This is a genomic window from Kerstersia sp., from assembly GCF_052103615.1.
Taxonomy (GTDB): Bacteria; Pseudomonadota; Gammaproteobacteria; order Burkholderiales; family Burkholderiaceae_B; genus Kerstersia.
In genome coordinates this window covers 1-45,731 of the sequence record NZ_JBQEKA010000019.1, presented here as the reverse complement: position 1 = coordinate 45,731, position 45,731 = coordinate 1, and the positions used below count along the sequence as shown (strand labels likewise).

Annotated in this window: 35 protein-coding genes; 20 read left to right on the top strand and 15 right to left on the bottom strand. The window is 62.5% G+C overall.

The window, feature by feature from the left end; all coding sequences use genetic code 11:
- Positions 1–289: 289 nt before the first annotated feature.
- Positions 290–784, top strand: coding sequence for a MarR family winged helix-turn-helix transcriptional regulator (locus ACTJGZ_RS06840; RefSeq protein WP_441662192.1), 495 nt, complete (start codon positions 290–292; stop codon positions 782–784).
- A gap of 82 nt (positions 785–866) precedes the next feature.
- Here ACTJGZ_RS06840 and ACTJGZ_RS06835 read toward each other — a convergent pair whose 3' ends face one another.
- From ACTJGZ_RS06835 to ACTJGZ_RS06825, 3 genes are all read right to left on the bottom strand, one after another.
- On the bottom strand, positions 867–1,340 hold the full coding sequence (locus ACTJGZ_RS06835; RefSeq protein WP_441662191.1) for a MarR family winged helix-turn-helix transcriptional regulator: 474 nt from the start codon (positions 1,338–1,340) through the stop codon (positions 867–869).
- Positions 1,341–1,486: 146 nt separating this feature from the next.
- On the bottom strand, positions 1,487–2,638 hold the full coding sequence (locus ACTJGZ_RS06830) for an ABC transporter substrate-binding protein (protein ID WP_441662190.1): 1,152 nt from the start codon (positions 2,636–2,638) through the stop codon (positions 1,487–1,489).
- A 190-nt stretch (positions 2,639–2,828) separates the two neighbouring features.
- Complete coding sequence (locus ACTJGZ_RS06825) at positions 2,829–3,314, bottom strand: Lrp/AsnC ligand binding domain-containing protein (RefSeq protein WP_441662189.1); 486 nt, start codon at positions 3,312–3,314, stop codon at positions 2,829–2,831.
- Between the two features lie 110 nt (positions 3,315–3,424).
- Between ACTJGZ_RS06825 and putA the strand changes: the two genes are divergently transcribed.
- Both putA and ACTJGZ_RS06815 read left to right on the top strand, forming a co-directional pair.
- Positions 3,425–7,189, top strand: coding sequence for a trifunctional transcriptional regulator/proline dehydrogenase/L-glutamate gamma-semialdehyde dehydrogenase (putA, locus tag ACTJGZ_RS06820; protein ID WP_441662188.1), 3,765 nt, complete (start codon positions 3,425–3,427; stop codon positions 7,187–7,189).
- Positions 7,190–7,381: 192 nt separating this feature from the next.
- Entirely contained in the window at positions 7,382–7,726 is a 345-nt protein-coding gene (locus ACTJGZ_RS06815) for a DMT family protein (protein WP_068371661.1), read from the top strand.
- Between the two features lie 64 nt (positions 7,727–7,790).
- Here the strand turns inward: ACTJGZ_RS06815 and ACTJGZ_RS06810 are convergent, their stop codons facing one another.
- Positions 7,791–8,795 (bottom strand): helix-turn-helix domain-containing protein, encoded by a 1,005-nt coding sequence (locus tag ACTJGZ_RS06810; RefSeq protein ID WP_441662187.1) that lies wholly within the window; start codon positions 8,793–8,795, stop codon positions 7,791–7,793.
- A gap of 135 nt (positions 8,796–8,930) precedes the next feature.
- On the opposite strand from ACTJGZ_RS06810, the gene ACTJGZ_RS06805 reads away from it, so the two are divergent.
- The 6 genes from ACTJGZ_RS06805 (at position 8,931) to ACTJGZ_RS06780 (ending at position 21,633) form a co-directional block, all read left to right on the top strand.
- Positions 8,931–10,004 carry a class I SAM-dependent methyltransferase gene (locus tag ACTJGZ_RS06805; RefSeq protein ID WP_441662186.1) on the top strand — a complete coding sequence of 358 codons (1,074 nt, stop codon included), beginning with the start codon at positions 8,931–8,933 and terminating at the stop codon, positions 10,002–10,004.
- Between the two features lie 5 nt (positions 10,005–10,009).
- Complete coding sequence (locus ACTJGZ_RS06800; RefSeq protein WP_441662193.1) at positions 10,010–11,254, top strand: MFS transporter; 1,245 nt, start codon at positions 10,010–10,012, stop codon at positions 11,252–11,254.
- Between the two features lie 28 nt (positions 11,255–11,282).
- Positions 11,283–13,082, top strand: a complete 1,800-nt coding sequence (locus ACTJGZ_RS06795) for a hypothetical protein (RefSeq protein ID WP_441662185.1) — start codon at positions 11,283–11,285, stop codon at positions 13,080–13,082.
- A 17-nt stretch (positions 13,083–13,099) separates the two neighbouring features.
- Positions 13,100–14,959 (top strand): hypothetical protein, encoded by a 1,860-nt coding sequence (locus tag ACTJGZ_RS06790; protein ID WP_441662184.1) that lies wholly within the window; start codon positions 13,100–13,102, stop codon positions 14,957–14,959.
- 173 nt (positions 14,960–15,132) lie between these two features.
- Positions 15,133–18,426 carry a TonB-dependent receptor domain-containing protein gene (locus ACTJGZ_RS06785; RefSeq protein ID WP_068371678.1) on the top strand — a complete coding sequence of 1,098 codons (3,294 nt, stop codon included), beginning with the start codon at positions 15,133–15,135 and terminating at the stop codon, positions 18,424–18,426.
- Positions 18,427–18,522: 96 nt separating this feature from the next.
- Positions 18,523–21,633: a TonB-dependent receptor domain-containing protein gene (locus tag ACTJGZ_RS06780; RefSeq protein ID WP_441662183.1), complete on the top strand. Its 3,111-nt coding sequence runs from the start codon at positions 18,523–18,525 to the stop codon at positions 21,631–21,633.
- A gap of 105 nt (positions 21,634–21,738) precedes the next feature.
- On the opposite strand, the gene ACTJGZ_RS06775 is transcribed toward ACTJGZ_RS06780, so the two are convergent.
- The 4 genes from ACTJGZ_RS06775 to paaG all read right to left on the bottom strand — a co-directional run bounded on the left by ACTJGZ_RS06775 (position 21,739) and on the right by paaG (position 25,486).
- The gene (locus ACTJGZ_RS06775; protein ID WP_068371681.1) at positions 21,739–22,341 is read right to left on the bottom strand and encodes a TetR/AcrR family transcriptional regulator; all 603 of its coding nucleotides are present in this window, start codon (positions 22,339–22,341) and stop codon (positions 21,739–21,741) included.
- Positions 22,342–22,812: 471 nt separating this feature from the next.
- Positions 22,813–24,123 carry a phenylacetate--CoA ligase PaaK gene (paaK, locus tag ACTJGZ_RS06770; RefSeq protein ID WP_068371685.1) on the bottom strand — a complete coding sequence of 437 codons (1,311 nt, stop codon included), beginning with the start codon at positions 24,121–24,123 and terminating at the stop codon, positions 22,813–22,815.
- Between the two features lie 102 nt (positions 24,124–24,225).
- A complete protein-coding gene (gene paaI, locus ACTJGZ_RS06765; RefSeq protein WP_441662182.1) occupies positions 24,226–24,681 on the bottom strand; it encodes a hydroxyphenylacetyl-CoA thioesterase PaaI in 456 nt (151 codons plus the stop codon).
- Between the two features lies 1 nt (position 24,682).
- Positions 24,683–25,486 carry a 2-(1,2-epoxy-1,2-dihydrophenyl)acetyl-CoA isomerase PaaG gene (gene paaG / locus ACTJGZ_RS06760; protein WP_127773287.1) on the bottom strand — a complete coding sequence of 268 codons (804 nt, stop codon included), beginning with the start codon at positions 25,484–25,486 and terminating at the stop codon, positions 24,683–24,685.
- A gap of 237 nt (positions 25,487–25,723) precedes the next feature.
- Here paaG and paaN point away from each other — a divergent pair, with 237 nt between their 5' ends.
- From paaN to ACTJGZ_RS06720, 8 genes are all read left to right on the top strand, one after another.
- Entirely contained in the window at positions 25,724–27,406 is a 1,683-nt protein-coding gene (gene paaN / locus ACTJGZ_RS06755) for a phenylacetic acid degradation protein PaaN (RefSeq protein ID WP_441662181.1), read from the top strand.
- 160 nt (positions 27,407–27,566) lie between these two features.
- Positions 27,567–28,724: an ABC transporter substrate-binding protein gene (locus ACTJGZ_RS06750; protein ID WP_127773289.1), complete on the top strand. Its 1,158-nt coding sequence runs from the start codon at positions 27,567–27,569 to the stop codon at positions 28,722–28,724.
- A 190-nt stretch (positions 28,725–28,914) separates the two neighbouring features.
- Positions 28,915–29,787, top strand: coding sequence for a branched-chain amino acid ABC transporter permease (locus ACTJGZ_RS06745; protein WP_441662180.1), 873 nt, complete (start codon positions 28,915–28,917; stop codon positions 29,785–29,787).
- Between the two features lie 3 nt (positions 29,788–29,790).
- A complete protein-coding gene (locus tag ACTJGZ_RS06740) occupies positions 29,791–30,747 on the top strand; it encodes a branched-chain amino acid ABC transporter permease (protein WP_441662179.1) in 957 nt (318 codons plus the stop codon).
- Between the two features lies 1 nt (position 30,748).
- Positions 30,749–31,540 (top strand): ABC transporter ATP-binding protein, encoded by a 792-nt coding sequence (locus ACTJGZ_RS06735; RefSeq protein ID WP_441662178.1) that lies wholly within the window; start codon positions 30,749–30,751, stop codon positions 31,538–31,540.
- Complete coding sequence (locus ACTJGZ_RS06730; protein WP_441662177.1) at positions 31,527–32,228, top strand: ABC transporter ATP-binding protein; 702 nt, start codon at positions 31,527–31,529, stop codon at positions 32,226–32,228. The genes ACTJGZ_RS06735 and ACTJGZ_RS06730 overlap by 14 nt, the downstream gene beginning before the upstream one ends.
- A gap of 2 nt (positions 32,229–32,230) precedes the next feature.
- Positions 32,231–34,276, top strand: a complete 2,046-nt coding sequence (locus tag ACTJGZ_RS06725; protein WP_441662176.1) for a 3-hydroxyacyl-CoA dehydrogenase NAD-binding domain-containing protein — start codon at positions 32,231–32,233, stop codon at positions 34,274–34,276.
- A 37-nt stretch (positions 34,277–34,313) separates the two neighbouring features.
- Positions 34,314–35,240, top strand: coding sequence for a PaaX family transcriptional regulator C-terminal domain-containing protein (locus ACTJGZ_RS06720; protein WP_441662175.1), 927 nt, complete (start codon positions 34,314–34,316; stop codon positions 35,238–35,240).
- A 61-nt stretch (positions 35,241–35,301) separates the two neighbouring features.
- Here the strand turns inward: ACTJGZ_RS06720 and ACTJGZ_RS06715 are convergent, their stop codons facing one another.
- The 6 genes from ACTJGZ_RS06715 to ACTJGZ_RS06690 all read right to left on the bottom strand — a co-directional run bounded on the left by ACTJGZ_RS06715 (position 35,302) and on the right by ACTJGZ_RS06690 (position 41,804).
- Complete coding sequence (locus ACTJGZ_RS06715; RefSeq protein WP_441662174.1) at positions 35,302–36,777, bottom strand: ABC transporter substrate-binding protein; 1,476 nt, start codon at positions 36,775–36,777, stop codon at positions 35,302–35,304.
- Positions 36,778–36,802: 25 nt separating this feature from the next.
- Positions 36,803–37,702 (bottom strand): ABC transporter permease, encoded by a 900-nt coding sequence (locus ACTJGZ_RS06710; RefSeq protein WP_441662173.1) that lies wholly within the window; start codon positions 37,700–37,702, stop codon positions 36,803–36,805.
- Positions 37,699–38,649 carry an ABC transporter permease gene (locus ACTJGZ_RS06705; protein ID WP_441662172.1) on the bottom strand — a complete coding sequence of 317 codons (951 nt, stop codon included), beginning with the start codon at positions 38,647–38,649 and terminating at the stop codon, positions 37,699–37,701. The genes ACTJGZ_RS06710 and ACTJGZ_RS06705 overlap by 4 nt, the downstream gene beginning before the upstream one ends.
- A gap of 224 nt (positions 38,650–38,873) precedes the next feature.
- Entirely contained in the window at positions 38,874–40,115 is a 1,242-nt protein-coding gene (locus ACTJGZ_RS06700) for an MFS transporter (RefSeq protein ID WP_441662171.1), read from the bottom strand.
- A gap of 3 nt (positions 40,116–40,118) precedes the next feature.
- Positions 40,119–40,742, bottom strand: a complete 624-nt coding sequence (locus tag ACTJGZ_RS06695) for an isochorismatase family protein (RefSeq protein ID WP_441662170.1) — start codon at positions 40,740–40,742, stop codon at positions 40,119–40,121.
- A gap of 171 nt (positions 40,743–40,913) precedes the next feature.
- Positions 40,914–41,804, bottom strand: coding sequence for a helix-turn-helix domain-containing protein (locus ACTJGZ_RS06690; protein WP_441662169.1), 891 nt, complete (start codon positions 41,802–41,804; stop codon positions 40,914–40,916).
- 365 nt (positions 41,805–42,169) lie between these two features.
- Between ACTJGZ_RS06690 and ACTJGZ_RS06685 the strand changes: the two genes are divergently transcribed.
- Complete coding sequence (locus tag ACTJGZ_RS06685; protein ID WP_441662168.1) at positions 42,170–42,817, top strand: peroxiredoxin; 648 nt, start codon at positions 42,170–42,172, stop codon at positions 42,815–42,817.
- Between the two features lie 205 nt (positions 42,818–43,022).
- Positions 43,023–43,886 carry a M23 family metallopeptidase gene (locus ACTJGZ_RS06680; RefSeq protein WP_441662167.1) on the top strand — a complete coding sequence of 288 codons (864 nt, stop codon included), beginning with the start codon at positions 43,023–43,025 and terminating at the stop codon, positions 43,884–43,886.
- A 43-nt stretch (positions 43,887–43,929) separates the two neighbouring features.
- Here the strand turns inward: ACTJGZ_RS06680 and ACTJGZ_RS06675 are convergent, their stop codons facing one another.
- On the bottom strand, positions 43,930–44,856 hold the full coding sequence (locus ACTJGZ_RS06675) for an alpha/beta hydrolase (protein ID WP_441662166.1): 927 nt from the start codon (positions 44,854–44,856) through the stop codon (positions 43,930–43,932).
- 543 nt (positions 44,857–45,399) lie between these two features.
- Between ACTJGZ_RS06675 and ACTJGZ_RS06670 the strand changes: the two genes are divergently transcribed.
- Positions 45,400–45,731 (top strand): hypothetical protein (locus ACTJGZ_RS06670; protein WP_441662165.1); only part of this gene is annotated, 332 nt, incomplete at its 3' end.

Below are 45,731 nucleotides of genomic sequence, written 5' to 3'. Positions count from 1 at the left end.
ATCTATGCTCAGCGTGACCAGGGGTGTCTGTCGCGGGGTTGGCATTGTCTTGTCTCCTGACGATGCTTATCTTGTTTTTTAGTTATGATCGTTAATTATTATGCTGGCTAACAGTCTGTCATGCCATCTTTGCGGAAGCAAGCCTATGCAGAGTGAAAATGACATAGGTTTTTCCCTTAATGGCGAGTTTTTTCTGTATGAATCATCATGTTCATATGGTTTTTTGATTTTCTTTGTTAATGAATTTCTGCGCGGGGATGTGGCCTCGCGTTTTGCCCTGGATAGGGGAGTGAGGCCCAGTATGGATGTGGTGAGCAAGAAGGTTGCGCCGGCAGCGGCAGGCGAGTCAGGGGCCGGGCTGGATTTGTGCCACGATGCCTTGGGGTATGCGCTCCGGCGCGCCCAGGTCCGTTCTTACGAATTATTGTTTGGCATACTCGGGCAGGAAGCTTTGACTCCCGCCAGGATCACCGCGCTATCGCTGATTGCCACGCATCCCGGCATGAGCCAGTCTGTGCTGGCCGAACAGCTGCAAGTGAACCGCGCCAGTGTGGTCAAGGTAATAGATGCCCTGGAAACCAAGGGGTTCGTGCAGCGCTGCCCGGTGCAGGGCGACCGGCGCAGCTATGCGCTGGCCGTGACACAGGCCGGGCGCGCGGAGCTGCATGCCTTGCGCCGCAAGATGGATGCGTATGAGGCAGCGCTGGCCGAGCGCCTGGAAGCTGGTGAACGGCAGCAGCTGATGCGCTTGCTGGAAAAAGTGGCGCCGCCAGGGCGCGGGTGAGGGATAGTGTCAGGAAAAGCGGGAATGGGCACCATGCGCAGTGCCGGAGGCGGCAAGAGGGCGCATGCTGCCATGCGCAGGTTCAGCGGGAGCGGCGGGCGACTTTGTTGAGTAATTCCAGCAGCATGAAACGTTCGGCCTGCGTCAGGCCGCGCAGCAAGTCGTTTTCCATGCGCAGGGAAATTTGGTGCCCATTTTCGGCCAGCGCCTGTCCTTCCGGCGTCAGGTGAACACGCATGGAGCGCTTATCGGTGGTATTGCGCTCCCGCAGCAGCAGGCCTTTCTCGCCGAGGCGATCCAGCAGCACGGTGACCTTGGGGGCGGGCAGCGCCAGGGCCTGGGCCAATTGTTTCTGCGTGACGCCCGCATTATGGGCAATGATGAGCAGCATGGAAAATTCCGCCGGACGCAGATCCAGCGGCTGGCCGATATGTTTGATGAATACCTTGCGTGTGGGAGCCGTGGCCATCGCAAGCTGGTGCCCCAGGACATGTTGCAGGCAACTGGTATCCAGCGTGGAGGTGCTTGAGGGGACGAGCGGGTCTTTTTCTTTCATGTCGGACCTTGATTGTCGCAGGTCTATATTATGGCCCGGTTGTATGGAGAGAATACGGATCAACGCTGTGTTTTCATCCTGCCGCCATCGCGGCGGCCCGGAGGCTCCCTCCCGGGATCAGGAGGGAGGCGGGGCTGGCGGTCGGTTCAGTCCCTGGGTTCTAGCTGCCAATCGCCATTGACGACTTTCAGCACGACGGTGCTTTTCGGGGAAAAGCCCCAGTGATCGGCAGGGGTGTAGTCGAGCATTCCTTGGGAAACCGGCAGTTCCGGCAAGGATTCCAGGGCATCGCGCAGCGCCGCGCGGAACTCGGGCGTGCCGGGTTTGGCGGATTTCAGCGCAATGGGGATGACGTGCTTGAGCAATTCCTGGATATCGTAGGCATGCGCCGCGAATTGATTGCGCGTGCCAGGCCCGTACTGCGCTTCATATTGCTGCACGTAATCCATGGCTGCCTGCTTGGAAGGGAAGTCTTCCGGCAACTGTTCCGCGACGACGGCTGGCCCCGACAGGACATAAGCGCCTTCCAGCGCCTTGCCGCCGACGCGCAGCAGATCCCGGCTGGCCGCGGCATGGGTTTGGTAGAGCTTGCCTTTATAGCCGCGTTCGACCATGGCGCGGTGCGGCATGGCGGCGCCGGAGCCGGAGGCGACGATCAGGATGGCGTCGGGGTTGGCGGAGACCAGTTTCAGGCTTTGGCCGGTCACGCTATTGTCCGTGCGCTGGAAACGTTCGACGGCGGACAACTGGATGCCATGATCGGCCGCCATCTTGCTGACATCCTGCAGCCAGGATTCGCCGTAGGCATCCGTATAACCCAGAAATCCCAGGGTTTTGATGCCCTGGCGCTGCATATGGTCGAACATGGCTTCGGCGATGGTCGCCGACGAAGGCGCGAGGCGGAAACTCCAGGTCTCCTTGCCTGCCGGGATGGGGGGCGGCGAAACCGCCAGCTGCGGGGTCTTTGATTCCAGCGCCACATCTACCATGGCCAGCGCGATGGGCGTGGCGGCCGATCCGACAATGACATCGACATTATCTTCGGTGACCAGGCGCCGGGTATTGCGGATGGCGACAGTCGGGTCGGTGGCATCGTCCATGACGATCACCTTCAGTTTCTCTCCGGCAATTTCCTCGGGCCAGAGTTTGATGCCGTTTTGGACTTGCAGGCCCAGGGCAGAGGTCGGGCCGGTCAGCGGCAGCACGACGCCGATGGTGATATCGGCGGCGGCGGGCAGCGCGATGGCGCTGGCGCAGGCTGCCAGCCAGGCCGCTGGGCGAAACTTGGTGTCGAACATGGTGGGTCTCCGGGTTATTTTGTTAATTATGATAAATATATGGCCCGGTTTTACCGATGGGAGTAACCCGTAGATTGATGTGTATAAAGGGTTTTCCTTATTGTTGCGTATATTCTTTGGAATAAATTGATTCCATAGTGGTAGTTGTTTTTCAGGTCACACCTGCCGCGCCGCACGGGGCGGCGGAGGCTTACCACGCATGGGTCAGATCCAGTGCCATGGAGCTTTTCACTTCCTCCATGACGGCATAGGTGCGGGTCTCGCGAACGCCAGGGAGTTGCCATAGCACCCGTCCGGCAAAATCCCGGTAGGCTTCCATATTGTCATGGCGGGTTTTGAGCAGGTAATCGAAGCCGCCGGCCACCATGTGGCATTCCATGATTTCCTGGCGGTCCTGCACGGCCAGTTTGAACTCCTCGAAGACATTGGGCGTGGTGCGATCCAGCAGCACCTCGACGAACACCAGCATGCCGGCCTTCAGCTTGCGGGGATTGAGCCGCGCTTCGTAGCCCAGAATGTAATTTTCGCGCGTCAGCCGCTGCACTCGGGACAGGACGGCCGTGGGTGATAAAGAGACAGCTTCAGCCAGTTTGGTATTGGGAATCCGGCCATCCTGCTGCAGAAGATCGAGGATACGGATATCCATGCGGTCAAGCTCATGTTCCCCTGTGCTCATTTTGAATTTTTCTCTATTTTGGATATGTTTTATGGAGGAAAATTTTATTCATCTTCAAAGATAATAGCAAAAAATTTGGCGATATCCGCCTGTCCTTTTTGGATGATCAAATGTCCATTTCCGCTCCTGTTGCTCCGGCTACCGCTGCTCCGGTCTGCGCCCCGTTTTCCCATGTGACGCCGCTGGCGCCGCAAACCGATTTGCGGGCTGCCATCACGGCCGCCTGGCGTCGCCCAGAAACCGAAGCCGTGCCCTGGCTGCTGGAGCGGGCCCGCCTGCCGGCAGACCTGTCCGGGCGCGCCCAGGCGCTGGCGCTCAGGGTGGCGACGGCATTGCGCCAGCGCAAGACGGCTTCCGGCAAAGCCGGCCTGGTGCAAGGCTTGCTGCAGGAATTCGCCCTGTCTTCTCAGGAAGGGATTGCCTTGATGTGCCTGGCGGAAGCGCTGCTGCGCATCCCGGACAAGGCCACACGCGATGCTCTGATCCGCGACAAGATCAGCGGCGGCAACTGGAAAGAGCATGTGGGCCAAAGCCCTTCCGTGTTTGTCAACGCGGCAGCCTGGGGGCTGATGCTGACCGGCAAGCTGGTGGCCACGCATAGCGAGAAAGGCATGAGCGCTGCGCTGGGGCGCCTGATCGCCCGCGGCGGCGAGCCCTTGATCCGCAAGGGCGTGGATATGGCCATGCGCATGATGGGCGAACAGTTCGTGACCGGCGAAACCATGGAAGAGGCCTTGCGCCATGCCCGTTCGCTGGAGACGCAGGGTTTCCGCTATTCCTACGATATGCTGGGGGAAGCCGCCCTGACAGCGGCCGATGCCCAGCGTTACCTGAACGATTACGAACAGGCTATTCACGCTATCGGCAAGGCATCCAATGGCCGCGGCGTTTACGAAGGCCCGGGCATTTCGATCAAACTGTCGGCGCTGCACCCGCGTTACAGCCGTGCGCAGGTGGAACGGGTGCAGGCCGAGCTGTATCCCATCGTGCTGAAGCTGGCACGCCTGGCGCGCCAATATGATATTGGCCTGAATATCGACGCGGAAGAAGCGGACCGCCTGGAAATTTCGCTGGATCTGCTGGAGCGCCTGTGTTTCGAGCCTGAGCTGAAAGGCTGGAAGGGCATCGGTTTCGTCATCCAGGCCTACCAGAAGCGTTGCCCCTTCGTGATCGACTATGTGGTGGATCTGGCGCGCCGCAGCGAACAGCGTTTGATGATCCGTTTGGTGAAGGGCGCGTACTGGGATAGCGAAATCAAACGCGCCCAGATTGACGGCATGGACGGCTATCCGGTCTATACCCGCAAGCCCTACACCGATTTGTCTTATATCGCCTGCGCGCGCAAGCTGCTGGCAGCGCCGGATGCGGTCTATCCTCAATTCGCCACGCATAACGCGCAAACCCTGGCGACCATTTATGAATTGGCCGGCCCGGAAAGCTATCAGCCTGGCCAGTATGAATTCCAATGCCTGCATGGCATGGGCGAGCCGCTCTATGAGCAGGTGGTGGGCCCGGCCAGCGAAGGCAAGCTGGGCCGCCCATGCCGGATCTACGCGCCTGTTGGCACGCATGAGACGCTGCTGGCGTATCTGGTGCGCCGCTTGCTGGAAAATGGCGCCAACACCTCGTTTGTGAACCGGGTGGCAGATCAGGGTATTTCGCTGGAAGAGCTGGTGCGTGACCCGGTGAGCTTGATCGAGGCCATGGCGGCTGCCGAAGGGACGCTGGGCTTGCCGCACCAGGGCATTGCGCTGCCGCTGGAGCTGTATGGCAGCGCCCGCCGCAATTCAAGCGGCCTGGATCTGGCCAACGAGCAGCAGCTGGAACAGCTGGTGGCCAATCTGCGCGAGTCGTCCAAGGCGGCGCTGGTGGCGCGCCCCATGCTGGCGGCGGAAGTTGACCGCCTGGAAGACGCCGAACTGGTGCGCAATCCGTCCGACCTGCGCGATACCGTGGGCACGGTGCATGCCGCCAGCGCCGAACAAGTCGATGCCGCCTTGCAGGCCGCGCATGATTACGCGCCTCAATGGGCCGCGGTGCCGGTGGCCGAGCGGGCTGCCATGCTGGACCGCGCCGCCGATGCCATGGAAGCGGAAATCCAGCCGCTGATGGGTATTCTGGTGCGTGAAGCCGGCAAGACCTACGCCAATGCCATCGCCGAAGTGCGCGAAGCCGTGGATTTCCTGCGCTATTACGCGGCCCAGGCGCGCAGCCAGTTTGATAATGGCAGCCACCGCCCGCTGGGGCCGGTGGTGTGCATCAGCCCTTGGAATTTCCCGCTGGCCATCTTTACCGGCCAGGTCGTCGCGGCGCTGGCGGCGGGCAATACCGTGCTGGCCAAACCGGCCGAACAAACGCCGCTGGTAGCGGCCCAGGCCGTGCGCCTGCTGTGGCAGGCGGGCGTGCCGCGCGCGGCCGTGCAACTGGTGCCGGGCAATGGCAGTGTGGTGGGTGCCCGCCTGACCGCCGATGCGCGGGTGCAGGGCGTGATGTTTACCGGTTCCACAGAAGTGGCGCGCATTCTGCAACGCACCCTGGCCCAGCGCCTGGGTGCCCATGGCCAGCCGGTGCCGCTGATTGCCGAAACCGGTGGCCAGAACGCCATGATCGTCGATTCGTCCGCGCTGACCGAGCAGGTTGTGCAGGATGTGATCGTCTCCGCTTTCGATAGCGCCGGCCAGCGCTGTTCGGCGTTGCGCGTGCTGTGCGTGCAGGAAGATGCGGCCGACCGCCTCATCACCATGCTCAAGGGCGCCATGGCCGAATTGCGCCTGGGCAACCCGGCTTTGCTGGCCAATGATATCGGCCCGGTGATCGACGCCGAAGCCCAGGCCAATATCGACCGCCACATTGAACAATTGCGCGCCAAGGGCCGTCCGGTGCATCAGCTGTCCCTGGGGGGCGAAGCCACTCGCGGCGCTGCCACGGCGCACGGCACCTATGTGACGCCGACCCTGATCGAATTGCCTGACCTGGCCGATCTGCAGCGCGAAGTGTTCGGCCCGGTACTGCATGTGGTGCGTTACCGCCGTGACCAGCTGGACAACGTGCTGAGCCAGATCCGCAACACCGGCTATGGCCTGACCATGGGGCTGCATACCCGCATCGACGAAACCATAGAGCATGTGGTCGCGGGGGCGCATGTCGGCAATATGTATGTGAACCGCAATACTGTCGGGGCCGTGGTTGGGGTCCAGCCGTTTGGCGGGGAAGGCCTGTCGGGTACTGGCCCGAAGGCTGGCGGCCCGCTCTATCTGTACCGTCTGCTGACGGCGCGGCCGGAAAAGGCGCTGGCTGCGCCATTTGCCACGGGGGCGGCGCAACAGCGCGCAGCGCTGCCGGCAGCGGCGCAAGCCTTGGCGCAGTGGCTGCGCCAGAACCCTGCCGTCCGTCCGGTGCGCGAACCCATGGCTTTCTTCAGCGGCAACAGCTATGCGCTGACGGGCCCGACGGGCGAGAACAACGTGTATAGCGTGCTGCCGCGCCTGGCTGTCCTGGGTGTGGCTGCTACCGAGCGCGACTATATTGCGCAGCTTGTTGCCGTGCTGGCTGTCGGCAGCCGCATGGTGTGGCATGCCCAGGACGCTGTGGCCCGCGCCCTGCATCAACAGCTGCCGCAGGACGTCCGCAGCAGCGTGCTGCTGGCTGATGACCTGGCGCGCGCCAGTTTCGACGCCGCCCTGCACCATGGCGACGAGGCCTCTTTGCTGCTATTGCAGCAGCAGATTGCCAGCCGCGACGGCATCATTGTCAGCATCACCAGCCTGAAACCAGGGGTGGCGGATATCCCGCTGGAACGCCTGGTCATCGAGCGCGCGCTCAGCGTGAACACGGCAGCAGCAGGCGGCAACGCCAGTCTGATGACGATGGAATAAGCGGGCAGGCGCGGCGGCCTGGCAGACGGCGGGCATCCTGCCCGCTGTCTGCGGGGCCGCGCCGGGCCCCCATCGCGCCGTCATCCGGTAGCCAGGCTGCCGGGGCCTCTTGCAGGGGCCTCTTGCAGGGGCCGTCATGGCCTGCCTGCGCGGGGCATAATATCCGTCCCGATGATTGCGCGACGGTATGTCATGGCACCCAAACTGATCCCCATTCTGCTGCTGCTGGCCTCGAATGTTTTCATGACGGTCGCCTGGTACGGGCACCTGAAGTTTCCCAACAGCCCCTTGGCCAAGGTCATACTCATCAGCTGGGGGATTGCGCTGCTGGAATATTGCCTGGCGGTGCCAGCCAATCGCCTGGGACATACGGTCTATAGCGCCGCGCAGCTCAAGACGATCCAGGAAGTCATCACCTTGGCGGTTTTCGCGGTGTTTTCCGTGGTCTATCTGAAGGAAAGCCTGACGCTGAACCACCTGGTGGGGTTTGGTTTCATTGCCTTGGGAGCTTGGTTTGTGTTCAAGGGCCCGCTATAGGCCGCATGCCGGGTGGCTGTCTCCCAGGGGCCGTGGCGGTCATCAGCCGTCGCGCCTGGCGGTTTCATGCGGTGTTGGGTTTGCGCTGGCTGCAGGGAAGGCTGGCCTCTGTTTTCGAGCCGAACATGGCCCTGGGGGACTTACCGTAATAACGGGTAAAGGCAGCAGTGAAGTTATTGGCATATTGATAGCCGACCAGCCACGCGACCTGTGACACCGGCATGCCGGATTCCAGCAGCAAAATGGCTTTGCGCATGCGCAGCGTCAAGAGCAAGTCGCCCGGGGTTTGGTTGTACATGTGCAGCATGCCTTCTTTCAGCTTGGCTTTGCCAATGCCGAACTGGACCGAGAGAAAATCCAGCGTCAGGGATTTGTCCAGGTTTTCGGTCATGAAGGCGCGAATACGTTCTATGCGCTCCGCTTCCGATGGCGAGAGGGGCGATGCGGGCCGGTAATGTTCCGGCGACAGCAGATTGAACTGCTCATTCAGCAGGCTCAGGGCGTGAATATGCAAATCGAGTTTTGAGACCGCCTGCTGGGTGGGCTTGAGATGGCTCATTAAGGCCTTGGCATGGTTCATCGCGGCCGGCGTGCTGTTGCGAAACGCCAGTTGCCGCAACTGGTGGTTGCCAAGAATGCGGCCAGCCCGGTCTTCACCGACATATTTGCTGATCAGGGTTTCGCTGGCGATCACGCGCAGTTGGGAGACGGCTGCGCCGGCTTCATAAAGCCGCTCGCCAGAAACCCCGCTGAACGAGGAAATCGTGGTGTGGCCGGCGGCGAACTCCAGGCGGGTTCTATCTTCACCCCGGTAGAGTGAACGGCCTTGCATGCCCAGCGTTATCACCATGACGCGGCCCGGGTGCATGGTGTTGCTTTCTTCAATCAGCGCGGTTGCCGGGCGATAGCTCAGGCAGCCGACGCCCAGGCCGGATTCCAGGGTGATGAAGTCGTGGACACAGTCACCCAGCTCGTCGGGCAGCCTGACGCGCATCCGTCCATCCTGCAGCTGCGCTTGTGTTTTGGTCTCATGGGCCGCGAGACGGCAAGCCAGTGAGTGCCTGCTCATGATTGCCCGCCAGACCGAGCCGATGCGTTTCGCATAGGTATTGCTTCCTTTCTCATAAGTAAATGAGACTTTTTCTTATTAGCATAAACACCGGATTCATAAACGTAAAGCGCTTTTCATCGGCGCCTCATTCCTATGCCCGGTCTTTTGCAGCAGTCCCCGTTTTCTTTCTCTTCGGCAGCCGTTGCGCAGCCGCATGCCCTGCAGTCGCTCTGGCAGATACAGCTTGCCGGTTTAAGCGCGGATGCCTTGCAGGAAGCGCTGCAAAGCCGCCTGTTCGCCTGCACGCAGGATAAGGTGACAGCCGCCGAGCTGGCCGAGCGTCTGGGCATGGAGGCGCGCCGGCTGGGCTATTGGCTGGAGCTGCTGTGGGGGATGGGCCTGCTGCAACGGGAGCAGGGCAGCGATGGCGGCGATCTGTACCGCACTCATCCTGAGATGGATCCCTGGCTGAATCCTGATTCGCCGCATTACTGCGGCGATGCCCTGCTTTTTCGTCATCAGACCTTGCGGCAGGCAGGGGCCAGGCTGCATCAGCAATTGACGGGCCAGCCGGCGGCGCGGCCGCCGCTGTCCGCCGAGGAAATTCAGCAGAACTGGGCCGACGCGGCGCGTTTGCATATCGGCCAGGAACAAAGAAATGTGACGACGGAAACGGCGCTGCGTTTGCTGGGCGGCTGGCAGCAAGGGCGCGGGCCAGGCAGGCTGCTGGATCTGGGCGGCGGCCCAGGGTGGGTTGCCATCGCTTTGGCGCAGCACTGGCCGCAGTGGCACGGGGTGATATTTGAATATCCGGCCGTGGCGCAGGTCGCTCAAGAGAATATTGAACAGGCCGGGCTGGCGCAGCGGCTGAAGGCTGTCGGGGGGGATGTCGGCCAGGATGATTTCGGCAAGGACTACGACATGATCTGGTGTTCGTCGGTTCTGCATTTCGTCCAGGATATTCCGGCGTTGCTGGCGCGTTTGCATGATGCCTTGGCACCTGGCGGCGTGCTGGTCTGCTGCCATGCGGAAATCAACCGTGAGGCGGCGGATCTGGCCGTGCTCCAGTATTACCTGAACCTGCGTATGCAGGGCCGCAGCGTTCTGGCTGCCGGGCACACTGCCAGCTTGCTGCAACAGGCCGGGTTCAGCGAGGTCGAGCAGATCGGCGCGTTGGTGTTCCCGGTTGCCCCCGTGACAGCCGTTATTGCCCGGAAAGCTGGGTGAACGCGATGATTCGTTCACGGTTTTTTGGCCTGCAATTGCTGTTCGGCTGGATGAATCTGGTACTGGCCATTCCCAGTATTTATCTTATGTTCGACATGCCGCTGGTGATGCGTCAGCACGGCTGGAGCGGTACGGAAATCGGCCTGTTCCAACTGGCAGCCCTGCCGGCCATGTTCAAGTTCCTGTTTGCCATTCCGGTGCAGCGCATCCGGCTGGGCAAAGGGCAAATGGTGCACTGGCTCTGGCTGCTGAGCCTGGGCTTGCTGGCGCTGTATTGGGCCATTGGCAGGCAGAACCTGATCGAAGAGCGCGGGCTGCTGTTCGCGCTGACCTTCGCCATCAGCATTGCCGCAACCTGGGCGGATATTCCCTTGAACGCGCTGGCCGTTCAGTGCTTGCCGCGCAGCGAGCAACTGCGCGCCGGCAGCATCCGTTCCGCCGCCTTGTTCCTGGGGGCCATCATTGGCGGCGGCATCATGATCTTGCTGCAGGCGCGGTTTGGCTGGCAGGTGCCATTCTGGCTGATGGGCTTGGCCCTGCTGTGCGGATGCCTGCCTTTTGCCTGGCTACGCAAAGCCGGGGCGGAAACGCCGCGTTCCGACCTTTCCCCTGTGACGGAGCATGGCGTGCTGGCCGACTGGGCCAGTTTTTTCAAGCAGCCGGGAGCGCGTCAATGGTCCATGCTGCTGCTGACCTGCTTTCCATTCATCGGCGCAGCCTGGCTATATCTCAAACCGCTGATGCTGGATCAGGGGATGGAGATGGAGCGCGTGGCCTTCATCGTCGGCATTCTGGGCGGCGTCATCGGTGCCCTGTTCAGCCTGATCGGCGGACGGCTGGCCCGTTCCATGGGAATCGCCCGCGCCATCACCCGCTACCTGGCCGCCGCTTTAGGGGCATTGGCCTTGCTGACTTTCAGTATCTGGGCTGGCCTGGGGCAAGGCTGGCTGATCGCCAGCGCCCTATGCATTGCCGCCAGCATGGGCGCGATATCCGCGCTGATGTTCGGTCTGACCTACTTCTTTACCCGTCGTCAACTGAATGCGGCCGATTACGGCTTGCAGACCACGCTGTTCACCCTGGTGCGTCTCGGCGTGCCGGTACTGGCGGGTTTGCTGCTGGACGCTGCCGGGCAGCTCAGCATGCTGCTTGCCCTGATGCTGGGCGTGTTGCTGGCTCTGTTCCTGGCGTTCCGTGTCCGTCAACAAGTCAGCGACAACATCCGCGATCTGCTGGATCGCAATGACTGAACCCTTCCGCTTTTTCGGAGTGAATAACGTGAAACCCAATCTTGGCAATTTTGGTCTTTTGGCGCTGGCGGCTGCGTTGGCTGGCTGCGGTGGCGGCGGCAGTGGTGACGGCGGCCATGAAGGTCCCGGGGGTGATGATACGGTCGTGGTGCCGGTCGCGCCCGAGAGCTATCGCCTGGCGGTGCAGCTCGATGGCTTGCTGGCGGGCGGCAGCATTACCTTGGTCAACGAAGATCAGCCCGGCGCCGAAGCGGTCACGCTGGCCAAAAATGGCACGTTCGTGTTTGGCCAGGCGCTCAAACCCAATGATCGCTATCGCCTCAACATTGCAGCGGTTCAAACCCCGGAAAAGGGCCAGCAATTGCAGGAGTGCGGGCTGGAACAGGGGGATGGCCAGGCGCAGGGTGAGCATAGCGAACTGGCGCCTGTCCTGGTGACGTGCAAGACCTGGACTTACTTCCCGACCTCGGGCACCGGTAACCCGCCCGGGTATAACCAGCTCTGGAAAACCGATGGCACGGCAGCAGGCACCTCGCTGGTCAAGCATTTCGCCTCCACGTCGTATATGTCAGCGATACGCAATCTGACCGTCTTCAAAAACCGGCTGTTCCTGGCTGGCGGCGATGACGAGGTGGGCAACGAGCTGTATGTGGTGGATGCCACGGGGGAGGGCGAGCCCCAGCTGATCAAGGACATCCGCGTCGGCTCGCCGGATAACATTTTCAGCCTGAGCAGCAGCCCCTCCTACCTGACTCCGGTGGGTGATCTTATGTATTTCACTGCCATGGGCGATGACCGGGTCACCCGGCTGTATTACACGGACGGCACAGTGGGCAGCGCGACACCGGTGGCGCTGGAACCGGCAGGCGCAGCGGCATGGGGGGCGCAAGACTCGGTGCAGCCGCAGCATCTTATTGCAGTGGACGGAAAGGTGTATTTCCTCGTCGTAGTGGAGCGGACGGATGCCAGCAGCGGCCAGATGGAAATCAGCCGCTGGCTGTATCGCAGCGCGCCAGGCGCAGAGACGGCCAAGCCGGTGGCGCAGGTTGCCGATCCCAGTTTGGTCAACGTGCTGACTTATAACGGCAGCGGGGCCTTGCAGCGCGTGGGGCAGGACTTGTTCTTCGTGGCCAATATTGAAAAAGAGAAAGGCCTGGAGCTTTACCGCCTGCGTCACGGTGCCGAGCGCCCGGAAAGGCTGACCGACATCCTCGACGGCAGCGCCGTGGACCACATCGGGGCCGGCACGGCGCACACGCAACCTGCCAATCTGCGCCAGCTGGGCAATAAGCTGTATTTCACGATCTCGGATCCGGCCAGGCCGCGTGAACACCTGCTCTACCGCCTGGATGCCAGCGCGGACAAACCGGCAGCAGAAGCGGTTTCCTGGCAAGACCAGGGGATCAGTATTGATAGCCCGCTGGAAATGACCAGTGACGGGCAGCGGATGTATGTCCTGACGGTGAAGGACAAGGCCGATAGCAAACAAAGCCTGTTGCAGATCACGGCGGATGGCGAGATTACGGCCATGGCGCGCTACCCGTACATCAGCCGGCCAGTCCAGAGCGGCGAGCGGGTGTATTTCATGGCAGGCGAAAAAAGGTTCGCAGAAATGTACTCCCGCTATGCCGATAAGGCAGGGGTGGTCACCCTGAAACATGGCGATGCGGAAACGGATGTGTTTGACCTGCCGATGGGCGAATACATCATCAGCCGTCCGACTTTGCCCCTGGATGCGCAGCGCGTGCTGCTGACCATAGCGAACGATGCCTGGGTGACGGACGGCACACCTGCGGGCACCCAGCAACTGCTGCCTCTGCAACATTGATTACGGATAACTGAATCATGAAAACGTCTTCTCTTCGTTTCGCCCCGGCCCTGAGCATGCTGGCCGTGAGTCTGATCCTGGCTGGCTGCGGCGGTGGCGGCAGCGGCGGCGACAGCTCGTCAGGCGGGGGTTCCACCCCCACGCCCAAACCCGATCCCGGGCAGGATACAAGCTACAGCTCCGCCAACGTCCAGGGCCTGGCATCCGGCACGCAACTGCTTATCAGCAATCGTGACAACAGCGCGCAGCGTGTGACGGTCACTGCCAATGGCACCATCAATCTGGCGCAGGCAGGCTTGGGCAGCACGCCTTTGTCCAAATTGGGTTTTCAGGCCAGCAACTCCAGCAGCAACCAGGCATATAGCGATAGTGTGAAGGGGAAAGCCAGGCTTCAGCATTGCACCGCTGCCAGCGGCAATGCGCAGGAACTGTCGATTCAATGCCGGGATTTCCTCTACTTCACCATGCAGTATGGCAATGAACTTTGGCGGACGGACGGAACGACGGATGGGACGACGCGTGTCAGCCTGCCGGTGGGGGCCAACAGTACGTCATACAGCCACATCGAATCCATGACGGCGCTTCAGGATGGACGGATTCTCTTTCCGGCGACGACGGAGAAGCATGGGCAGGAGCTTTGGATCAGCGATGGCACGGAAAGCGGCACCCGTTTGCTGCACGATATCAATCCGGACAATCAGCGCCAGGATGAAAAAGAGCGGGGCAGCTGGCCGCGTGAGTTTGTCCGCGCGGGAAACTGGGTCTATTTTTCGGCACGTGAGGGGGGCGGTCAGCCTGCAAGCTTGTGGCGCAGCAATGGAGATGTGACGGAAAAGGTATATGGCGATGCCAGCCAGATCGTCATGCCCCAGTTTTCAGCCGTGCTGGGCGATCAGCTGTATTTCCTGACTTTCAGCCATGTCAACGGGAAAGCCCGGACAGAGCTCTGGAAAACACATCCGGACAGCAAGAAAACCGAGAAAGTCATGAAGCTGAGTGATGAGTATGCAGAGGATCGCAAGTTCACTTTGCTGCAGCGTCAGCAGGATCGTGTCTATATCTCCTGGCAGAACGCCGATGGCCAGAAAGTGCTGGGCTACTTTGTGGAGGGGCAGGACGATAAGCCAGTGACCGTTTTCAATCTGGATCAGTGGTTGGCGGACGAGTTCGGCGAAGTGGATTTGCGCGCAGCACACATCACGCCGGTACGCGCATGGAAAGACCAGTTTTACTTCGAACTGAGTGTAGAGCGGGTCACGGATGCGGGCTATCAGCAGATTACCTATCGTCCAGAGCCCAATAGCGCCATGATGACACGGCAACTCTGGCGTACGGATGGCAAGCCAGCGGGCACCTATCGGGTGCCGGCACCGACAGATGGCGGCAAAGAGGTGTATTACGCAGGCACGTTGAACCTGTCGCGCCATGGCTACGACGGTTTTATGGGCAAGATGCATTTCGGCGATCTGGCCATGGATCCGGAAACGGAGCAGTTTTCTGCCGTTAGTTTCTATGACATTGCCTGGCGTCGCCAGCTGGTTGGCGACAAGCTGTTTTTCTACGGAATAGACTCCAGGCCGGCTGACGGCAGCGGGTTCGTGGCGGCGCTGTGGGTATCGGATGGTACGGTTGCCGGCACTCAGTTGGTCAAGCGGCCGGGTAGTGCCAGCGGCACGACGGCAAATATTGGAGTGACTTCGCTCAGCGATTTCGATGCACGCAGCAGCTTGTCTAATGAGCTGGGCGGCATTCTGAATAACAAGCTTGTTCTGTCGCTGGACATCAAGAAAGCAGGGCGTGACGATCGCTACCCCAGCATTCTGGTGACCGACGGTACCTTGGACGGTACGCGGGTGCTGAAAGAAATCATTGACTGATCTCTGAACCAGGTGCCAGCTCAGGCCGCCAGGCCAGGGCTGGCACCGCTGTATTCATAAGGCGCCGCAGGCGCCGCGTCAGACAGCGGAAGCGCCTTGGCCTTGGGGCCGGGCTGCTCTGCCGTGCTGCAACCGTAGCGGCCGAGCGTACCGGTACGGCCCAGGAACACATCATGCCTTCATCGACCTTGCTGCGCTATGGCCCGCTGGCCAGCGCCCTGCTGTTTGCCTGCCCGCCCGCGCTGGCGCAGGACACGGATAATGATTCGCCAACCGAAGAGGTTTCAACGCTGGATGCCGTGCTGGTCCAGGGTAAAACCCCGATGCCTGACAGCTTCCTGCAGGATATTTCCTCTGTGCAAATGGAACGGGAAGCGATTGAAAATTACAAAGGGACTTCGGTCGGGGATTTGGTCAAGGGCCTGAACGGTGTCTATACCGGAGAAGCCCGCAATTCCGGGGCATTGGACCCCAATATCCGCGGCGTGCAGGGGACAGGACGTGTGCCGGTGCTGGTGGATGGCACGGAGCAGTCCACGACCGTCTGGCTGGGCGCGCAGGGCGGTGTCAGTAATCGCTCTTATGTGGATCCGAATCTGGTCGGCGGCATCAGCGCCGAAAAAGGCCCGTCGCTGGAAAATGGCAGCGGGCTGGGCGGCACGATACGCATCCGGACGCTGGATGTGGATGATCTGCTGCCGCCGGATGAGCGTTTCGCCTTCGAATTGAAAACCGAGACGGCCACCGGGACGGTGAAGGCTCCGGCTGGCCTGGACCGTTTCCATGGCAAGGATTACCGCGATATACCGGGCGCCTATGGCGCCGGATCATTCGCGAATGACCTGGGTGTGATATTGCCCGCCAGCAGCGGCGCTCAGGCCTTGCCCAGGCGGCGCAGCGGTAACGGCGGGCTGAATTTGGATGATGCTTCCTGGCGCGTGGCGGCGGCGGCCCGGCAGGAACATTACGATTTGCTGGCGGCCTATAGCTTCCGCCGCAGCGGCAACTATTTCAGCGGTACCCGCGGCGCCAGTAAATATGAAAAAACGGATTGGCTGACTCACGCTTATTTCTCGCAGCGCGAAAATCCCAATGATCCGTCGGCCTTGCGCGATTACGTCGCCAATGTTTTCCAGCCGGGCCAAGAGGTGCTCAACACCCATAACGAAACCGAGTCCGTCTTGCTGAAGGGGGCTTTATATCTGCCCGCTGATCAGACCTTGCGCCTGAATTACATGCGGACCGAGCAGCGCTATGGCGAAAACGCGGCGGATATCAGTACCTATATCACCATGGGCGAGTACCAGGACGGGCGCTTGCCCGTGGTGCCGGACTCCACCCTGACGCAGCAAACCTGGAAGCTGGGGTACCGCTGGGACCCGGTGGACAACCCTTGGATAGACCTGGATATCAATCTCTGGAAGACGGATAGCCGGGCATTTCGCCATGACAACGGCGGCGTTGCCTGGGCGCTGGCGGAAGGCCAGATCGACCGCCCCTATGACAATTACCGGCGCTGCAATGATTTTCGCCAGTCGTTTCCCGAACAGGCGGAATGGGATGACATGGTATGCCGGCAGTGGCAGGACAAGGGCGAGATGAGCCGGACTCCCGATGCGAATATCGAGGGCACGGTGATTGATAAATCATGGCAGCTCAGCCGCCACGGGAAAACGGGCTTCAACGTGGGCAACCGCTTCCGGCTGCATCCCGATCTGAGCCTGAATGTCGGCGCTGATCTGGTGCGTGAGGATCTGGATGAAAGCCACGCCATGGAGGGGCAGCACAGCTTCAATGAAAATGTGATCTGGCGGGATTACATGGGTGCCCGATCGGGGAAACGCCAGGAATACAGCGCCCGCTTTTCCCTGGATTGGGCGATTACGCCCCGGCTGCAATTGACCGCCGGGGCGCGCTACAGCCGTTACTGGTCCAAGGATGAAAAGCTGGCAGAGAAACGCCGCGATCAGACCTGGGCGCGTCACAACAAGATTACCCATTCGGTGCTGTCGTATGCGATGTACCTGACGGAAGATCAGGTGGCGCAATTACAGCACTACCAATCACGCCGCGATGAAATCGACCAGGCCGCGCGCACTGAAACGCTGACGGATGAACAGCGCGCCTTTGCGCGTGAGTCGCAACAGTGGCTGGATGCCTTGACCCAGGGCTACATTGCCCGCACGGATGCCGACCGCGAGGCCAATAGCCATCGTGTGTTTTACGGCTTGCCTGGCGACAACAATTTCGGCCGGTATGTCACCCTCAATGGGGCGACGTATCTGGGCAGCTATAGCCATGGCCATACCCAGGGGCCGCTGGCTGTCATGGTGCCCACGCCCGATCTGGATCACCGGGGCTATGCCGACAACAACCCCTTTGCCAATGGCACTTTCGACATCAATGAGAAAGTGACCGATGCCAATGGGGTGGAGCATTACAAGTATCTGGTGCCCGGTTACTACGATCAGAATACCGGGGAGCGGACCGAATATCGCTCCAATGCCAGCGATTTGCTGTGGGTGCAGGGCATGACGGGTTATGTGCACTCCAGCGGCTGGCTGACTGAGGAACTGCCCAAGGACGAGCGCTATCCCTTGCCCGACAAGCGCAGCAATGACGCCTGGGCGCCGATGCTGGGCCTGACCTGGTTCATGACTGACCATAGCCGCGTCTATGCCCGTTATGCCGAATATGTGCGTTTTCCCAGCGTATTCGAGGACTTCCAGAGCGCTTTCGGCTTATTGGGCAGCCGCGACGACTATCACCTGAAAGCGGAGCGAACCCGCAATATCGAGCTTGGCGTCGTGCAGGATATGACGCCCTGGTTCCCGTCGCTGGATGCCTTCGATCTGCGCTTGAATTATTACCGCAACCGTATCGAGAACTTCATCGACCGCAATGACAACTACATGGTGGTGCAGTTCGATGAAAAGCGCCTGGAAGGGCTGGAGTTTCTCGCGTCCGCCGACGGCGGGTCATGGTTTGGCGGCCTGGGCGTCAGCTATCGCCTGAAAAACAAACTGTGCGATGCCGATTACGCTTCGGCGCTGGATCCGTTCTTCAATACCCGTTTCAACACCTGCGTCACTGCCGGTTTTCCGCTGACGTTCACCCGTACCAGCCTGGAGCCGGACTATTCCATCACGCTGGATGGCGGCCTGCGTTTGCTGGAGCGCAAGCTGGAGCTGGGCGCCCGCGCGATTTATCACAGCCGCGCCAGCAATAAAGACGAAGAACGCTGGATTGAGGCGGGCAATTTCGGCGTCATCACGATGAACCAGCCCTATCGCTGGCAGCCCATTCTGGTGGTCGATCTCTATGCCCAATACCGTGTCAACCGCCATTTGCGCCTCAACGCCGGTATCAACAACCTGACGGATCTCTATTACCTGGATCCTTTGGCACGCATGACGCAACCTGCGCCCGGGCGTTCGTTCAAGCTGGGCATGACCCTGAGTTTCTAAGGAAGGATGATGCTAAGACTGACCCGGCATCCCATATCGCATGCCCTGCGCACGCGTGATGTTTCGTTTTGCTGCCTGAGCGCAGTGTGTTGCCTGATGATTGCGCCCGGCGCATCCGCCCAAACCCTTGCAGACACGCCCGCAGGCGCACCGGCGCCTGCGGTGGCGCAGGACGATGTCCAGGCGCTCGATGCCAACGTGGTATATGGCGTCCGTTCCCGGGACGAGGCCGGGCGGGATGAGGTTTTCCAGAAAGACGTGTCGAATGTCTATGTGGGCAAAGAAGAGATCGAGCGTTACCGCGGCACATCGGCAGCAGACTTGTTCAAGGGGCTCAACGGGGTTTACAGCAACGATGCGCGCAATGGCGGCGCGCTGGACCCGAACATTCGTGGCATCCAGGGCGAAGGCCGCGTGCCTGTGACCGTGGACGGCACGGAGCAAGCCATGTCGGTCTGGCTGGGCCCTGCGGGGGTGGCGAACCGCAATTACCTGGATCCTTACATGATCAGCAGCATCATGGTGGAAAAAGGGCCGTCCATGACGCGCGGTGTGCAAAGCGGCATAGGCGGGGCGGTACAGATACGCACCCTGATGCCGGAAGATATCATCCGCGAGGATTCGGACTGGGGCATGGAACTCAAGGCCGAGACGGCCAATAACAGCACCTCGGTCGATAAGTCGGCGTTCGGCATCTATGGCATGGATTACCGCGATATTCCCGGGGCAACCGTCAATCCCGGTTACAACCACCTGGGGCTGCCTACCTTGCCTGGCGGGCGCGATAGCCCCCGGTCTGGCGGCAAACTGCCAGGCTTCAATCTGGAGGACCGGGCCTGGCGTCTGGCGCTGGCCACCCGGCAGGAATATTTCGATTTTCTGGCGGCCTATAGCTACCGGAGCCGGGGCAATTATTTCAGCGGCAAACGCGGCAGCAGCGCCTACAACACCGATCATTGGCGCGATGGCCTGACCGATGCGGGTAATACCGACGCCAATCTGAATTTGACGCCGTATCTGGCCCAGCTTTACCGCCCAGGCGACGAAGTGGCGAATTCGGCCAGCGAAAATGAGTCCTTGCTGCTGAAGGGCGGGGTGTACCTGCCGGACAATCAGGTGCTGCGCTTCAATTACATGGATACCGATCTGTCATTTGGCGAAGCCATGCAATGGGTGGTGCAATCGGCCATGCAGAGCGCGGATAAACGGACAGACCCGTTTTATATCCAGATGCCGCATTCCAGCGTCACACAGAAAACCTATGGTTTGAACTACAGCTGGCAGCCGGAGCAAGCGGAATGGATCAATCTTGAACTGGGTGTGTGGCGCACCAGCAATCACAGTGAGCGGCATCAAAATGGTGACTGGCCATGGGGCGTGCTGGGGCCGGACCGTGGTGACGGCGCCCGCTATGGCGACCGGGCATGGGATCTCTACACCGATTGCCACGTCAGAAAGGACGCGCAGAAAATCGCGGATGGTGGGTGCGCCGGGGTCTCGGGGACGCCGCCAGTGCGTGAGGATGGCCGTTTCGAAGTCGTGCCGCTATCGCTGATTGTGTCGGATCACAGGCGGCAGGGTGTGAACGCCAGCAATCTGTTTACGCTCAGTCCGGCGGTCAGCCTGCTGGTCAGCGGCGATTTCCAGAAGGAAGAACTGGCGCAGGCCGATGCCTACGATAATGAATCGAATGATGTGAATATGGGCAGCCGTATCATGGGGCCGCGATCCGGCCGGCGCAGCCAGCACGGGCTCACGATGAATCTGGAGTGGGCGGCGACATCCTGGCTCAGTGTTTCCGCTGGCGCCCGCTATGCCAGCTATTGGTCGTTTGATGACGGCCTGGACCGCTACCGTACGGAGCGCAGCGGCCTGGGCGGCTTCGGCGCGCAGCGCAATATCGTGACCCACAAGCGGGTGCCCTACCTGCAGTTGCTGGATGACGCGGATATGCAGCTTTTGGAGGATTACAACCAGCGCCAGCACAATTATCAGCAAGGCGTCATTACCTATCAGCAGATGGCCGACATTGCCACGCGTTTTGGGGAGCGGCAGCAGGAGCTGAAGACAGTCCCTAACCGGGGCAGTACGACGGAAATCAATGGCGTGAAGTATTGGCAGGCCAATCTGCATATTCCGTATCTGTACGAAAAGCATCAGGGCTTCATTGAGAACGACCCTTTCCTGAACGGGAACATGAGTTTTGATGAGATGGTGGAAAATCCTCAAGGCCAGACCGGCAGCTATGCCAAGTACCGCCTGCCCGATCCGGTGCAGGATAATCCGGGCAATGTGACGCAGCCGGTTCCGCAGGTCGATCGCTGGGCGCCGGTGGAAAAACACCGGGGCAGCGGCTGGGCGCCTATGCTGGGGATGACCGCTTATGTGACGCCGGATATCCGCTTGTATGCGCGCTATGCGGAAGCCATCCGCTTTCCTTCCATTTATGAGGATACTCAAAGCAGCAATGCCTATGGCGTGACCCTGGAAGGAACGAGTTCGGTGCGCCCGGAACGGGCCAGGAACTGGGAGTTTGGCTATGTGCACGATTTGGCCGCCTATTTCCCCAGTTTCCGCCATGTGGATGTGCGCCTGAACTATTTCCGCAACAGCATCCGTCATTTCATCGACCGGGACGATAATTTCAATATCGTGCAGTTTGATAAAAAAGAGTTTTCAGGCATTGAATTCCTGAGCCGCTGGGATAGCGGCGGCTGGTATGCCAATATCGGCACGACGTATCGTCTGGATCAGAAGGTCTGCGACGCTGATTACGCAGCGGCGAATTACGATCCCTATTTCGGCCGTGCGATGGAAAGCTGCGTGGCAGCAGGCTTTCCGCAGACCAATGCGCGTATCAGCCTGCAGCCCAAGTATTCGATAGACCTGAGCCTGGGCGCGCGCTTTCTGGATGACCGGCTGCATGTCGGCGGCCGCATGATTTATCACAGCGAGGCGAAGAACAAACAGGAAGCAAGATGGCTGGAGCAAGGCCGGATCAGCTGGTCCAACACGACAACCAAGCCTTTTTACTGGAACAGCATCCGCACTTTTGATGCGTTTGCCAATTACCGGCTGAACGATGCTGTGAGCCTGGATGCCAGCATTACCAACATCACCAATGAGTACTATCTGGATCCGCTGGCGCGTACCACCTTGCCCGCGCCTGGCAGGACGATCCGTTTCGGCTTGACGCTGAATTTGTAAGCCTGGACGCAAGGGCCTGGGGCAGGGCGCGGGTGCCTGCCCCCCCCGTATGGCGGTCTGTATGGCAGCTGATAGGTTCCGGCCCTTGGGCCGGAACTTTTCACATTACTTGATGGCTTTCAAGCCTTCCAGCACCAGCGTGGTGGCGATATCCGCATATTCCTCGCGGCTGACCGGGCCATCGGGGCGGAACCACATATAGACCCAGTTCAGCATGCCGAACAGCGACATGGTGACGGGTTTGAGCAAGGGGCGGTGTTCGTCCAGTTGCGGATTGATTTCGTGGATGACCGCAGAAATCCTGCGCACGATGCGGCGTTCCAGCAGGTTGAGCTCCTGGGCCTGTTCATCGGTCAGTGAGCCGGAGCGGTTGAGCTGCACCTTGTGCATATCGTCCGCATCGCGGTAGCACTCAAGAATCTGGCGCACCAGTTTGCGCAGCCGGGTTTCCGCATCGTCGCCCTTGCTTTCTTCTTCGGTGACTTCCAGCGCATGGTCCAGCTCTTCGAGATGGCTGCGGATGATGTCAAAGATCAGGGCGTCTTTGCTGGGGTAATAGTGGTAGAGCAGTGCCTTCGAGACTTTGCTGCGTGAGGCGATCTGTGCCATGGATGCCTTTTCCATGCCCAGTTCCGCAAAAACTGCGGCGGCGCTGGTCAGGATGCTGCGCTGTTTTTCTTCGAAATCTGCCGCGCGCGTGCGTGCCATGCTGATATATCGTCCTATTAATCGTCATTATTCTAAGGGGCCAACTACGGCAGGCGCTGCGGTGCTGACTGCCGCATGGCGGCAATGCGGCACCGTGTGGTCCGGGCTTCATCCAGGCGCCCAGGCATACTGGGGGCCGGACGGCAGGAGCGCATCGGCGGCAATCCCAGGGGCAACGCCGGGAAGGCGTGCGCCTGTGCCGCGGATAGGCATCCAGGGGCCGCAGCGTGCTGCGCGCCCATTCTGGCCTGGCGGTTCAGCGCGGCATGCGGCGTGTTGCCAGAATGCCGCTGAATGCCGCCACTGAGTGGCGATGTTACCGCATTCCGCTGTGCGGGCCGCCGATATCCGGGCGGCCGGTGTTGGCGATGGCCCGGTTTTGGTGCCGGGCCAGGTGGCGTTTTAGTCTGGCCGGGCCTGGCCAGGCTGGCTGCGGATCCCGGCTTTTGGTGGAATAGCCGGGCCGGCAAATCAGCGTTTGGGCCGGTTATCGACGACGCGCTTGGCCTTGCCTTCGGAACGCACCACCGCGCCTGGCAGCGTGACATCCACCAGCGTGCTGATGCCGACAATGCTCTTGATGTGATGCGCCAATTCCTTGGCGGAACGCGAGCGGGCCTGTTCGTCGCAGGCATCGGCCTGGCATTCGACATGCACCGTCATGTTGTCCATGCGGCCATTGCGGCTCAGTTCGATCTGGAAGTGCGGTGCCAGACCCTTGCACTTGAGGATCTGCTCTTCGATCTGAGTCGGGAACACGTTCACGCCGCGCAGGATGATCATGTCGTCGCTGCGGCCGGTGATTTTCTCCATACGGCGCATGGTGCGGGCCGTGCCCGGCAGCAGGCGCGTCAGGTCGCGGGTGCGGTAACGGATGATGGGCAAGCCTTCCTTGGTCAGGGTGGTGAACACCAGTTCGCCCTGTGAGCCGTCAGGCAGCACTTCACCCGTGACAGGATCTATGACTTCCGGGTAGAAGTGGTCTTCCCAGATATGCAGGCCATCTTTGGTTTCCACGCATTCGTTGGCCACGCCCGGGCCCATGACTTCCGACAGGCCGTAGATGTCCACGGCATGCATGTCGAAGGCCTGTTCGATTTCCAGGCGCATGGCGTTGGTCCAGGGCTCGGCGCCGAAGATGCCGACGGCCAGAGAGCATTCACGCGGATCCATGCCCTGGCGTTTGAATTCATCCAGAATGGACAGCATGTAGGACGGCGTCACCATGATGATGCGGGCCTGGAAGTCATTGATGAGCGACACCTGACGCTCGGTCATGCCGCCGGAGATGGGGACCACGGTGCAGCCCAGTTTTTCCGCGCCATAGTGAGCGCCCAGGCCGCCGGTAAACAGGCCATAGCCGTAGGCGTTGTGCATGACGTCGCCCGGGCGGCCGCCGGCTGCGCGGATACAGCGCGCCATCACGGTGGCCCAGATGTCGATGTCATTGCGGGTATAGCCGACCACGGTGGGCTTGCCGGTGGTGCCCGACGAGGCATGGATACGCACGAGCTGTTCGCGCGGCACGGCGAACATGCCGAAGGGATAGGTATCGCGCAGGTCGGTTTTGTAGGTGAAGGGGAATTTGGAAAGATCAGACAGCGTTTTCAGGTCGGACGGATGGACGCCGGCGTCATCGAAACGCTTGCGGTAGAACGGGGAGTTCTCGTAAGCGTGGGTCAGCGACCATTTCATGCGCTCCAGCTGGAGCGCGGCCAGTTCATCGCGCGAAGCGATTTCAATCGGATCGAGATCCTCTTTGCGAGGCGCCAGGTTTTCCATGCTTGTCTCCTGCTATGGCTTCTGATTCTTGCACTAGTTGGCGGCGCGCTGCCGCGCCGCAGTCTGGTTATCTCGTGCCGGTCTGATGCCGGCAGCGGGTATTCAGGGGGTGGCTTCTGGCAGCAAAGTGCCTTTGATCGTGCGGGCATGGCCGCGGAATTCGGCAATATGGGCGCCATCCTGGTTGCGGATGACCACGTCATAAATACCGCTGCGGCCGTTGCGGCTGATTTCACGCGCTGTCGCGGTCAGAATGTCGTTTTCGAACGCAGGGGCGAGAAAACTGACCGAGCAATGCTGCGCCACCGTGCGCTGGTTATAGGTATTGCAGGCGAAGGCGAAGGCCGAATCGGCCAGCGTGAACATATAGCCGCCGTGACAGGTGCGGTGGCCGTTGAGCATGCTGGCGTCTATGCGCATCTGGATGGCGGCGGTGCCGGGGCCGACTTGCTCCAGGTCCAGCTTCATGTCCAGATGCTGGGTGGCGCGGTCGTCCTTCCACATGGCTTCGGCGCAGGCGCGCGCCAGGGCTTGCGGGCTCAGGGTGCTGATGTCCATCTCAGTTCCCCTTGAAAACGGCCGGGCGCTTGTCGAGGAAAGCGGCGACGCCTTCGGCGTAATCCTGGCTGCGGCCGGCTTCGCGCTGCCAATCGCGTTCGAGTTCGAGCTGCTGGTCCAGGCTGTTGGTGGCGGCCGCCTGAATGGCGAGTTTGGTCAGGCCCAGGCCGCGAGTCGGGCCTTGCGCCAGTTGCTGCGCCAGTTTCAGGGCTTCGTCTTGCAGGGCTTCGTCGTCCACGGCACGCCAGATCAGGCCCCAGTCGGCCGCCGTTTCGGCATTCAGCGGCGCAGCGGTGAGCGTCAGCGCTTTGGCGCGGGCTTCGCCCAGCAGGCGCGGCAGGCTCCAGGTACCGCCGGAATCCGGGATCAGGCCGATCTTGGAAAAGGCCTGGATGAAGCGCGCCGAGCGCGCGGCCAGGACAATATCGCAGACCAGCGCCAGATTGGCGCCCGCCCCGGCAGCCACGCCATTGACGGCGCAGATCACGGGTTTTTCCAGGCGGCGGATCTGGCGCACCAGCGGGTTGTAGAACTGTTCGATGGTGGCGCCCAGATCGGGGGCCTGGCCGCCGCTCTTGCGCGGGTCGCGGTCGCCCAGATCTTGGCCGGCGCAGAAACCGCGGCCGGCGCCAGTCAGCAAGACGGCGCGCACGGCGCTGTCCTGCTCGGCGCGATCCAGCCCGGCGCGCAGCGCCAGGTGCATGGTTTCATTGAATGAATTGAGCTTGTCAGGACGGTTCAGCGTCAGGCGCAGCACGCCTTGCTCCAGGCTGACGAGCACGGTGTCGTGAGAGGATTGCTCCACGTTGTCTCCTTCGTTTTTTTACCGCCGGGCCATCTATTCCGGCATCAGGCTACCAGCGACGGTAGCAGACGGAACGGAGGCACGGGGCCGTATTTTTTTTCGCCGGATTTTTTCCGGTGGTCCTGGGGCGCCATTTTCACAGCTTGATGGCGCTTGGGTATTCGGGTTCCTACTATTGCATAAACCGTCCGGTCGGTCAATAATTCCCTGGCACTCTTCAACATGGGAAAAACCAGTATGTCCAGCCTGTTTGATCAGCACCGCGCCACGCTTGATTCGGCCCTTGCAGCCATACGCGAACGGGGGTTCTGGACCGCCTATCCAGAGGTGCCCAGCGGCAAGATTTATGGCGAACACGCCAAGCAGGAAGGCCTGTCCAGCTATGAAGCGCGCCTCAATGGCGACTTTGAATTGCCCGGTCACCCGGAGCAGCGCCGGGTGGGCGCGGAAGTGTCGCCTTTCCTGGGAACGGCAGCCGCGGGCGCGCTGGGTATCCGCTATCCGGCGGCCGACGCCGACTTGCTGGTGAGCCATTCGCAGGCTGCCGCAGCAGCCTGGGCCAATACCAGCGCCGAAGCCCGTGTGGGCATTTGCCTGGAAATCCTGGCCCGCCTGAACCGCCGCAGTTTTGAAATGGCCAATGCCGTGATGCATACCTCCGGCCAGGCGTTTCCGATGGCATTTCAGGCTGGCGGCCCGCACGCGCAGGACCGCGGCCTGGAGGCCCTGGCCTATGCCTGGGAAGAAATGCAGCGTATTCCTGCCAGCGCGCGCTGGGTCAAGCCGCAGGGCAAGGCCGGTGACATCGTGATGGATAAGCACTGGCGCATCGTGCCGCGTGGCGTGTCCCTGCTGATCGGTTGCCAGACGTTCCCGACCTGGAACAGCTATTCCGGCCTGTTCGCCAACCTGGCAACCGGCAATACCGTGATTGCCAAGCCGCACCCGGCAGCCATTCTGCCCATGGCGCTGACGGTCCTGGTGGCGCGCGAAGTGCTGGCGGAGCAAGGCTTGCCGCCCGATGTGGTGCTGCTGGCAGCGGAAGAGCCGGGCGAGGGCCTGGCCAAGGCGTTTGCCGAGCACGCGGGGGTCGCTCAGATCGACTACACCGGGTCGGGCGAGTTCGGCCTATGGCTGCGCCGCCATGCCGCCACGCCGCTGGTCTATACCGAAGAAGCAGGTGTGAACAGTATCGTGATCGCGGCCACCGACAATTTCGATGCCATGTGCCAGAACATCGCGTTTTCGCTGTCGCTCTACAGCGGCCAGATGTGTACCGCGCCGCAGAATCTGTTCGTGCCGCGCGACGGCATTCTGGCAGGCGGCGAGCGCAAGTCTTTTGATGAAGTCGCCGCAGGTATCGTGGCGGCGGTGGATGGCCTGCTGGCCGACCCGGCGCGCGCGATTGCCGTGGCGGGCGCCATCGCCAATACCGATACGCTGGGCCGGGTGGCCGACGCGCGCGCCCTGGGCCGTGTCGTGCGTGATTCTGCGCCGGTGGCTGGCGCAGGCGCGGCGCGCACCGCAACGCCGCTGATGGTGGCGGTTGATGCCGATGCCGCCGGGGCCTATGAAGCTGAACGTTTCGGCCCTATCTCTTTTGTCGTGGCCGTGGACGATGCCGCCGACGGCGTGCGCCGCGCCGCGAGCCTGGCGCGCCGCAAGGGGGCTATTACGGCGGCGCTGTATGACACCAGCGAAGCAGGCATCCTGGATGCCGCCGATGCCTTTGCCGAGGCGGGCGTCAATCTGTCGGTGAATCTGCTGGGGGGCATCTTCGTCAACCAGAGCGCCGCCTTCAGCGATTTCCATGTGACCGGCGCCAACCCGGCGGGCAATGCCTGCTTTGCCGATAGCGCTTTCGTTGCCAACCGCTTTCGTGTGGTGATGTGGCGCCGTCCGGCGCCAGCCAGCGCCTGACGCATCGGGTTTTATATCCAGGCGCCCGCAAAGAGGCGCCGGATCGGGCCGGCATGCCGTGCCATTGCAGTTCACAGGGGTTTCTGTGTCTGGCAGCCTGGGCCATTGGAAGAGCCCGGCGCCTATAGGCAGTTCATTTCATAAACTGGAGGGAGACAACATGAAGCAATTCAACAAAAAGAATGTGTTCAAGCTGGCCGGCGCGGTAGCGCTGGCCTGGTGTGCGGCCGGTACGGCCAGCGCCGATATCCTGATCGGTTCGACGGTGTCGGCGACCGGCCCGGCATCCTTCCTGGGCGAGCCCGAGGCGCGCACCCTGAAAATGCTGGTGGACGACATCAATGCCAAGGGCGGCGTTCAGGGCGAGAAGATCAAACTGGTTGCCTATGACGACGGCGGCGACCCGAACAAAGCGCGCACGTTCGCCACGCGCCTGATTGAAGACGATGAAGTCGTCGCGGTGATTGGCGGCACGACCACCGGCACCACGATGTCCATCATCCCGGTGGTTGAGGAAGCTGGCGTGCCTTTCATTTCGCTGGCAGGCGCCATTGAAATCATTCAGCCGGTGCGCAAGCACACCTTCAAGACCCCGCATACCGACCGTATGGCTTGCGCCAAGATTTTCGAGGACATGAAAGCGCGCAAGCTGACGAAGATCGGCCTGCTGTCGGGGTCGGACAGCTTCGGCGCCTCCATGCGCAAGCAGTGCCTGGATATTGTGGGCGATTACGGCATCACTATCGTGGGCGATGAAACCTTCGGCCCGGCCGATGCTGATATGACGCCGCAGCTGACCAATCTGCGCAACAAGGATGGCATTCAGGCCATCCTGAACCTGGGCATGGGCTCAGGCCCTGCCATCGTGACGCGCAACTATGCGCAGCTGGCAGTGGATATGCCGCTGTATCAGTCGCATGGCGTGGCATCCGATGCCTTTATTGAACTGGCCGGCGCCAAGGCAGCCGAAGGCGTGCGCTTGCCGGGCACGTCGCTGCTGGTGGCCGGGCAGCTGGCAGAAGACGATCCCCAGCGTGCCGTGGTGCAAGCCTACAAGCAGCGCTACGAGGGTGACACCGGCAAGCCGGTTTCGACCTTCGGCGGCTATGCCCATGATGCGCTGTACCTGATTGTGGATGCCATCAACCGTGCGGGCAAGGCCGAACCGGCAGCGATCCGTGACGCGCTGGAATCGACTGCCGGCTATATGGGCACCACGGGCAGCTTCACCATGACGCCGCAGGATCACCTGGGCCTGGACCTGAGCGCTTTCCGCATGCTGGAAATCCGTGATGGCGGCTGGAAAATCGTCGAATAACTGAACGACATTCCGGCGCTTGCCTCTGGCCCGGCGCGGGGCCTGGCCAGAGGCAAGACGAACGGGGCCATGCTTTGCGCGCTGCCTGATGGCGGCGCCGGGGCCGCGGCCCATCGTAGCGCCGAAGATTCCCCCGCCAGGCTGGCCGCATGGCAAGCCGGGCGGGGTTTCTTCAAATCCGGAGACACCTATGCCTGAATTCATGCAGTTCCTGCTGTCGGGGCTGACCGTCGGCGCAGTCTATGCGCTGGTGGCCCTGGGCTTTACCATTATCTATAACGCTTCCGATGTGGCGAACTTCGCGCAGGGCGAGTTCGTGATGCTCGGCGGCATGATTACCGCGTTTGCCTATATGGCGGGCGCGCCGTTGCCGTTGGCCGCTTTGCTGGCCATCGTGGTGACGGCAGCCATCGGGGTGGCGCTCAATAAACTGGCGATCGAGCCGGCGCGCGGCGCCCCTGTCGCCAGCCTCATCATCATTACCATCGGCGCATCCATTTTTATCCGCGGCGTGGCGCAGGTCGTGTTCGATAAGCAGCTGCACCGCTTTCCGGCGTTTTCCGGCGATGACCCCATCCGCGTGCTGGGCGCGACCATTCTGCCGCAAAGCCTGTGGGTGATCGTCGGCGCGCTGGTGATTTTCGTCGGCCTGTGGCTGTTCTTTACCCGCACCCTGACGGGCCGCGCGGTGCTGGCGACGGCGAATAACCGTATCGCGGCGCTGTTGGTAGGGATCAATACCAAATACATCATGACGCTGTCCTTCGCCTTGTCAGCAGCCATCGGGGCGTTGGCTGGCGTGCTGGTGACACCGATCACGCTGGTGAGCTACGACATCGGCATGACCATGGCGCTCAAGGGATTTGCCGCCGCCATGCTGGGCGGCATGGGCAACCCGAAAGGGGCGCTGGCCGGCGGGCTTTTGCTGGGCCTGCTGGAGGCTTTCACGGCGGGTTACATCAGTTCGCAGTACAAGGATGCCGCCGCGTTCGTGGTGATTCTCGGCGTGTTGTTCTTCATGCCCCAGGGCCTGTTCGGGCGCCGTACGGCGGAGCGGGTGTAAATCATGAAGAGACTGTCTCCTAAACATGCCACCTTGCTGGTGCTGGCGATCCTGATCGCGGTGGCGCCGCTGTTTTTTCCTTCGTCATATTACTTGCGCGTCGGTTCGCTGATTTTCGTCAACGGCCTGGCCGTGGTGGGTATCGTGGTCCTGACGGGCTTTGTCGGCCAGATCAGTCTGGGGCATGCCGGATTTCTCGGCATAGGCGCCTATGCCTGCGCGCTGGCGCCCAAATACCTGGGCTTGCCGGTGCTGCCGGCGGCGCTGCTGGGCGCGGTGATCTCCGGGGTGCTGGCCTGGCTGGTGGGGCGGCCCATTCTGCGTTTGCGCGGCTATTACCTGTCCGTGGCGACGCTGGGTTTTGGCGTATTGGTTGCGATGGTGCTGACCAATGAGGCCTGGCTGACGGGCGGCCCGGACGGCATTGCCGTGCAGGATCCCGGCATGCGCGCTGCGCTCAAGGACATGGGCCTGAGCCTGAACAACGCTGAATTCTGGTACGCCTTCAACGGCATCATGCTGGTGCTGGGCGCCTGGGTGGCGCTTAACCTGCAATACAGCGCCACGGGGCGCGCATTGCGGGCGCTGCATGGTTCCGAAGTGGCGGCGCGTACGGTCGGCGTGGATGTGGCACGTTTCAAGCTGCGCGGCTTTGTGATCTCTGCGGTGTACGCTTCCCTGGCGGGTTCGCTGCTGGCCATGCAGAACCGTTTCATTACGCCGGATGCGGCGAGCTTCATGCATTCCGTGGAAATCGTGACGATGGCCGTGCTGGGCGGCGCCGGTTCGGTGCTGGGCGCCATTTTTGGCGCGGCGGTGCTGACGGCATTGCCGCAGGTGCTGACCTTCTTCCAGGAATATGAGCAGATTGTGCTTGGCCTCATCATGATGCTGGTCATGATTTTCCTGCGCGGCGGCGTTCTGCCCAGCCTTGCGCGCATCATTCGCGGGAGGGGCTGAAATGAGTCTATTGGAAGTTGCCGGTGTCGGCATATCCTTCGGCGGCCTGCGCGCGGTGCATGATGTCAGTTTTAAGGTGCGCGCCGGAGAAATCGTTTCGGTCATCGGCCCCAACGGCGCCGGCAAGACCACTTTGTTCAATATGCTGTCCGGCGTGTACCAGCCGGGTTCGGGTGAAGTGCGGCTAGATGGCGAGCCGGTGACAGGCATGGCGCCGCACTTGCTGGCCCGGCGCGGCATGTCGCGTACCTTTCAGAACCTGCAGATCTTTCCGGCCATGACAGCGCTGGAAAATGTGGCCACAGGCTTTCACCTTCAGGAAAACGGTTCCTTGCTGGCGGATTTGCTGGGTTTGCCCTCGGCACGCCGCCGCACCCGCCGTTCAGAAGAACAGGCGCGGGAACTGCTGGAGCGCGTGGGCCTGGGGCGGGCGGCGGATTTCGAGGCGGCATCGCTGTCCTATGGTTCGCTCAAGCGCCTGGAAATCGCCCGGGCGCTGGCACTCAAGCCGCGCCTGCTGCTGCTCGATGAACCGGCAGCCGGCTGCAATGCCGTCGAAACCGAGGAGATCGAGCATCTGGTGGCAGAAGTCGCCGCCAGCGGCATCTCCATCTTGCTGGTCGAGCACGATATGAAGATGGTCATGCGGATTTCCAACCACATTGTGGTGCTGGACCACGGAGAAAAAATCGCCGAAGGCCTGCCGGCTGAGGTCGCCAGCCATCCGCGGGTGATCGAAGCCTATCTGGGCGCGGCGGCGAAGGAGGAGGCGGCGAAACATGCTGAGCGTTAACCAATTGCGGTCGCGCTACGGGCGCATTGAAGTCCTGCATGGCGTGGACCTGGAAGTCAGCGCCGGTGAAATTGTCGTGGTGGTGGGCGCCAACGGCGCGGGCAAGACCACGCTGTTGCGCTGCCTGTCCGGCATACAGCCGGTGCAGGACGGCAGCATCGTCTTCCGGGGCCAGCGCTTCAACGATGTGCCGGCCTACAAACGGGTCAAGCACGGCCTGGCGCAGGTGCCTGAAGGGCGGCAGATTTTCACCAGCCTGTCGGTGGAGGAAAACCTGCGCCTGGGCGCCTATTTATATTCCGATGAAAAAGTGGACCGGGACATGGAAGATGCCTTCCAGTTGTTTCCGGTGCTGCGCGAAAAGCGCAATCTTGCCGCTGGCGGGCTGTCCGGCGGACAGCAGCAGATGCTGGCCATGGCGCGCGCGCTTTTGAGCCGGCCCTCCTGCCTGTTGCTCGACGAACCCAGCATGGGCCTGGCGCCCATCCTGGTGGCGCAGATCTTTGATGTCGTCAAAAGCCTGAAGAGTCTGGACGTGACTGTCCTGCTGGTCGAACAGAACGCCTTTGGCGCCTTATCCATTGCGGATCGCGGTTATGTCATGGAAACTGGCAAGATCACGCTGTCCGGTCCGGCACAGCAACTGATCGAAGACCCGCGCATCCGTTCGGCTTACCTGGGAATGTAGAAATGAGCATTACGATAGAACGTGCTGACGGCCTGGCCGTCGTTACCGTCGATTTTCCGCCTGTCAACGCCTTGTCGCAGGCTTTGCGCAGCGGCCTGATCGCTGCGGCAGAAGAATTGGATGCTGATCCTGGCGTGCAGGGCGTGGTCCTGATTTGCGCGGGCCGCACCTTTATCGCCGGGGCGGATGTTAGCGAGTTCGGCAAGCCGCCGCAGGAACCGCATTTGCCGGATGTCGTGGCGCGTATCGAAAATGCGGCCAAGCCCTGGTTGGCGGCCATTCATGGCAGCGCGCTGGGCGGCGGCCTGGAAATTGCCCTGGCTTGCCGTTTCCGGGTGGCCTTGGCGGGGGCCCAGGCCGGGCTGCCTGAAGTCAAGCTGGGCCTGGTGCCGGGCGCTGGCGGTTGCGTGCGGCTGCCGCGCCTGATTGGCGCCGCGCTGGCCGTGGAGGCGGTGACACGCGGCGCGCCGCTGAGCACGGCCAAGGCGCAGGCGGCAGGCTTGTTCGATGCCGTCGTCGAGGGTGATTTGCGTGGCGAGGCCCTGGCTTATCTGCGTGCGGCGTTACAGCGCCCCTTGCCCCTGCCTTTGCTGCAACGCGAGGTGGCGCCGGCGGATGCCGGTTTCTGGGAGCAAGCCCAGGCGGATCTGCGCAAACGTGCTGGCCGTGAGGTCGCTCCAGGCCTGGCGCTGGAGTGCGTGCGCCGCGCATGCGAAGGCAGCGTGCAGGATGCCATGGCGTTCGAGCGGGCCAGCTTTCTGGAGCGCCGTGCGTCCGATCAGGCGCGGGCCCTGCGCCATATCTTCTTCGCCGAACGCGGCGCTGCCCGTCCACCCGAACTCAATGGCGTGGAGGCCCGCGCGGTCAATCACGCTGCCGTGGTCGGCGGCGGCACCATGGGCGCGGGCATTGTCGTCGCCTTGCGTGACGCCGGTATTCCGGTGATCCTGCTGGAGCGTGATGACACTGCCTTGCAGCGCGGCCTGCAGCGGGTGGCCGATATCTATCAGAGCAGCGTCAAGCGCGGCCGCCTCAGCGAGGCTGTGGCGGCCGAGCGTGTCGGCGGGGTGCGCGGCACGACGGCGGATGCCGATCTGGCTGAGGCGGATCTGGTCATCGAAGCGGTGTTCGAGGATTTGCAGGTCAAACGCGATGTGTTTGCCCGCCTGTCCCAGGTTTGCCGGCGCGACGCGATCCTGGCGACCAATACGTCCTATCTGGATCCGGCGCTCATTGCTGAAGGGCTGGCCGCCCCCGAACGCTTTATCGGCCTGCACTTTTTCAGCCCGGCGCAGATCATGAAACTGCTGGAAATCGTGCCGGTGCCGCAGACTGCGCCAGACGTGCTGGCAGCAGGTTTTGCGCTGGCGCGCCGCCTGGGCAAGATTCCGGTGCGCGCCGGAATTTGCGACGGCTTCATTGGCAATCGCATCCTGCGCACCTTGCGGGCGCAGGCCGAGCGTTTGCTGCTGGCGGGCGCCACGCCGCAAGCGGTGGATGCGGCCATGCGCGCCTATGGCATGCCCATGGGGCCATTCGAGGCCCAGGATCTGGGTGGCCTGGATATTGCCGCGTTCCAGCGCAAGGCGGCGCGTGAGCGCGGCGAAGCCGTATTCGCGCCCGTGGCTGACCTGCTGTGCGAACAAGGCCGCCTGGGGCAAAAAACCCAGGCCGGCTGGTATGACTATGCGCCAGGTGAGCGCCGCCCGCAGCCGTCGGCAGCGGTGGCCGGGGTGATCGCCCAGGCGGCAGCGGGCGTGCCGCAGCGCGAATGGAGCGAGGCGGAGATCGCCGACTGCATCGTGTTGCCCATGGTGAACGAGGCGGCGCTGATCCTGGAGGAAGGCATTGCCCAGCGCGCGGTGGATGTTGACCTGGTCGAAGTGCATGGTTATGGCTTCCCGCGCTGGCGCGGCGGCCTGCTGCATGACGCGGCGGCGCGAGGTTTGCAGGAGGTGGCCGCACGCCTGCGTGAACTGGCGGCCGCCGGGCTCGCGTCTGCGCCATGCCGCAGGCTGGAGCAAGCGGCGGAAACTGGTACATTCTGAGTGTCGGAGATTTTCCAGCACTCGTCATTCCAGGCCCGTGAGCAACGCGAATTCCACTTCTGAAACCGGCCAGCCTGCCTTGCAGGCTGGCGCCCATGCGCCCCTTGGCCAGCCGGAAACCGTGGTGCAGCGTCTGCTGGCCGCCAACCCGCCCAAGGGCGCCGCGTTTATCGTTACGATTTACGGGGATGTGGTGGAGCCGCGTGGCGGCGTGCTCTGGATGGGCAATCTGATTGAAGCCTGCGCGGCGGTCGGCATCAGCGAAAGCCTGGTGCGCACCGCCGTTTCGCGTTTGGTGGCTGCCGGGCAGTTGGAGGGGGAGCGGGTCGGGCGGCGCAGTTTCTATCGCCTGACGGCAGAAGCGCGGGCGGAATTCGCCTATGCGGCGAGCATCCTCTACGAACCGCATGATGCCAGCCAGTGGCGGCTGGTTTATCTGGGCGGCGGTGATCCCGACGCTGCCATGCGCCGCCTCAAGCGACTGGGGTATGCCGCCTTGAATCCGCGCCTGGCCATTGGGCCGGATGGCGCGCCTGAACTGGCTGCGGATGCCCTGGTGTGGGACGCCAGCGTGGTGCAGGGCGGGGCCGCCATGCGCCAGTTCGCAACCGAGTATTGGGATTTCCAAAGCTACGCCGAGGCCTTCAGCGCATTCATTGAACGGTTTGCGCCGGTGCAGGCCATGGCGGCGAGCGTCGAACCCTCCATGGCTTTGACTCTGCGGCTGCTGCTGGTACACCAGTACCGGGGCATTGCCCTGCGCGCGCCGCGCCTGCCGGCCCAGGCGCTGCCCTCCGATTGGGCGGGGCATGAAGCCCGGCGCTTGTTTGCTGCTTTGTATCTGGCGCTATCCCGGCCGGCGGAGCGTCATATCGCCAATCATTTCATTGACGGCGATGGCGCCTTGCCGGAAGCGGGGCAAACTGTCAGGCAGCGCAGCGCGCAGCTGCGGCAGATGCAGTGATCCGCCTGCGGCCCTGGCCGGGTGCCTGAAGCAGGGCACCCGCGCGGCCAAGGCGTTCTGATTATTCCTGGATGCGCCAGGAGGCAAAGTCGGTAATGAAGACCGGCACGTCCTTGCGCATGCCGCTGACCCCTTTGCGGGCAATGCTGATCCATTGCGGCTGGTACAGAAAGGCGGCGGCCGCGTCGTCGGCCAACTGGCGCTGGGCAGCTTGCAGGGCGGCGGCGCGGCTGGTGTCATCACTGGCCGCGAGCGTGTCCTGGTAACGCTGCTGGAAGGCCGGGGCGTCGTAGCCGGTGTAATAGTCGGGGTTGGCGAAGTTGCCCAGATCCAGCGGCTCGACATGCGACACGATGGTGAGGTCGTAATCATGGGCGCCGCCATAGACATTGGCCAGCCATTGCGCCCATTCCACATTTTTGATGCGGGCCTGGATACCCGCCTGCGCCAGCAGCGCGGCGATAATCTCGCCGCCTTGGCGGGCATAGGGCGGGGGCGGCAGCAGCAGGTCCAGTTGCAGCGGCAGCGCGACGCCAGCCTCTTGTAGCAAAGCCTTGGCCTCGGCCGGGTCGTAAGGATTGATGCCGGTTGTGTCGATATAGGCCGGGGTGCCCGTGGTATAGAAGCTGCCGATAGGCAGGCCGTAGCCTTCGGCGGCGCCTTCGATGACCGCTTCGCGGTCAATGGCGGCGAGTATGGCGCGGCGGACACGCACATCATTCAGCGGGGCGCGGCGCTGGTTGATGGCCATCATGGTTTTGGCGCGCGAGCCGCCTATCACGATGTCAAAGCGGGGGTCCTGCTGCAAGCGGGGCAGGCTGCGCGAGGCCTGGATGCGCGGAAACGCATCAATGTCGCCAGCCAGCAGCGCAGCCGCCTGGGCGGCCGGGTCACTGATGAAGCGGATGGTCACTTCGTCGATGGCAACCTGGCTGGCGTCGCGGTAATCCGCCCATTTCTTCAATTGCAGCTTGCTGCCGCGCTGCCAGTCTGCCAACTGGTAAGGGCCTGTGCCGATGGGACGGGTCGCATTGGTCGCCACGCTGCCGGGTTCGACAATGGCCGCTGTCATCATGCCCAGGCGGAAGGGCAGGTCGGGGTCAGCCTGCGGCAGGGTGATCTGCACCGTCAGCGGCTCAGGGGTGGCAATCTGCCACTGGGAAAAATGGCGCCGGTCTTTGTTGGTGCTGTTTTCCGCACCGGCCCGCTCAAAGGCGAAACGCACGGTTTGCGCGTCCAGCGCCGCTCCATTATGGAAGCGCACTCCATCCCGCAAGCGGAAGGTATAGGTCTTGCCATCATCGGAAACCTGCCAGCTTTCCGCCAGCAGCGGGGTGACGCTGCCGTCTTCCTGGATTTTCGTCAGGGTTTCGTAGATGTTGTAAAGCGTGACATCGGCAATGGTTTCAGCGGCGCTGGCAGTGGGGTCCAGGGCCGGCGGTTCTAGCGTCATGCCTATGGTCAGGCGCTCAGGCGCGGCCAGCGCAAGCATGGGCAAGGCGCTCAGGGCACAGCCCAGCAGCAGTTTGCGTAGCATTTCAAGTCTCTCCGGTTTTTGTTGTTCAGGCCGGCAGGCGGCGCCGTAACGGCGCCAGCCGCGGGTCCAGGGCATCGCGCAAACCGTCGCCCAGCAGGTTCAGGCCCATGACAGCCAGCACGATGGCGGCCCCGGGGTAGAACGCCAGTTCCGGGGCGGTGAAAATCATGGATTGCGCTTCACTCAGCATTCTGCCCCAGGATGGGGCTGGGGGTTGCACGCCCAGTCCTAAATACGACAAGGCGGATTCCGCCAGAATGGCGATGGAAAACTGCAGCGTGGCCTGGACGATCAGTGGCGAGGCCAGATTGGGCAGCACATGGCGCAGCGCGATATGCCATTCGGTACGGCCTGCGGCCCTGGCGGCGGCAATATATTCCATTTGCCAGATCACCCCGGCAGAGGCGCGCGTGACGCGGGTGAAGGTGGGAATCATGGCCAGGGCGATGGCCAGGATGGCAATATCCAGGCCCGGGCCGCTGGCCGAGGCCGCCGCCAGAATCGTGGCCAGCAGGATGGCAGGAAAGGCGAAGCTGAAATCCGCCGCGCGCATGATGAGTTCATCCAGCCAGCCGCCGCGCATGGCGGCGAGCAGGCCCAGCAGCGCGCCTGCCAGCAGGCCCAGCGTGACGGAAATGGCGCCGGCCAGCAAACTGCTGGCGGCGCCGGCCATCAGCAAGGACAGGACGTCCCGTCCCAGCGGGTCGGTGCCCAGCCAATGCGCCGCGGAGGCCGGCAGCAGCCTGGCTTTCATATTGATGCCATCCACTGGCCAGGGGGTCCAGACCTCGGCCAGCAGCGCAATGCTGATAAATAGCGCCACCAGGACAGCACCGGCCACAAAGCGGGGCTGACGCAGCAGCCGTTGCGCCAGGCCAAGCTGACGGCGCGGCGTGACCGGGCCGGGGGCTAGCGGGCGGGTCATGCCTGCGCCCTCCGCCTGCGCGGATCCGCCAGGCCGCAGCCGAGATCAGCCAGAAAATTCACGCAAATCACCATCAAGGCCAGGAACAGGACGGCATTGCGCACGACCACGAGATCCCGGTTGGCAATGGATTGCAGAATCAGCCGCCCCAGGCCAGGCAGATTGAAGACGTTCTCTATCACAATGGCGCCAGCCAGCAAATGGGCGAATTGCAGGCCGGCAATGGTCAGGATGGGAATCAGGGCATTGCGCAAGACATGGCGGGCCAGCACCAGATGGCGCGGCAAACCCTTGGCCATGGCCGTGCGGACATAGTCTTCACGCAGGACATCCAGCACTGCGGCCCGGGTGATGCGGGCCAGAACAGCGGCCTGTACCAGCGCCAGCGCAATGGCAGGCAGGACCAGCGCCTGGAGCGCGGCCAGCGCGCCTGTCTGCCAGCCCGGAAAACCACCGGCCTGGAACCATTGCAATTGCACGGCAAACACAATAATCAATAGGATGCCCAGCCAGAAGCCGGGCACGGCCAAGCCGAGCTGGCAAATGCCCATGACCAGCAAATCTCCGCGGCGGCCATGGCGCAGGGCGGCATAGATACCGGCGGCCAGCGCCAGCAGAACCGTCAGCGCCATGGAAAGCAGCGCCAGCGGCAGGGTCAGGGCCAGGCGTTCGGTGATCAGGCTGGCGACCGGGACATTGTAGGCATGGCTATCGCCCAGATGGCCCGATAGCAAGCCGGACAGCCATTGCAGATAGCGTTGCCAGGCGGGCAGGTCCAGGCCCAGACGCGCCGTCAGGGCCGCCACGGCTTCTGGCGGCGCGTCCGGGCCCAGGCTCATCTGGGCCGCGTTGCCGGGCAGCACTTCCAGGGCCAGGAAAATCAGCAGGGTAGCGACGGCCAGCGTAGCCAGCAGGCCTGCCGCCCGTCGTGCCAGGTAATGTTGCATGAGGCAGGTCAGAGAGGGGCGGGCACCGCTGGCTTGGCTTCTGTTCCAGGGCGGCCAGCAAGACTGGCGGCGCAGAAAACAGAAAACGCTGGCAGGCGGTTCCGTCCGCCCTCTTTGGACGGAAAAGCGCAATATACCCTGTCGCGCGGCAAGGATGTTGGACGGCTGGCCCGCAGGAGCATGCCTGCGGGCCAGCCGGGCCGGTTGCCCCGGCCGGGGCGGCGTCAGGCGTTGCGGCGCAGCTTGCGGGGGGCGGATTCAGCCAGAAACAGACTGACCACGGCACCGGCGGCGATGCCGCCGAAGGCGAAGTACAGGGTGTACTCGATGCCATAGTGCTGGGCAATCTGTCCGGCGATGGCAGGCGCGAAACCGCCGCCGAAGATCTCGCCCGCGCCGCAGACTGCCCCGATGGCGGCGGCGACCAGCCCCGGCGGCGCTGCTTCCATGGCTACCGGCCCGGTGAAGAGGGCAAGCAGCCCCAGGCAGAAGAAGGACACCACGAACAGCGCGGCGAACAGCAGCCAGGGCGTGGCGCCGATACGGGTGAAGGCCAGCAGGGCGATGGCGCCGCCAATAAAGGCCAGCACGGCAGCCAGGCGGCGGCCAATGAGGTCTGACGCGCCTGGCACCAAAAATTCGCCCAGGAACCCGCCAAACCCGACAGCCGAGACAATCCAGCCCATTTGCGTGCCGCTCAGGTGCAGGTAGTCCATCAGGTAGCTGGGCATCATGGCGCCGATCACGAAGATACCGGCCATGGCGCAGAGAATGCCCAGCATGGCGAGCACAACATTGCGTGAGCGCAGCAGGTCGGACCAGCGTGCGGTCGGCGCAGGCGCGGCTTTGGCAGCAGGGGTGGCTGGCGCCTTGGCGCCGTTCCGGGCAGGTTCGCGGATGACGCGATACAGCCCCCAGGCGACCAGCAGGCCGGGTAAGGCTGAGACCAGGAAGACATAGCGCCAGGAAGGCATGACAACCAGCAGCTGTGTCGCGATGATGGGCGCAAAGCCCAGCCCGAACAGCGCAAAGGCGCTTTGCTGCAAGCCCTGGTTCAGGCCGCGGCGGCGAGGGTGGGAGGCTTCACCCGCCGCTGCGACGCTGGCCGGGCAAAAGGCGCCTTCGGAAATGCCCATGGCGACGCGGATCAGCAACAGGCTGGTCAGCCCGCCGGCCAGGCCGGATACGCTGGACAGCAGGGAAAAGACGATAGTGGAAATGACCAGCACCTTGCGCCGTCCGATCTGGTCCGCCAGGCGTCCCATCAGAATCGCGGAGACCCCCCAGGCGATGCCCAGCGCGCCGATCAGATTGCCCAGATCCTGGTAGCTCAGGCCCAGGTCCTGCATCATGAAGGGGAACAGCGGCGCCAGCAGCCAGCGGTCCAGGCCGATCAGCCCGAAGCCCAAGGCCAGCAGCGACACCGATTGCCATTCATAGCGGGTGTCGAAACGAGTGTTTTCCATGGCTTACCCCTGGGCGAGCGCGCGTGCCAGGCCTGCGGCGGAGATAACCTGGCCAAAGGCGGATTCGATTGCGTTCTGCGTGGCTTGTTGCGAAGCATCATCAAAGCCGCCAGTGGCATCGCCGACAAAGGCAACCTTGAAGTCACGCATGAAGGCGCTGCGGGCGGTCGATTCGCAGCAGACGCTGGTGACGGTGCCGATGATGATCAGGGTGTCGATGACGGCATCGCCGCGCATGGTGCGGATCAGCGTTTCCAGATTGGTGTTGTAGAACGCGTCATAACGGTGCTTCACGATGACCGCATCCCCGGCACGCGGCGCCAGCTCATCGACGACGGCGGTGCCGGGCGTGTTGTCGCGCAGGCCGCTGGCCACCAGTTGCGGGTGCATCTGGGTTTCAATGGGCGAGATATTGAAATCGTCGTACAGCACATGGCGGGTGTAGGCCACGGGCACGCCGTATTGGCGGCAGCTGTCCAGCACGGCCTGCATGGCGGGCAGACGTTCGCGCGCCGCAGGGACTTCCATGACAGCGCCGGGGCGCACGAAGTCATTCTGCATGTCGATGACGAGCAGCAGCGAGCGGCTGGGAATGATGGGCCAGCGCAGGGAAGTTTCGTTACGCATATGTCTCCTCCGGGGGAATGAATCAGTTGTCCGGGGAGTGTAGGGGGCGCTCCGGGGCAGGCGTCCGGCGGAAATTGCGCCGTTTCCGACGATATTGCGCGTTTTATGCGCGGCGGCCTGCTGGCATCAGGCCGGGCGCCAGCAGTTCGCGCGCCGTCAGTTCGTGCACCGTCAGTTCGCGCGTCGCCAGGCTGCCGGGCTCAGGCCCTCCTGGCGGCGGAATAGCCGGGCCAGGCTGTCCGGGTCCTGGTAGCCGACCTGGGCCGCGATGCGTTCCAGCGGCCAGTTCGTGGCGCCCATCAATTGCTTGGCGCGCTCGATCCGGCGTTGCAGCAGGTAATGGTAGGGCGACACACCGGTAGAGGCCTTGAAGCAGCGGATGAAATGGTATTTGGTCATGCCGCAGGCCTGGGCCAGATGGTCCAGGGAAAAATCCTGGGCCAGATCCTGCTCTATCATTTCCAGAGCCAGCTTGAGCGCGCGCGCATTCAGGCGCGGCGCGCTGCGCCCGGTTTGGCGTTCATCATGCCGGCGCCATTGTTGCGCCAGCGCATTGAGGATGGTGACGCAATAACTGTCGGCCAACAGCCGGGGGCAGGCGCTGCGGGCAGCTTGCTCTGCGAAAGCAATAATGCTGGCATACAGGAAAGGGTTGGCAAAGCCTTTTTGGGCCAGCATCCACAAGCCGTTAGCCGCATTGCTGACTTCCAGTTGCTCGAAGTAATCCGCGGCGCTCTGTTTGTCGATGGACAGAAACGTGACACGCGCGGCGCCGTCCTTGATCCAGCGGAACGGGGTATCGGGCGGAATGACATGCACCGGATGGGGCGCGCTGCTGAAGTGGTCGTGATAGCCCCAGCCCAGATCCACCATGGCCGTGGACAATTGATATTCATGCGAAGCCAGCAGCACCAGCTCTGGCAAGGCCGGGCTTTGCAGATCATGGGCGACAAAGCGGCAGGTTGTCAGGCGCGCGCCCGTATCGGGGCGCGGCGTTTGCGCTTCCAGCCGGTAGGCGGTGTTGGCGGCGATCAGGTCATGAAAGGAGGCGGCGGCTGGCATGCAGTAACCTCGCGTAAAAGAAGAAAGCCGAAGAAAGCCGGCGGGCCGGCAAGCAGGCGGGCTGCCGGCAGAAGCGGCGCTGCGGCGCGGGCCCATCCTGCCTGGGCGCTATCGTGCCATCGTAGCGCTGCTGGCGCAGCATGCATTTCAAGCGATGGCCTGTTTATTTGCCATCGGGGTTTGCACGGGCCGTTCACCTGTGCGGTAACCATATTTCAATATTTGGATAAACCACATCGAAATAGCATAAAGTTATATGAAAAACTTATTTCCCAAGCTGTAGGGCTGGTGTGACAATCAATCCATCACTTCCGTGATGCCGCCGTTTCTGCCGCAGGCATCGCCATCATCGCAAGAGGTTATTCATGAGCAATACTTTGAGGCTGGGCGATATTGCCCCTGATTTCGAGCAGGATTCCTCCATCGGCCGTATCCGCTTCTACGACTTCCTGGGCGACCAATGGGGCGTGCTGTTCTCGCATCCGGCTGACTTCACGCCGATCTGCACGACCGAGCTGGGCTATACCGCCAAGCTGGCTGACGAGTTCGCCAAGCGCAACGTGAAAGTACTGGCGCTGTCGGTGGATGGCGTGGATTCGCATGGCCGCTGGATCGACGACATCAATGATACGCAAAACACCACGGTGAACTTTCCCATTCTGGCAGATGAAGACCGCAAGGTATCTGCGCTGTATGACATGATTCACCCGAATGCGAACTCCACGCTGACGGTGCGTTCGGTGTTCATCATCGACCCCAGCAAGAAAGTTCGCCTGACGCTGACCTATCCGGCCAGCACGGGCCGTAACTTCAACGAAATCCTGCGTGTGATCGACTCGCTGCAACTGACCGATAACTACAGTGTCGCCACGCCAGTGAACTGGGAAGACGGTGATGATGTCGTGATCGTGCCGTCGCTGAAAGACGAAGAAGTCATCAAGCAGAAATTCCCCAAGGGCTACAAGGCGCTGCGCCCCTATCTGCGCCTGACGCCGCAGCCCAACAAGAACTGACGGTTCCTGCCCGGTTTCCGGGAGATCAGCGGCCTGCCCTGTGACGGGGCAGGCCGCTGTGCTTTCCGGCAGGCCTGATCCCGGAGTACTCTTGGGCTCAAACGCGGCAGCGCAGCAGCCTGCGGCGGCCGTGAGCGGTGGCGCAATGCCATCCGCACGGCTGGATCAAGCCCTGGCCTGATGGCCGGGAATCAGAGGAGTCAGGATGTCAGGAATTTCGCATAATCTGCCAGGGCGCCGCCGTCTGGTGGCAGCATTGTTGGCTTTGCCTGTGCTGGGGGCAGCCCTGCCTGCCGGCGCGCAGCAGCAAACAGACCGGCGCGTGGTGTTTCCGGCGGCGGTGCAACAGGGCACGCTGGTGATAGGCCGGGTGCCGCCAGGCAGCTCGGTGCAATACGGCGGGCGGCAATTGCGGGTCACGCCTTATGGCTCCGTGGTGTTCGGTATCGGCCGGGATGAGCGCGGGCCAGCGCAGGTGGCGGTGACCTTGCCTGATGGCGCCACGCAACAGGCCAGCATCCGCATTGACGCGCGCGATTGGCCTTTGCAGCATGTCAATGGCGTGCCGTCGGCCACGGTGGAACCGCCGCCCGCCATCGCCCGCCGGATTCAGACCGAGCAGGCCAGAGTCGTTGCCGCCCGCGAGCGCGATGATGAACGGGCCGACTTCGCCCAGGAATTCATTTGGCCGGTGCAAGGCCGTATCAGCGGCCGCTTCGGGCGTGCGCGGGTGTACAACGGCAAGCCGGGCTCGCCGCATTCAGGCATGGATATCGCCGCGCCCAGCGGCACGCCGGTCAAGGCGCCGGCAGCGGGCATCATCACCTTTGCCGATCCCGATCTGTACCTCACTGGCGGCACCATTCTGCTGGACCATGGTCATGGCGTCAGTTCGAATTTTCTGCACTTGTCGCGCATAGATGTTCAAGTCGGCCAACGCGTGCAGCAGGGCGATGTCATTGGCGCTGTCGGTTCTACCGGCCGCTCCACCGGGCCGCATCTGCACTGGGGCATGAACTGGTTCGGTGTGCGGGTGGACCCGCAATTGGTGCTGGAACGCAAACGCTGACCGGCTTGCCGCAGGACGGCCGGGCGCGACGGCCAGCCAGGGTTCAATCGGCAAAGGCGAACTGCAGCACCCGGCGGGCGCCGTGCATGAGCATGTCGAAATGGTCGTGTTCTGCGGCAGCCAAACTGGTGACCGAGCACTGGGGGTTCGCGGCGGCAAGCAGCGCGGCGGCCTCGCCGACCCGGTTGACCATGGCCCGCTGGGCCAGATGGGCCAGGCGCTCTGCCGGCAGCGTGGCCGCGGGGTATTGCTCTTCCTGGCCGACCGTCAGCATGACCCGTTCGACATGCGGGGCCAGGCGGGCTGCGCCTGCTTTCAGGCGGCGCATGGGCAGGGCATCGCTGAACCAGAGTGATGGGCTGGCTGCCCAATAACGCTGGAATGGCGCATGGGTCGTGGCCAGCGTGTCAACGGTGAACAGGCCGCTATAGGAAAAACCGAAGAGTGTGTGGCGTGTGGCGTCCAGCGGAAACTGCGCCGCAATGACGGGCCGCAGCTCATCCACCAGAAAGCGCCGGAAGGCGGCCGCCCCGCCGAAGGCGGGCGACAGCAGATCACCGGAATCGGTATCCGGCACAGGGGTGTAATCACTTGCCCGGGCATCAATGTCGAAAGCCTCATCGCTGGCATGAGCAATCCCTATCACCAGGCCAGCAGCCAGTCCGGCAGGCCCCGGCCGGCGGCCCGCTGCGGGCGGGCGCGAGGGGCGCGGCAGGGAGACGCTGGCCAAAGGGAAACTGGCGCCGCCATCCAGCATCCAGAGCACGGGATAACCGGCCGCAGGCGCAGGCAAGTGCGGTTTGCTGACCAGGATATGGTATTGGCGGCCGGTATGAACGGAACGCAATTCGAACTGCCAGGCTGAGGGCAGCTGCGCTGGCTGCCAGCTTGCGGGCGCGGCAGGCAGCCCGCCGATGACAAGGGGGGCGGCACTGAGGCTGGGGTCAGGAGCGGCGGGAGAGTGCGGCATGGGCAAGAGACGAAAGGGCGTAGCAATCAAAAGGGAAAGACGGCGTCAGGAAAGACGGAACGCTGGCGGGCAGCGCATGCGCAGGCCGTGAAGCGCATTTTCTGAAGCTGGGGGCCTGCGCCAGGGGGGGGCGGCGCGGGCCGGGCCGACAACAGAACGCGCCGGCGGACAGCACGCAGAGCGGGCTGGGGCACAGCGCTGGCGCAACGGGTGTTGTGTTCCTGCCGCGTCCTGCATCAAAGCACTTGCAGAAAGTACTGTGTTTTTATACAGTATCAATCAGCAGGCCGGCATTGCACTGGAAGCAGAAGCAAAACCGGGGCTGCAAGCCCCCCCAAGGCTGCAACCGGGGGTCCGGCGAAGCTGCATGACATGCGTCGCCATCTTTTGTGCCTGATGTCATGCATCGGCCTCAGGCAGTCGTCCAATGCCGTTGTCATTGGCCCATTGCCATGCGCTAGCTCTCCGTCAATCTTCAGACAGTTAGCCCTTGTCCTTTGCATGCCAGCAGCACGTTGCCAGTTTCCTTGCCGGAGCGATCCCATGTCCAGTTCAGCACTTGCCTCTCAATTTGATTCTATCGCGTTCCCCTTGCCGAGTGGGGCGGGCCATGCTGCGCGCCGTTCGCTGGCACGCTCGGCCGCGCCGCGCCAGTCGGTGTCCTGCCCGGGGCTGCCCCGCCAGGAAGCAGCCGTACCTGTTGTGGCATCGGTGGCCGTGGCGGATGGCGCAGGCATGCCTGCGCGTGCAGCGGCTTCCTTGCCTGCGCGGCAGGCGGGGCGGGTGGCGGGCAACCTGATGGGCAGCCTGCCGGGCAAACCGCAAAAAGGCATTCCGCTTCAGGCATCGGCGCAGGGGACCTTGTCATCCGTGCA

Bases quoted from the DNA above. Each gene is read 5' to 3' on its own strand.
- paaI (WP_441662182.1), bottom strand. From the start codon at position 24,681: ATGGACATCAGCACCCTGAGCCCGCAAGCCCTGGCGCGCGCCTGCGCC.
- ACTJGZ_RS06675 (WP_441662166.1), bottom strand. From the start codon at position 44,856: ATGCCGCACTCTCCCGCCGCTCCTGACCCCAGCCTCAGTGCCGCCCCC.
- ACTJGZ_RS06735 (WP_441662178.1), top strand. From the start codon at position 30,749: ATGAGTCTATTGGAAGTTGCCGGTGTCGGCATATCCTTCGGCGGCCTG.
- ACTJGZ_RS06780 (WP_441662183.1), top strand. From the start codon at position 18,523: ATGATTGCGCCCGGCGCATCCGCCCAAACCCTTGCAGACACGCCCGCA.
- ACTJGZ_RS06810 (WP_441662187.1), bottom strand. From the start codon at position 8,795: ATGAGCAGGCACTCACTGGCTTGCCGTCTCGCGGCCCATGAGACCAAA.
- ACTJGZ_RS06715 (WP_441662174.1), bottom strand. From the start codon at position 36,777: ATGCTACGCAAACTGCTGCTGGGCTGTGCCCTGAGCGCCTTGCCCATG.
- ACTJGZ_RS06685 (WP_441662168.1), top strand. From the start codon at position 42,170: ATGAGCAATACTTTGAGGCTGGGCGATATTGCCCCTGATTTCGAGCAG.
- ACTJGZ_RS06695 (WP_441662170.1), bottom strand. From the start codon at position 40,742: ATGCGTAACGAAACTTCCCTGCGCTGGCCCATCATTCCCAGCCGCTCG.
- ACTJGZ_RS06690 (WP_441662169.1), bottom strand. From the start codon at position 41,804: ATGCCAGCCGCCGCCTCCTTTCATGACCTGATCGCCGCCAACACCGCC.
- ACTJGZ_RS06700 (WP_441662171.1), bottom strand. From the start codon at position 40,115: ATGGAAAACACTCGTTTCGACACCCGCTATGAATGGCAATCGGTGTCG.
- ACTJGZ_RS06800 (WP_441662193.1), top strand. From the start codon at position 10,010: ATGATTCGTTCACGGTTTTTTGGCCTGCAATTGCTGTTCGGCTGGATG.
- ACTJGZ_RS06805 (WP_441662186.1), top strand. From the start codon at position 8,931: ATGCCCGGTCTTTTGCAGCAGTCCCCGTTTTCTTTCTCTTCGGCAGCC.
- ACTJGZ_RS06680 (WP_441662167.1), top strand. From the start codon at position 43,023: ATGTCAGGAATTTCGCATAATCTGCCAGGGCGCCGCCGTCTGGTGGCA.
- ACTJGZ_RS06710 (WP_441662173.1), bottom strand. From the start codon at position 37,702: ATGACCCGCCCGCTAGCCCCCGGCCCGGTCACGCCGCGCCGTCAGCTT.
- ACTJGZ_RS06740 (WP_441662179.1), top strand. From the start codon at position 29,791: ATGAAGAGACTGTCTCCTAAACATGCCACCTTGCTGGTGCTGGCGATC.
- ACTJGZ_RS06730 (WP_441662177.1), top strand. From the start codon at position 31,527: ATGCTGAGCGTTAACCAATTGCGGTCGCGCTACGGGCGCATTGAAGTC.
- ACTJGZ_RS06775 (WP_068371681.1), bottom strand. From the start codon at position 22,341: ATGGCACGCACGCGCGCGGCAGATTTCGAAGAAAAACAGCGCAGCATC.
- ACTJGZ_RS06750 (WP_127773289.1), top strand. From the start codon at position 27,567: ATGAAGCAATTCAACAAAAAGAATGTGTTCAAGCTGGCCGGCGCGGTA.
- ACTJGZ_RS06835 (WP_441662191.1), bottom strand. From the start codon at position 1,340: ATGAAAGAAAAAGACCCGCTCGTCCCCTCAAGCACCTCCACGCTGGAT.
- paaN (WP_441662181.1), top strand. From the start codon at position 25,724: ATGTCCAGCCTGTTTGATCAGCACCGCGCCACGCTTGATTCGGCCCTT.
- ACTJGZ_RS06705 (WP_441662172.1), bottom strand. From the start codon at position 38,649: ATGCAACATTACCTGGCACGACGGGCGGCAGGCCTGCTGGCTACGCTG.
- paaK (WP_068371685.1), bottom strand. From the start codon at position 24,123: ATGGAAAACCTGGCGCCTCGCAAAGAGGATCTCGATCCGATTGAAATC.
- ACTJGZ_RS06825 (WP_441662189.1), bottom strand. From the start codon at position 3,314: ATGAGCACAGGGGAACATGAGCTTGACCGCATGGATATCCGTATCCTC.
- ACTJGZ_RS06745 (WP_441662180.1), top strand. From the start codon at position 28,915: ATGCCTGAATTCATGCAGTTCCTGCTGTCGGGGCTGACCGTCGGCGCA.
- ACTJGZ_RS06830 (WP_441662190.1), bottom strand. From the start codon at position 2,638: ATGTTCGACACCAAGTTTCGCCCAGCGGCCTGGCTGGCAGCCTGCGCC.
- ACTJGZ_RS06790 (WP_441662184.1), top strand. From the start codon at position 13,100: ATGAAAACGTCTTCTCTTCGTTTCGCCCCGGCCCTGAGCATGCTGGCC.
- ACTJGZ_RS06815 (WP_068371661.1), top strand. From the start codon at position 7,382: ATGGCACCCAAACTGATCCCCATTCTGCTGCTGCTGGCCTCGAATGTT.
- ACTJGZ_RS06785 (WP_068371678.1), top strand. From the start codon at position 15,133: ATGCCTTCATCGACCTTGCTGCGCTATGGCCCGCTGGCCAGCGCCCTG.
- ACTJGZ_RS06725 (WP_441662176.1), top strand. From the start codon at position 32,231: ATGAGCATTACGATAGAACGTGCTGACGGCCTGGCCGTCGTTACCGTC.
- putA (WP_441662188.1), top strand. From the start codon at position 3,425: ATGTCCATTTCCGCTCCTGTTGCTCCGGCTACCGCTGCTCCGGTCTGC.